This window comes from Xenorhabdus sp. NBAII XenSa04 (assembly GCF_963866145.1).
Taxonomy (GTDB): Bacteria; Pseudomonadota; Gammaproteobacteria; order Enterobacterales; family Enterobacteriaceae; genus Xenorhabdus; species Xenorhabdus indica.
Map to the genome: position 1 here is coordinate 1 of NZ_CAWMEB010000419.1, position 45787 is coordinate 45787.

42 protein-coding genes, 1 tRNA gene and 2 pseudogenes are annotated in these 45787 nt (G+C 42.4%); 10 read left to right on the forward strand and 35 right to left on the reverse strand.

Annotated features, from left to right (window positions below):
- Positions 1-83: 83 nt before the first annotated feature.
- The 4 genes from AAC147_RS16855 to AAC147_RS16870 all read right to left on the reverse strand — a co-directional run bounded on the left by AAC147_RS16855 (position 84) and on the right by AAC147_RS16870 (position 5561).
- Positions 84-437 carry a YfiM family lipoprotein gene (locus AAC147_RS16855; protein ID WP_052189602.1) on the reverse strand — a complete coding sequence of 118 codons (354 nt, stop codon included), beginning with the start codon at positions 435-437 and terminating at the stop codon, positions 84-86.
- A 118-nt stretch (positions 438-555) separates the two neighbouring features.
- Entirely contained in the window at positions 556-1914 is a 1359-nt protein-coding gene (gene pssA, locus AAC147_RS16860) for a CDP-diacylglycerol--serine O-phosphatidyltransferase (RefSeq protein WP_047683139.1), read from the reverse strand.
- A gap of 211 nt (positions 1915-2125) precedes the next feature.
- Complete coding sequence (locus AAC147_RS16865; RefSeq protein ID WP_047683141.1) at positions 2126-4768, reverse strand: bifunctional acetate--CoA ligase family protein/GNAT family N-acetyltransferase; 2643 nt, start codon at positions 4766-4768, stop codon at positions 2126-2128.
- 115 nt (positions 4769-4883) lie between these two features.
- On the reverse strand, positions 4884-5561 hold the full coding sequence (locus tag AAC147_RS16870; protein WP_047683143.1) for a tRNA-uridine aminocarboxypropyltransferase: 678 nt from the start codon (positions 5559-5561) through the stop codon (positions 4884-4886).
- Between the two features lie 134 nt (positions 5562-5695).
- Here AAC147_RS16870 and AAC147_RS16875 point away from each other — a divergent pair, with 134 nt between their 5' ends.
- The 6 genes and pseudogenes from AAC147_RS16875 (at position 5696) to fhuF (ending at position 9447) form a co-directional block, all read left to right on the forward strand.
- On the forward strand, positions 5696-6715 hold the full coding sequence (locus AAC147_RS16875) for a tRNA/rRNA methyltransferase (RefSeq protein ID WP_047683145.1): 1020 nt from the start codon (positions 5696-5698) through the stop codon (positions 6713-6715).
- Positions 6716-7033: 318 nt separating this feature from the next.
- Positions 7034-7363: a hypothetical protein gene (locus tag AAC147_RS16880; protein ID WP_047683147.1), complete on the forward strand. Its 330-nt coding sequence runs from the start codon at positions 7034-7036 to the stop codon at positions 7361-7363.
- Positions 7354-7581: pseudogene (locus AAC147_RS20215) on the forward strand (ferric iron reductase); the annotation flags it as partial. The gene AAC147_RS16880 and the pseudogene AAC147_RS20215, both read left to right, overlap by 10 nt.
- Positions 7576-7890 (forward strand): annotated as a pseudogene (locus AAC147_RS16885) (iron chelate uptake ABC transporter family permease subunit); the annotation flags it as partial. The pseudogenes AAC147_RS20215 and AAC147_RS16885, both read left to right, overlap by 6 nt.
- Positions 7890-8678: an ABC transporter ATP-binding protein gene (locus tag AAC147_RS16890; protein ID WP_197056392.1), complete on the forward strand. Its 789-nt coding sequence runs from the start codon at positions 7890-7892 to the stop codon at positions 8676-8678. The pseudogene AAC147_RS16885 and the gene AAC147_RS16890, both read left to right, overlap by 1 nt.
- Position 8679: 1 nt before the next feature.
- Complete coding sequence (fhuF, locus tag AAC147_RS16895; RefSeq protein ID WP_047683153.1) at positions 8680-9447, forward strand: siderophore-iron reductase FhuF; 768 nt, start codon at positions 8680-8682, stop codon at positions 9445-9447.
- An 87-nt stretch (positions 9448-9534) separates the two neighbouring features.
- On the opposite strand, the gene emrB is transcribed toward fhuF, so the two are convergent.
- From emrB to proV, 7 genes are all read right to left on the reverse strand, one after another.
- Positions 9535-11076: a multidrug efflux MFS transporter permease subunit EmrB gene (gene emrB / locus AAC147_RS16900; protein WP_047683155.1), complete on the reverse strand. Its 1542-nt coding sequence runs from the start codon at positions 11074-11076 to the stop codon at positions 9535-9537.
- Positions 11077-11091: 15 nt separating this feature from the next.
- On the reverse strand, positions 11092-12279 hold the full coding sequence (gene emrA / locus AAC147_RS16905) for a multidrug efflux MFS transporter periplasmic adaptor subunit EmrA (RefSeq protein ID WP_047683157.1): 1188 nt from the start codon (positions 12277-12279) through the stop codon (positions 11092-11094).
- 262 nt (positions 12280-12541) lie between these two features.
- Positions 12542-13069 (reverse strand): transcriptional repressor MprA, encoded by a 528-nt coding sequence (gene mprA, locus AAC147_RS16910; RefSeq protein ID WP_047683158.1) that lies wholly within the window; start codon positions 13067-13069, stop codon positions 12542-12544.
- A gap of 129 nt (positions 13070-13198) precedes the next feature.
- Positions 13199-13696 (reverse strand): hypothetical protein, encoded by a 498-nt coding sequence (locus AAC147_RS16915; RefSeq protein ID WP_052189603.1) that lies wholly within the window; start codon positions 13694-13696, stop codon positions 13199-13201.
- A gap of 184 nt (positions 13697-13880) precedes the next feature.
- A complete protein-coding gene (proX, locus tag AAC147_RS16920; RefSeq protein WP_081989065.1) occupies positions 13881-14921 on the reverse strand; it encodes a glycine betaine/L-proline ABC transporter substrate-binding protein ProX in 1041 nt (346 codons plus the stop codon).
- A 15-nt stretch (positions 14922-14936) separates the two neighbouring features.
- A complete protein-coding gene (proW, locus tag AAC147_RS16925; protein ID WP_052189604.1) occupies positions 14937-16037 on the reverse strand; it encodes a glycine betaine/L-proline ABC transporter permease ProW in 1101 nt (366 codons plus the stop codon).
- Positions 16027-17229, reverse strand: a complete 1203-nt coding sequence (gene proV / locus AAC147_RS16930) for a glycine betaine/L-proline ABC transporter ATP-binding protein ProV (protein ID WP_047683159.1) — start codon at positions 17227-17229, stop codon at positions 16027-16029. The genes proW and proV overlap by 11 nt, the downstream gene beginning before the upstream one ends.
- Positions 17230-17976: 747 nt before the next feature.
- On the opposite strand from proV, the gene AAC147_RS16935 reads away from it, so the two are divergent.
- Both AAC147_RS16935 and cspE read left to right on the forward strand, forming a co-directional pair.
- Complete coding sequence (locus tag AAC147_RS16935; protein ID WP_047683160.1) at positions 17977-18462, forward strand: methylated-DNA--[protein]-cysteine S-methyltransferase; 486 nt, start codon at positions 17977-17979, stop codon at positions 18460-18462.
- A 187-nt stretch (positions 18463-18649) separates the two neighbouring features.
- Complete coding sequence (cspE, locus tag AAC147_RS16940) at positions 18650-18859, forward strand: transcription antiterminator/RNA stability regulator CspE (protein ID WP_045969514.1); 210 nt, start codon at positions 18650-18652, stop codon at positions 18857-18859.
- A 70-nt stretch (positions 18860-18929) separates the two neighbouring features.
- Here the strand turns inward: cspE and crcB are convergent, their stop codons facing one another.
- The 3 genes from crcB to lipB form a co-directional block, all read right to left on the reverse strand.
- Positions 18930-19304 (reverse strand): fluoride efflux transporter CrcB, encoded by a 375-nt coding sequence (crcB, locus tag AAC147_RS16945; protein WP_047683161.1) that lies wholly within the window; start codon positions 19302-19304, stop codon positions 18930-18932.
- Between the two features lie 12 nt (positions 19305-19316).
- Positions 19317-20282, reverse strand: a complete 966-nt coding sequence (lipA, locus tag AAC147_RS16950; RefSeq protein ID WP_038260083.1) for a lipoyl synthase — start codon at positions 20280-20282, stop codon at positions 19317-19319.
- A gap of 117 nt (positions 20283-20399) precedes the next feature.
- Positions 20400-21047, reverse strand: coding sequence for a lipoyl(octanoyl) transferase LipB (gene lipB / locus AAC147_RS16955; protein WP_072032530.1), 648 nt, complete (start codon positions 21045-21047; stop codon positions 20400-20402).
- Positions 21048-21217: 170 nt separating this feature from the next.
- Between lipB and AAC147_RS16960 the strand changes: the two genes are divergently transcribed.
- Positions 21218-22678, forward strand: a complete 1461-nt coding sequence (locus AAC147_RS16960) for a TrkH family potassium uptake protein (RefSeq protein WP_047683162.1) — start codon at positions 21218-21220, stop codon at positions 22676-22678.
- 217 nt (positions 22679-22895) lie between these two features.
- On the opposite strand, the gene ybeD is transcribed toward AAC147_RS16960, so the two are convergent.
- The 20 genes from ybeD to miaB form a co-directional block, all read right to left on the reverse strand.
- Positions 22896-23159 carry a DUF493 family protein YbeD gene (gene ybeD, locus AAC147_RS16965; RefSeq protein WP_047683163.1) on the reverse strand — a complete coding sequence of 88 codons (264 nt, stop codon included), beginning with the start codon at positions 23157-23159 and terminating at the stop codon, positions 22896-22898.
- A 108-nt stretch (positions 23160-23267) separates the two neighbouring features.
- Positions 23268-24506, reverse strand: a complete 1239-nt coding sequence (gene dacA, locus AAC147_RS16970; RefSeq protein ID WP_047683164.1) for a D-alanyl-D-alanine carboxypeptidase DacA — start codon at positions 24504-24506, stop codon at positions 23268-23270.
- A 192-nt stretch (positions 24507-24698) separates the two neighbouring features.
- Entirely contained in the window at positions 24699-25652 is a 954-nt protein-coding gene (rlpA, locus tag AAC147_RS16975) for an endolytic peptidoglycan transglycosylase RlpA (RefSeq protein WP_047683165.1), read from the reverse strand.
- Positions 25653-25664: 12 nt separating this feature from the next.
- Positions 25665-26777, reverse strand: coding sequence for a peptidoglycan glycosyltransferase MrdB (gene mrdB / locus AAC147_RS16980; protein ID WP_047683166.1), 1113 nt, complete (start codon positions 26775-26777; stop codon positions 25665-25667).
- Between the two features lie 17 nt (positions 26778-26794).
- Positions 26795-28741, reverse strand: a complete 1947-nt coding sequence (gene mrdA / locus AAC147_RS16985; RefSeq protein WP_231571468.1) for a peptidoglycan DD-transpeptidase MrdA — start codon at positions 28739-28741, stop codon at positions 26795-26797.
- Positions 28742-28777: 36 nt separating this feature from the next.
- On the reverse strand, positions 28778-29248 hold the full coding sequence (gene rlmH / locus AAC147_RS16990) for a 23S rRNA (pseudouridine(1915)-N(3))-methyltransferase RlmH (RefSeq protein ID WP_047683167.1): 471 nt from the start codon (positions 29246-29248) through the stop codon (positions 28778-28780).
- 2 nt (positions 29249-29250) lie between these two features.
- A complete protein-coding gene (gene rsfS, locus AAC147_RS16995; RefSeq protein ID WP_081989069.1) occupies positions 29251-29577 on the reverse strand; it encodes a ribosome silencing factor in 327 nt (108 codons plus the stop codon).
- A 99-nt stretch (positions 29578-29676) separates the two neighbouring features.
- Positions 29677-30348 (reverse strand): nicotinate-nucleotide adenylyltransferase, encoded by a 672-nt coding sequence (gene nadD / locus AAC147_RS17000; RefSeq protein WP_052189606.1) that lies wholly within the window; start codon positions 30346-30348, stop codon positions 29677-29679.
- Positions 30332-31399 carry a DNA polymerase III subunit delta gene (gene holA / locus AAC147_RS17005; RefSeq protein ID WP_047683169.1) on the reverse strand — a complete coding sequence of 356 codons (1068 nt, stop codon included), beginning with the start codon at positions 31397-31399 and terminating at the stop codon, positions 30332-30334. Before holA ends, nadD begins: the two co-directional genes overlap by 17 nt.
- The gene (gene lptE / locus AAC147_RS17010) at positions 31396-31941 is read right to left on the reverse strand and encodes an LPS assembly lipoprotein LptE (RefSeq protein WP_052189607.1); all 546 of its coding nucleotides are present in this window, start codon (positions 31939-31941) and stop codon (positions 31396-31398) included. The genes holA and lptE overlap by 4 nt, the downstream gene beginning before the upstream one ends.
- 67 nt (positions 31942-32008) lie before the next feature.
- Positions 32009-34603: a leucine--tRNA ligase gene (gene leuS / locus AAC147_RS17015; RefSeq protein WP_047683172.1), complete on the reverse strand. Its 2595-nt coding sequence runs from the start codon at positions 34601-34603 to the stop codon at positions 32009-32011.
- A gap of 194 nt (positions 34604-34797) precedes the next feature.
- On the reverse strand, positions 34798-35523 hold the full coding sequence (locus AAC147_RS17020) for an amino acid ABC transporter ATP-binding protein (RefSeq protein ID WP_047683174.1): 726 nt from the start codon (positions 35521-35523) through the stop codon (positions 34798-34800).
- The gene (gltK, locus tag AAC147_RS17025; protein ID WP_047683176.1) at positions 35523-36197 is read right to left on the reverse strand and encodes a glutamate/aspartate ABC transporter permease GltK; all 675 of its coding nucleotides are present in this window, start codon (positions 36195-36197) and stop codon (positions 35523-35525) included. Before gltK ends, AAC147_RS17020 begins: the two co-directional genes overlap by 1 nt.
- 2 nt (positions 36198-36199) lie before the next feature.
- Positions 36200-36940, reverse strand: coding sequence for an amino acid ABC transporter permease (locus AAC147_RS17030; protein WP_047683178.1), 741 nt, complete (start codon positions 36938-36940; stop codon positions 36200-36202).
- An 88-nt stretch (positions 36941-37028) separates the two neighbouring features.
- The gene (locus AAC147_RS17035) at positions 37029-37916 is read right to left on the reverse strand and encodes a glutamate/aspartate ABC transporter substrate-binding protein (protein ID WP_047683180.1); all 888 of its coding nucleotides are present in this window, start codon (positions 37914-37916) and stop codon (positions 37029-37031) included.
- A 498-nt stretch (positions 37917-38414) separates the two neighbouring features.
- Positions 38415-39944 (reverse strand): apolipoprotein N-acyltransferase, encoded by a 1530-nt coding sequence (gene lnt / locus AAC147_RS17040; protein ID WP_047683182.1) that lies wholly within the window; start codon positions 39942-39944, stop codon positions 38415-38417.
- A gap of 10 nt (positions 39945-39954) precedes the next feature.
- Positions 39955-40833 carry a CNNM family magnesium/cobalt transport protein CorC gene (gene corC, locus AAC147_RS17045; RefSeq protein ID WP_047683184.1) on the reverse strand — a complete coding sequence of 293 codons (879 nt, stop codon included), beginning with the start codon at positions 40831-40833 and terminating at the stop codon, positions 39955-39957.
- Between the two features lie 132 nt (positions 40834-40965).
- Positions 40966-41433, reverse strand: coding sequence for an rRNA maturation RNase YbeY (gene ybeY, locus AAC147_RS17050; RefSeq protein WP_047683186.1), 468 nt, complete (start codon positions 41431-41433; stop codon positions 40966-40968).
- The gene (locus AAC147_RS17055; RefSeq protein WP_276552576.1) at positions 41430-42407 is read right to left on the reverse strand and encodes a PhoH family protein; all 978 of its coding nucleotides are present in this window, start codon (positions 42405-42407) and stop codon (positions 41430-41432) included. Before AAC147_RS17055 ends, ybeY begins: the two co-directional genes overlap by 4 nt.
- Positions 42408-42536: 129 nt before the next feature.
- On the reverse strand, positions 42537-43967 hold the full coding sequence (gene miaB, locus AAC147_RS17060; RefSeq protein WP_047683190.1) for a tRNA (N6-isopentenyl adenosine(37)-C2)-methylthiotransferase MiaB: 1431 nt from the start codon (positions 43965-43967) through the stop codon (positions 42537-42539).
- Between the two features lie 216 nt (positions 43968-44183).
- On the opposite strand from miaB, the gene ubiF reads away from it, so the two are divergent.
- Positions 44184-45371, forward strand: coding sequence for a 3-demethoxyubiquinol 3-hydroxylase (gene ubiF / locus AAC147_RS17065; RefSeq protein ID WP_047683205.1), 1188 nt, complete (start codon positions 44184-44186; stop codon positions 45369-45371).
- Between the two features lie 308 nt (positions 45372-45679).
- On the opposite strand, the gene AAC147_RS17070 is transcribed toward ubiF, so the two are convergent.
- Positions 45680-45754 (reverse strand) — tRNA-Gln (locus tag AAC147_RS17070).
- Between the last annotated feature and the right edge of the window lie 33 nt (positions 45755-45787).

Sequence of the window (45787 nt, forward strand, 5' to 3'; positions counted from 1 at the left end):
GAACCGGATGGCTTTTTTGCGTTATGAGAATAGAAAAATATTCTTTTAATTTAGGAGAATATTTCATAAATATAATTAGTAAACTATTTTAAGGATTGATACAAGCTATAGCCAGTTATGGCTCCCGCTATATCGTAAACAAAGTCTTGCCAACTCCATCCTGTACCAGAAGGACGGCTATCATAAAATTCTTTTGCTGCACCAAGACTAATTGATAGTAACATGCCGAATTGTGCACTTTCCCGATGTTTCCAGTTTTGGTGATCGCCATAAGCGTTTCCTGCGGCGGCTATTACGGCAGAAAATAGAAAGTGCTGCGCTTTGTCTCTACCTGTCCAGGTATCATTGGCCTGATACATATTCGAGCAAGCAGTCGTGGATAAGAGAGAAAATGCTATTAATACATTTTTTGTTTTGTTGGTGGTGGATTTTTTCATTGTAATTTACACTATTGTTTATAATTTAATAAATAATAGCGATTTGATAAATAAGATACAAAAATCCCTTCTTATAGTAAGTAAGAAGGGATTAATATTTTGATAATTATTTATCTATTTACAATATTCTGCTGATTAATCTATCAACACGGATACGGCGTAAGCGACGTATTAATTTACGAACTTTGACAGGATAAAGTTGTATACTATCTAATTCCTGATAATTATTGATGATTTTTGTATGAGAACGAATGCAATTTAGTTCCAAAGAGCGTTGTGCGTGCATTTTCTGATGAGGATCATGAATGAGAATGGCATTTTCCAAATCAAGCCCCCATGCACGTGGATTGAGGTTATTACCTGTAATCAATTGCCACTTGCTATCAACCCAGATACCTTTTAAATGATAGGTATTATCTTCATCCTTCCATAACCGGATAGTTAATTGCTGGCTATCGATAAAACGTTGTAGCCGATTGGTGAAACGGCGTAAGTTAATCTCATATAGATAGGGTAAAGCACCAATAATCTTAAAAGGCTCTTCCGGTGGAATATAAAAATCATTGGCTGTTTTATCTCCAATGATAATCTCAACCTGTTTCCCCTGTCGCAACAATCTTGCAATAGAACGAACCAATACTGCTGGTAAGTTGAAGTAAGGGGTGCAAATTACTACTTTCTTTTCTGTACTGGAGATTAGATGGCAGATTGTCTTATTGAGAGGATTCTTTTTGCCCAATCCAACGAGTGGTATTACTGCAAGTTCGTCATTTGAAGCCTGATTTTTGATATGATATGTAGCACTACGTAAGGAAGTGCGGAATTGCTTGATAAAGTTTTTAATTTCAAGGCTGCGAGGTCGAGATCGGGAGGCCAAATTATTGACTGCATCAGCAGAAACAATGTTGTCGTCAATAAACTGCTTCATGATAGCTGCGAGTTTAGCATTGCGCAGTAGATGATAGCGATCGTAGCGATATTTTTCGTGGCGGTGTAAATAGACGTTGTTAATACTGGCACCACTATAAATCACAGTATCGTCAAAGATAAAGCCTTTTAGGTGCAAGACGCCTAACGCTTCACGGGTATTTACAGGAACACCCAAGGTGGGAATATGAATACCAGGATATTTTTCAGCCATAGAACAGTACCAATCTGCGTTTGTTACAGTGGCTTCTGCACCAATACGACCGCGCTGGGCACGATGCCAGTCGACCAGAATTTTGATATCCAGTTCAGGCCGCTTTTGCTTGGCCTCATACAGTGCTGTTAAAATATCTCGTCCGGCGTCGTCATGTTCTAAATATAATGCGGCGATATAAATATGCTTTTTAGCGCCGGAAATGCGTTCCAGTAAGGTGCAGCGAAACTCTTTAGACTGATAAAGGGTTTCAATGTCAGCAACTGACTGCGGTAATTTAGGCAGTTGTGCAAGGTGTTGTTGGTGTTTTGCTTGTTTAAATTTGGACAACATCACAGTGCGATTTTTCTCTTAGTTTAGATGGTTGGCGTTCCATCGTAATGTATGAATCAAAATGATCCGGCGATGATACCATTAGTTTGGTCAATTGTGAGTATGAATTAACTTTCTATTGTTGATTGCTTTAAGTCTGTGCGATCCATCACGAAGTGAAGATTCGGTTTGGGCCTGTTTTCCACTATCTTTATTTACCTTAAAGTTCTGGCGACTAAAGTTTTAAGACAAGATTGACAATTCCCTCTTCTAATTGAATATTGATGGTAAAGCCCAGTTTTTTGGCAAGTCGGATCATATTACGATTTTCTGGCATAGTGATAGCGGTTAGTACCTGAATGCCATGCTCTTTTGTGTAGTGGATTAATTTGGTCATGAGTTGATATCCTAACGTAATTCCTTTCAAATCTGATCGCACTAACACCGCAAATTCTGCTTCGATATTATCCGGATCAGCCATAGCACGGGCGACACCAATAATTTCCGGTTTGGTTGTTGGATAGCGTATCGCAACAAATGCCATTTCACGGTCATAATCAATTTGGGTCATATTGGCGAGGTCATCGTGAGTGAATTCACTGATCTCACTAAAATAACGATAATATAGATCTTCCTTCGTTACCTGTTCGATAAATTCTTTTAGTAATGGTTCATCTTCCGGCAGAATTGGACGTAGTAAACATTCAAAATCATCTCTGATATAAATGGTTTCTTCCAGTTCATTAGGATAAGGACGAATTGCCAGTCGATTTCGGTGATCACCAGTGATGGGTGTTAATTCCATTGTTACATCCAATAGTGTGAATTCACTGCCTGATGCCAATAACGGATGGATATGCATACGAGTGATTTGAGGGCAATCAATCAGTAAATTGGATACCCTAACCAATAATTGACTTAGAGCAGGGATATCCAACGGTTGCAGTGAACCCCCAGATTTTATTTTACCGCCTTTAATAGCCTGAATGACCAAATAACGAGCCAATGCCATATTGAGAGGCGGTAGAGCGACGGCTGCCTGAGTTTCATTAACCCAATCTATGCCACCTTCTCCAAGCATAATTAAAGGGCCGAATATCTCATCTTGTTCAATGGCAACTCTCAATTCTTGCGCACCAGCTCGGTTTGCCATGTTTTGAACTAATAAACCATGAATTCTGGCTTGTGGAAAGTTCTGTTTCACACGTTCAATAATGGCCTGAGTTGCTGTCTTAACTTCTCTGGCATTACGCAGATAGAGCATAACCCCTTGAACTTCTGATTTGTGAGGAATATCGGGAGAACGCAATTTCAATGCTACAGGATAGCCAATTTTTTCCGCAATATTGACTGCATCATCACTGGAATGAGCAATCCATGTAGGTAAGGTATTTAGGCCGTAGGCTTCAAGAATAGGTTGTACTTCATGGGTATCTAGCTGAGTATTGCCACTATTGAGAGCTTGCTGTATACAATCGTGAGCGTGGGCAGTATTTGATGTGATGCCTATTGGCAGGGCAGGGGTTTCTTTGAGTTGTTTTTGGTTACGTTGATATTCCACCATATGCATAAAAGCTGTCACCGCGCCTTCTGGTGTACGGTAGGTGGGAATACCCGCTTCACTGAATAACCGCCTCGCTTCTAATGAAGAATATTCACCACACCAATTAGTAAAGATTGTGAGCCATTTTCCACGAGGATGTTCTTTAACAGCCTTAATGACGTTAACTGCTGTTTTCATGCTATGGGAAATGGCACAGGGAGAATGAATCAACAGTAGGGCGTCATAGCTACGACTATCTAACAGTAGTTTCAGAGCAGCGATATATTGTTCAGTTGATGAACTATCTCCCAGATCCAGTGGGTTACGTAAGATTTGTGCTTCAGGCAGTACACCAGATAATTTAACAATCGTTTCGTCCTCCAGAACCGCTAGTTTACCGGTTCTCCTGAGGAGTTCATCTAGCGCCATAGCAGCAGGTGCGGCTCCATTACTGACAATGAGCAGGCGTTCTCCACGCAACGGACGCATAAAACTTAATGTCTCCACGGCAGAAAACATTTCATGTGTATCCTGTACACGCAGTAAGCCCGCCCGTTGAATTGCTGCGTCATAGGCTACATCGAAATTCTGTTGTTCTCCCAGTAATTGTTGAGCCTTGCGGGTACGACTACTTTTTACAACCAGAATGGGTTTATTGCGTGATGCACTTCGTGAAGCAGAAAGAAACCGGCGAGCATCGTTAATGTGCTCAAGATGCAGTAGAATCGCGCTGGTCTTACCATCCCGAGCTAAAAAGTCGAGAAGATCATCAATGTCAATATCAACGCTATCACCCAATGCAATGAAATATGAAAAACCAATATTGCGATGGTTCGCCCAGTCCAGAATCGTATTGGATATTGCCGCTGATTGTGAAATAAATGCTAGCTTCCCCTTGAGAATAGGAATAGGCGAGAAACTGGCGTTCAATCCGATCCACGGAGCCAAAATGCCGAGGCTATTAGGGCCGAGGATCCGGATGTGATATTTTTGGCTATATTGTTTCAGTTCAGCAAACTGTGACGCTGGTGATGAAAGAATGATAACGGTTTTACAGCCCAATCTGGTTAATTGCTCCAATAATGGCAAATTGCGGCTGTGGTGAGTACATATGACAGCCAGATCAGGAGTTAATGGTAATTTATCGATAGAAGGATAAGCCAGCACACCGAGAACAGCGTTTTTATTAGGCGTGACAGGAAGAATCGGCCCCTTAAAGTTTCCAGTTAACAAATTCCGCATCAATGTTGAGCTGGCTTTTTCGGGTTTTTCAGACGCTCCAATAACAGCAATAGATTTGGGATGTAACAATGCTTCAAGTCCACGCTGGCTCATTTTTTATCTCCTCATTAATTGTTATTGAATAAGTTATTACTTCAATAAACAATCACTTTCAATTGAACCATTTCTATGAATAACTTTAGCCGTGATTGACAAGAATTACTGTGACTTACTCCGCCGGATGGTTCGATTTTCCTGCCAGATATTGTTCACGAAATTGATTGAAATGGGCGAGTAATTGTTGTGAAGCCTCAAGATCATTAGCCAGTTCCAGAGCGGCGGCGGCAACTTCCGCAGTGCAATGCTGTTCTTTTCTTGATGGCATCCGGAGCAAATAATCCATTTTAGCAATACTATTGATTGATAATAGAGGAATATCATCTAAATATGGGCTTTTGCGAAACATTTTTCTTGCTTCAGGCCAAGTTCCATCCAATATAATAAACAGAGGTGCTTTCTGATTATCCGGCAATTGTTGATACACAGTACGAGGTGGTGTGGCGTAACTTTCTGGAAAGATCAGATAAGGTTGTCGTGTTGGATCACGCAGTATTTCAAGCATGCGTTGATCAGGCTCGGTTCTTGACCAGAGAAAAGCATCAGTATCAGGTAGAACATCTGCAATTAGCTTACCTGTATTACTCGGCTTCATAGGTTCAGTATCAAACATGATGAGGCAAAAGCGGCTGGCCGCTTTTACTGGTGAGATTTTTTCACACAGGCATCTTTTTTGGGGCAATAAACAATAAGTGCAACGCTGAACTCTGCAGCCTCTTGCTTGAAAAGGACGGGTAGAGCGGGCCAGGCGATGTTGGCGAAGCTGATAAACGGCGTTGTTATTTCTCATTTAAGAACTCAAAAATGTTCATGAATAAAACCAGTAAAAAATTGGCGGATATTTTAATGGATTGTCGTTGCCAGAGGTAGCTTCGGGCGCGAACATCGGGTAATCTTCGCGCCATAGCGAAGTTGGAGAAATAAATGAACGATTCCTATAGTGGTAAAAGTGGCAAAGTCAAAGTGATGTATGTCCGTAGTGAGGACAAGAGTGACAGCCGTAATAATAACGAGCGTCGTAACAGCAATAATCGTCAGTCTGGCAAAGGACGTGAACTAGGAGGCAGACGACGTGACAATGAACGCCCTCAGCGTTCAAAAGAACATTCTCCCTGGAGAACGGTTTCCCGTCCGGTAGGGGAAGAATCAAAACCTGATCATGGCGGTATTAGTGGTAGAAGTCAGATTGACCCTGAACAACTTCGCCGTCAACGGTTGGAAGAAACCCGTATCTATGGTGAAAATGCTTGTCAGGCAATGTTCCAAAATCGTCCAGAAGCCATCGTCAGGGCATGGTTTGTCCAGTCAGTAACTCCCCGCTTCCGTGACGCTCTTAAATGGATGGCGGCAAATCGTAAGGCTTATCATGTAGTCGACGATGAAGAATTGAGCAAAGCATCAGGAACGGAGCATCATGGTGGTGTCTGTTTCCTGATCAAAAAGCGTAATGGTCTGGAGGCAGAAACTTATTTACAGCAAGCACCAGCGAAAGATTGTGTTCTGGCATTAGAAAGTGTGGGTAACCCGCATAATCTGGGTGCAATTATGCGTAGCTGTGCCCACTTTGGTGTACAGGGTATGATATTGCACGATACAGCGATGCTGGAATCTGGTGCGGCAGTCCGTACTGCTGAGGGGGGAGCTGAGCATATTAAAGGTATTGAAGTTAATGATCTTACAATCACGCTGAGTCAATTCCGCGATGCAGGCTACACCATCGTGACTACTTCAAGCCATAAAGGAAGTACAAAGCTGACAGCAGTCAAGCTTCCTGAAAAAATGGTCTTGGTATTAGGGCAGGAAAGTGATGGTTTGAGTGATAGTGTCTGGGAGGATGGTGATATCCGTCTTTCGATTGGTGGCACGGGTCGAGTAGAAAGCCTGAATGTTTCTGTTGCTACGGGTATTATGCTAGCGGAATGGTGGCGTCAGAATAAAGTCTGATAAATAATTTAATATAGTTTCTTTTGTAAATGAGGCTCTGGTTTTTCAATCAGAGCCTTATTTATAAGGGGAAGTATTATTCTATTTGCAAGCATGATAAGTATTTCACAAGTGCAGAATTAATATTTTATATATGTAATTATTTTGTTTGCGTATCATAATAATTTTTATTAAATGGCGGAAATCATTCCTGCAATTTATCCAATTGTCTTAATACCTTTATATTTTCATGGTTGTTAATAATAATGATTTTAATTATCATTTAGTAAAGTGTGTTAGTGTGCTACGGTTAATACCTAAGAGCTGGATAGAAATATTTTGGATTATATAGATTATCACTCCGCTAAAATACTGCGTGAACTGTCTCATGAAAAACTGATCTATCCAGTACACCAACAAGGGCAATCTTTCTCCATTGAAATTGGTAATTTTGAGTACCATTTTCAGGATCAGGATTGCCAACTAGAACATTTAGATATTGATGCCTCATCAATCGAAAAATTCAACCACGGTCAACTACAATCATTGGATGCAATTCAACTGATCATTGATTTGTATCCATTGCTAGGCATATCAGAAAAGATGCTGCCTATTTATCTCGGTGAGGGGAATGATCGTTATCTGGCTCAGCAATCTATCTTCCAGTGAAAATGTTGATGATAGATATTGGTGAAGAAATTGCCATTTTGAATGGAGACCTTCAATTACCTGAGGAGATTGATTTTCTACATGTCACTATTCAGGATGATATGAAGATTAACTATATCTATATATTCCTTGATGTTTTTGATTGTTTCTTCCGTTATTTTAGTCCGTTATTGCAAAAACATCTTGCATTGCCAGAAATACATTTTTGGGAACTAGTGGTCTTTTTTTCTTTCATTCCAGTGTTGGATCAACGGCCTCGCTTTTGGACTGCATTTATTGGCGCTGGTTTATCAACTCTATTGTTCTACCTGCTTAGCGGGGGTTCCCGCAATACCAATCCTGTACGATTGGTTTTGACAGGAGCCGCTATCAATGCCTGCCTGTTTGCTGTGGTACAGGGAATGGTACTTTTTATCACACCAGCATGGCAGACAAGAAAAGTGGTATTTTCGATGTTACTGTTGTTGGTAGTGCTTTTTTATCTGACTTTGTCACTAGGCAGAGAAGGGATGAGAATTCCCCTATGATGACTTCACGACTTAAAGCCCTGAATCTTTCACTGGCATACGGTAAAAGAACGATCATTGACGGCATTAATATCGCGATTCACGATAATGAGTTTAGCGTCATTATTGGCCCCAATGGATGTGGAAAGTCAACCTTGTTGCGGGCAATTAGCCGAAGTATGCCGCCGCAACAGGGTGAGGTTCAACTGGATGGCATAAATATCCATCGCTATAAACCAAAAGCTGTTGCACGTGAGTTGTCATTATTAACGCAAGGGACAGTGATAACTGAGGCATTGACAATTTATGACCTTGTTTCGCGTGAACGTTACGCTTATCAGATTTTCTTGCGGCAGTGGTCAGAAGAAGATGAACGTGCCGTCAATGAAGCATTACGGGCAGTAGACTTATGGGATATGTCGCAGAAATTGGTCAGTGAGTTGTCAGGTGGCCAGCGTCAGCGCGCATGGTTTGCCATGACATTGGCACAGCAAACTCCCATTATTCTATTGGATGAACCGACGATTCATCTGGATATTTCTCATCAAATTGAGATGCTTGATTTGTGTCAGCGTTTACATCAACAAGGGAAAACTCTGGTACTTATTTTACACGATATCAATTTGGCTCTGCGTTATGCCACACAGTTGATCATGATGAAGTACGGGCAAGTTTATGCGGAAGGAAAGCCAGAAGAAATCATCACAGAACAAAGTATTGCAGATGTATTTGGTCTGACCTGTTGCATTATTCGAGATCCGGAATCTGACAAGCCGTTAATTATTCCGAGATATAACAGGAGAGTGTGAAATGACAAATAAAAATAATCATAGCTCCAATCAAATGATATCAAAAATAGATGTTAACGATATTGTTAATTTATTCGACAGTGCATTTAGTCACTTTAATTCATCAATGAAAGTGAATGCGGAAAATATTCCATCAGAGAGTATGGATTTTTATCAATGGTCGAATGAAAAAGAATTCTCAATATTAATGCAACGTTACCAGAACGAATACTATGGGAATAATGAACAAAAACCAAATAATAAAGGTCTTTATTCGTTATGGGCACAATGGTATTTTGGCTTGGTTGTTCCTCCTATTATGTTAATGTTGTTGGAATATCCACAAGCAGTAGATGCAGATTACCATCTTTTTCAGGTTGAATTTCATGAAAGTGGCAGGCCTAATATGGTTTATTACCAGTTAAACTGGATGAAAGAACCCATATCCCTGCTGGAACGTTATTATTCTTTGTTGGATCGTCATATTATTCCTGTTTGTGAGAAAATTGAATCTTATCGAGGAATTAATGGGCGCTTATTATGGAACAATATTGGTTATGTGATGTATTGGTATTTGAGTAATTTTAGGGAAAGAATGGATGCTGAACAATACGACATATTGGTAAATAACCTTTTCTTTGAACAGAAATTACCGGATGGCAGGGATAATCCATTGTATCGGACAGTTATTCTGAGAAATAATGTGATTCAGCGTCGTTGTTGCTGTCAAAGGAACAAACTACCGGGAGTAGGAAATTGTCATGATTGTCCTCTTGAATCAACGGCATAAATAATATAGGTTGAGTTATCTTCTTTCTTAAAAAGAAAGAACCTGATTGTCAGTCGGGTTCTTTTTAAACAAGAGGATAAAATAGGGTTAGTGTGCTCCTCCACTCCCTTGGTTTCCTGCACCAAAAGGTGGTTTTGCCATCCAGACCAGCAATGTCAACGTCAGGAATACGCCTGCGGAAAACCAAAAAATTTCATTAGCTGAAATAATCAGTCCCTGATGGGTGATCTCCTTTGCCAAATAAGCTGAAATCTGTTGGTCATTCATACCTAGTTGGGAGAGTTGCTGATAAGTTTGCTGATAATTAGGGTTATACGGATTGATATTCTCCGTAAAGTATGAATGGTGTACGGCCTCACGTTGGGTCCACATTGTGGTTGTGATGGAAGTTCCGATTGAGCCTGATAATATACGGGTAAAGTTTGACAGGCTGGAAGCTGATGCCATACGTTCTGGCCCTAAACCTGACAAAGTTATGGTTGTCAAAGGCATGAAGAAGCAAGCTATAGCGAGTCCCTGTACGAATTGAGGCCATGCCGCAGTAGCGAAATCCATCCCTGATTCAAATGTATATGCCCGCCAATAGAAACAGACAGTATAAATAACGAAACTGAATGTTACGATCAAACGCATATCGATCTTATGACCATATTTGCCAATGAGGGGTGAAAGTAGCAGAGGCAACAACCCTATCGGAGCGGCTGCAAAACCAGCCCATGTTGCGGTATAACCGAACACTTCTTGTAGTAGCTGTGGCAACAGGACAATGCTGCCGAAGTACAGCATGAAGGAGAGACTGATACTGAGTGTACCGATAGTAAAGTTACGCTCTTTGAATAATGATAGATCGATAACAGGGTGTTCATTGGTTAATTCCCATACAATTAAAAATGATAATGAGATAACCACTATGATTGTCAGGACGATAATTTCAGTGGAATTGAACCAATCCAGCTCTTTACCCTGATCAAGCATGATTTGTAGACAACCGACGCCAACGATCAGCAGAATTAATCCTACCGTATCAATAGGATTAATTTCGATTTTAGTTTCCCGCCCTCGTAGGATCTGCATTGAGACAAAAATAATACCGATACCAAGAGGTATGTTAATAAAGAAAATCCAGCCCCAATGATAGTTGTCACTGATATAACCACCCAGTATCGGGCCACAAATAGGGGCAACCACGATCATAACAGACCAGAGTGCCAATGCCATATTTCGTTTAGCAGGGGGATAGTTATTCAACAAAAGACTTTGACAAAGTGGAAGGATTGGCCCTGCGACCAGCCCCTGAATGATACGAAATACAATCAACATCTCAAGGCTGTTGGAGATGCCACACAGCCATGAGGAGAAGGTAAAGAGAGCGGTAGACCAAATAAACAGTTTGACTTCTCCAAACCGTTTTGCTAACCAACCGGTAATAGGAATGGAAATGGCGTTTGCAACACCAAAAGAGGTGATGACCCATGTTCCTTGGGAATTTGATGCACCTAAATTTCCTGCAATTGTCGGTATGGCAACGTTAGCAATAGTTGAATCCAAAACCAACATGAAAGTAGCCATTGCGAGGGAAATGGTCAGTAACGCCAGCTTCGCGCCTGTAAGTGGTTCTCGTGTCACCATGACTTCCCCTTATAACTAATTATTTGAGTTACTATTAATGATGTCAGTAACTATTTTATTTGCAGGAGACATGTCTATCATTAAGGCATTCGTGTGATAGGCGTGTTTGATACGTTCAGTGGTTGGCAAAGTCATTCCATTGGTATCTGTCGTATCGACAATCACTTTTGTTGACAGGCCAATACGCAGAGGATGTTGCTTCAGTTGTTCTGATTCAAGTTCAATGCGAACAGGCAAGCGTTGAACAACTTTGATCCAGTTTCCACTGGCATTTTGAGCTGGCAGAAGAGAAAAAGCACTACCGGTTCCCATATCAAGGCCAACAACTTTACCTTTATAGACGATGTCATCACCGTAAAAATCGCTGGTAATTTTTACCGGTTGTCCGATCTTCATATTAGAAAGTTGGGTTTCTTTAAAATTGGCGTCAATCCACATATTAGTGGCTGGCACGATAGCCATTAAAGGTGTTCCCATATTGATGCGAGAGCCTATTTGCACATTACGACGAGAAACATATCCATCTACAGGGCTGACAATTTTCGTTCTTTGTAAGTTTAACCAGGCATCACGAACCCCGGCAGCCGCTTTTTCTACAGCAGGTTGTTTTTCCAACGGTGTATTTAAAATGACAGCTTGATTACTATTGTACTGTTCGATGGCCACATCCAGATCAGCCTGGGCAAGTGCAACACTTTCATATGAATGTTGTAGTTCTTCCTGACCAATAGCATCTTGTCTGCCAAGTATTTTCCTTCGGTTGAAATCATTCTGTACTTTTCTAAGAATAATCTTTTTCTGTTCAATGATCGCTTGGTACTTTTTGCTATCAACCATCTGTTGGTGAGTTTTCCGCACGGCGGTAGCCAGTTCATTTTCCGCTTTTGTCAGAGAGAGTTCAGCATCTCTGGGATCAAGCTGTATCAGGACACTACCACTTTTTACAAAGTCGGTATTATCAAAATAGATAGTGGTGACACTACCCGCGACTTGAGACATGATTTGTATTTGATTACCTGCTACATAAGCGTTATCCGTTTCTTGTTGATGGCGCGAAAAGGTGAACCAGTAAACAGCATAGATCGTGCCGAAGATTAAAAATAATAATGTAAGAAAAATCATGATATTGCGACGTTGATGTTTTTTATTCTTTTGCTGACGATCTAAAGTCGGTGACAAAGAACTTTCCTCACTAAGGCGCATAGTGAATCTCCGTATATTTCTTGTTCGTATTGCTGCATGGTGTCCACATCATAAAGACCACTCATTTCCAGTAGCGTGGGTTACACTACTGGAAAAGATGAGCTATATGGGATTGATTATTATCTGAGGATAATAGTTAGCCATATGACGTATCATTGGTCATATGACATACCAAATGATACTGGCTAGCAGAAAAGTTTTTTTAGGTCATGTTGCCATATTGTGATTTTTCGGGATCCGGTATTGTTCATGGAGAATACAATCACTTTTTCAAACAATCCCCGATGTTATCCAATTGTGTCAACAGTTTTCTCATCAATTTTTCTAACTGTTTTTGTTCCTCCAGATCAAGGGCAGACCAAAGTTTAACCAAGCACTCATGCTGAGGTGGGAGTAAACTATTCAAGAAATTTGTACCTTTTTCTGTCAGATGAAGATGGAGACAACGGCGATCGTTGTGGCTCTCTTTTCTTTCTATCCAGCCTTGCTTCTCTAATTCATCAGCAATTCGAGTTGCGTTTGTGCGAGAGGAACCTAACGCCGAGCTAAGTTCTGATGGCTGAATGCTACGACTTTCTTTGGTATCCAGGATCATCAGTGCCATAAACAAGGTTTCATTGATTCCTTGCGCTCTCAGCATGTTATTACGATTTTCTAGCATCTTACTCTGGACATGCATCGATAAGCGGGTGAGTAATATCTCTTGATAGGGCAAACTTTTGTTCAACTCTTTTTGCTGTGCAACACGGCAATTAAGCAACTCTTCTGTGGGAGTGAATGAACTTTCCATTGTTTAGATACCTTATTAGTTTCAACCGGTAAAGTAACTTCTGCGAAAAACCATACAAATACTATATTAAAAGTTAAATTTAGCAATTATAGTTATTTATTATCATCATATTTCTTTTAATATTGATACCTAATTCATAAATACCTTGAATGTTAATCCAAAAATGTCTGATCTGGATAGTGTAGAAATGCTGATGCTGCGTGTTTTATAGAAGCATACACAGATGATCAAACAGCCAATTAGAGTAAGAAAAAGCTTATTGTGCTCCCGCATCATATCAGCGTTCCCGGCAACGATAAGAAGTGAACAAATTGATGCGACTCCAATACTGTCCAAAACAATACCTATCTTGCCTATTTTTTTACCTGGAGTTTGATTAGCTCTGGTAAAAATTTTATCGGTTAACCCGAAAGCCCAAGTTGCAGTCTTTTTGTCTGATATTGCTTCAAGAGAAGATTTGATGGCACTAAGGCCAAATGTGAAGGAGATAGAAATATAGCTAATGACAATAGGAAGACTATCAAATATCCCCTTGATGAATGAAGAGCACTTGTTTGGTATTGCGGGGTCATTTATCGCTGTGCCAGATGTTAAGCCATCGGGCACAGGGGTATCAGGTATCGACATAGGGTAATTTATTTTTTTGTTAATAGTAAAACAACATTAACAAAATATAATAAAATTGAAAATATGAAATGTCTAAATTATTTAACAAATATTATTTAGAACAATGATTTTGATCCAAAAATCGAGTTAATAGGTGATTGAGGTGTTGATTTATTAATAAATTTATGTGTGATTGTGAAAGAGGCTAAGACGAAGCTGCTTTTTGCTTCGCCGCTTTTCTGGCTTCATCGAGCCAGCCATCAAAGGTTTTCTGATGTGCGTTAATCCAGCCGTTGACATGATGTTCAATATCCTCTTCGGAATCTTTCCCAGTATGCATACGCATATTTTGTGCGTTGATATCTGCAACAGATAGTTGCATGACAGCAAAAAGTGCCGCCGCTGCGGGGTTTTTTTCAGCCCAAATCCGGTTCGCCACGATATGCATAGAGCTGGGAGGAAAACCATAATTGTGGCCATTTGGCAATTGAGTATCAATTTCACCGCCTTCATTGAGGGCAGAGAAAGGAACTTGTAGCCATACCACATCTTTTCCAGGTCTTAGAATATCGCTGACCCAATAAGGCGTCCATGTGTAGTAAAAGATTGACTTACCTTCACGGTAACGGGTGATAGCATCTGCCATCATGGCGGTATAGTTTCCCTGATTTTGCTCCACGGTATTTTCTAAACCATAAGCTTTTAATTGATGGTTTATCACTTTTTCGCATCCCCATCCGGGGTTACAGCCAGTCAGGTCTGCTTTACCGTTTCCATTACTGTCAAACAACTCCGCCAGTTTTGGATCTCGTAATTGGGCAATATTATTGATGTGATATTTTTCGGCTGTTTTCTTATCGATCAGATATCCTTGGACAGAATTTTTAACGAAGGTTCCTTTACGGTAGAACGTGTTATCACCGCCGGCGGCTTTGTACTGTACATTATGAAGGGGGACCCAATTGACCGCCATAAATGTGGCATCACCTGAGGCAATAGTGGCGTAGGCGACGTTGTAATCGACTTCTTCGATTGGTTTGACATTATAACCGAGCTTTTCCAAAGCTTTGCAGACAATTAACGTCTGGAATGTTTCTTCACCAATGGTACTTTGTAACGGTTGTACACTAATTCCTTTTCCGGGAAGTTCCGTGGTAGCTAACGATGTGCTTGTTAATAATATCAGATTGAATCCTAAGACAATTTTCTTGTTTATGAGCTTTTTAAATCGGCTTATGATTAGCATGATTTTCCCCTGTTATTAATCTGTTTGGCTATCCTGATGTTGAGTATTTTTGTGGTGGGTTAGTTTTTGCAGGGATAAGAATTTAATTAACAATCCTATTGGCCCTGTGTGATACCAGCATCTGTTATTTCTGGTACGGATATTTCTTCCCAAAGATTGAGTTAAGCGATCAAGGATAATGGCAAGGATGACAATACCCATCCCACCAACTGCGGCCAGTCCGATATCAAGACGACCGATCCCACGCAGAACCATTTGTCCCAAACCACCAACAGCGATCATTGAAGCAATAACAACCATGGATAGCGCTAACATTAATGTCTGGTTTACACCAGCCATAATTGTTGGCAGAGCAAGAGGAAGTTGGACTTTGAACAACATTTGACGTGGACTGGCACCAAAAGATTTTGCGGCTTCAATCAGATCTACCGGAACCTGCTTGATCCCTAAAATGGTCAGGCGAATAATTGGGGGTAAGGCAAAAATGATTGTTACCATAACACCCGGAACATTCCCAATACCGAATAGCATCACAATAGGCACGAGATAAACAAAGGCAGGTGTTGTCTGCATTGCATCCAGTAGTGGGCGGATGATCCCGGCTGTTCGGTTACTGCGTGCCAGCCAAATTCCGAGCGGCAGCCCAATAAGGACACAAAACAGCAAAGCTGTGAGTACTAATGCCAGTGTGATCATCGCTTGAGACCATGCCCCGATGGCACCAATAAAGCATAATGAAATTAAGGTGAGCCAGCCTATACCGGCACCCGCTAGCTGCCATGCCAGAAATGTCAGGAAAAGTATCGTGATGGGAGCCGGCATTGACATCAAGAATTGCTCAAATCTGTTTAAGATAAAATCTACCGGAATACGTATTCCTTGAAAAAAAGGCCGGAAGTGCAAAACGATCCAATCAATGGCATGGGTGACCCACGAATCAAATGGGATGAGTTTATGCTGAAAAGGTTCCATGATATTAAAATGCCCCTGTGAGATATTATCTGTAGGGGCGTCCAGCCAATTTGTATTTGATGACGAATTGCCTGTGGTGCTGTCGAGCCAGGGATCACTTAATGTTGTTTGATCGGGTGTTGATTGCGGCGTATTACTGCTCATTTGGAGTCTCCTTATCTAAGGCTTGCAACAGTATTCCTTTGGAAATAACACCCAAATAACGATAATCATCACCCACGACAGGAACGGCACAGGGAGATTGAGCTACGATGGATATCAGCTCATTCAATGGCATATCTGCTGGAACTGCGGCTGGCTCTGTCAGGATAGCGTGTTCGATAGGATATTTTTTTTCCAGTGTATCTTGCAGGGAATTGACTGAAACTACCCCAATAAATTTCTGACCCTTATCGATCAGATAGCCATAGTTTCGATCTCCATCTTCCAGTATTTTCAAAGCTGAACGAGGCCCAAAGCCTACTGCAATATGGAGTAGTGCTTCTGGCCGACGACGAGCGACATCTTTTGCTGAAAATACATGACTGATATCCACTCCCCGAAAGAATGCCTTGACATAATCATTGGCAGGATTATTTAAGATCTCATCAGGTGTTCCCACCTGAACAATAACCCCTTCCTGCATGATGGCGATGCGATCACCAATACGGATTGCTTCATCTAGATCATGGGAAATGAATATAATTGTGCGTTGGTGTTGACCTTGCAGGCGTAATAACTCATCCTGCATTTCTGCACGAATAAGAGGATCAAGGGCAGAAAAAGCCTCATCCATCAATAAAATATCAGGATTATTGGCGAGCGCTCTGGCTAATCCAATACGCTGCTGCATACCACCCGATAACTCATCCGGGTAAGACATAGTGTAGTTTTCCAGATTGACTTGTTTCAGGGCCTCAAGAGCGTTGTGCTGGCGTACTTCTTTAGGAATACCAGCAAATTCCATACCGAAAGCCACATTCTCCAGCACATTTAAATGTGGCATGAGCGCAAATGATTGGAAAACCATACTGATTTTATTGCGGCGGATTTCGCGCAATTGAATGTCTGAAATTACAGAAATATCCTGCCCATCGATAATTACCTGACCTTTGGTCGGTTCTATCAGGCGGTTGAGAAGGCGTATCAGTGTGGATTTTCCTGAGCCGGACAGGCCCATAATCACAAATATTTCGCCTTCTTCGATGACCAAATTAGCATTTTGTACGCCAACTGCCATACCAGTTTTTTCAAATATTTCTGCTTTATTGTAGTTGGATTCTAATAACTTAATCGCTTGATTTGGATGGTCACCGAATATTTTATACAGATCTTTAACTTCAAGTTTAATTGTCATGTAATAAATATTTAGCTTTGTGAAAAGGTATATTCTCTTTAATTGCTTACTTCAGATAAACTGCAGATAATTAACCCAAGCTATACTTTAGCACGTTGAGATATATTGACAACTACCAGAATATAATTATTAACCAAAAGGTAAAGTTTTTTACGGATAAATGTCTACATTTTTTACTTAATTTTAACTTTCATTGTAGGAACGTTGACTTAATAAAAAAAAAATTATTATCGTCATAAAGATAGAGCAAAGTAAATTTTTGTGGGATTTATCTCTTTTTGCCTTTTTTGTCGAGTGGCTACTTTGAAAAAATTTATTGTCTATAATTGTAGGGTAAGAACATTTTGGTAGATTTCATGATGGTTAAGATTACCCACAATCCAACTGTGTTTGCCATAAATTATCACTCTTCTGGTAAAATTCTTTATTGATCTACGCACTTATCGAAGAATAAAGATGAGTATTTATGGATTACAATGCAGAAATCTCTTTATGAGAGGAGTACTATATATGGTGAATTTTTAGATATTTTTATCCATATATGGTATTTTTATCTTTTTTGAATGAATGCTGCCAAAAGTAAGATGTTATATCTTATTGGTAATCCTATGATTTTTATTATCAGAAGGCGGTATGGTTTCTTTATCAAATTGTCAGATGTGTAACTGAATTCATCATTGCAAAGTGATGAAAGAGAGACTTAGGCTAGTATAGAAATATTAACAATAAATTAAATGGAGGTAGTTTATGTATCACCATTACCTGAATACTCCAGAAGGTTTTCCTAAACCTTATGTACACATCACTGCGAACGATGAAGGAGTCACTAGTATTTATTTTGTTAATGAAAAGAAAGAACTGGAATCTAAAAATGCTATTACTAAGCAGTGTGTAAAAGAGCTACAGGAATATTTTAAAGGAAAACGGCAGATATTTACGGTTCCTTTGAGTATGCAAGGAACTGAATTTCAGCAACGTGTCTGGCAACAACTCTGTAATATCCCATTTGGTGAAATGTGGAGTTACAAACAATTAGCATTGACGTTGGGTTCGGTAAATTATTGTCGTGCAGTCGGTATGGCAAACTCACGTAATCCGATTTCACTGATTGTTCCCTGCCATCGGGTAATTGGGCATGATGGTAAGTTAGTCGGATATACAGGCGGGCTTAATATTAAGGAGTGGTTGCTGGAGCATGAGAAGAAAAAAAAGACGAAAATTAAACCAATCTAGAATGAAACTCCAATTAATTTGTGAAATGACGATTGGGGTATAGAATAAATTAATGAAATTAAACAAAACGTGCGTTTTGTACATTTTGTTATATGTTTCGTGATCTAGGTTGCAGACAGTGAACTATATTATTTGTTGTACTGTATGTAACACGGAGTTTGTGTATTTTTTATTAAAGGTAAGTTTGATGTCTAAAATTAAAGGTAACGTTAAGTGGTTTAACGAATCTAAAGGGTTCGGTTTCATCACTCCAGAAGATGGTAGTAAAGATGTTTTCGTACACTTTTCCGCCATTCAGTCTAACGGTTTCAAGACATTGGCTGAAGGCCAAAAAGTTGAATTTGAAATCACTGAGGGTGCGAAAGGTCCATCTGCTGCAAACGTTGTCGCGATCTAATTTCTAATCCCATATTCTTAAAACCCGTTTTTATAACGGGTTTTTTATGTTTTTTAAATTTCTGCTTAGTTCAGAGTTTATTTATTAAGGTAAACGCGAGGGCAGTCATTAATAATGAACTGATAACATTTGCCAGAATGGTGCTTAGTGCCCAACTTATTTTTCCTGCTTGTAATAAATAAACCACTTCAGCAGAAAATGTAGAGAAAGTTGTCAATCCACCGCAGAACCCTGTTGTTAACATGAGCTTCCAGGCAGGAGCAAGATGTGTTGTTTTGCTGAAATAGGCCAGCCCCAACCCGATAATGAATGCTCCAATACAGTTAGCCGTCAGAGTACCAATGGCAATAGGAGATGAGGCATTATTCAGGCGGAGGCCGATAAACCAACGTAAGACGCTGCCAAAACCACCACCGATAAATACAGCGAGAATAAGATTCATCAGTAGTGGTCCCAGTTATTTGACTTCCATACCCTTGGCTTGTAAGTCAGCGTGGTAAGAAGAACGAACAAATGGCCCACAAGCTGCATGAGTAAAGCCCATTTCTAATGCTGCTTCTTTCATTTCATCAAATTCAGCCGGATTGACATAACGTTGGACTGGCAGGTGATGGCGACTTGGCTGCAAATATTGCCCCAATGTCAGCATAGTTACCCCGTGACTACGTAAGTCACGCATCACTTCTAAAATTTCTTCATTAGTTTCTCCCAAACCCACCATCAAACCTGATTTGGTCGGAATATCTGGGTGTGCCTCTTTGAATTTTTGCAGCAATTGTAATGACCAGTTGTAGTTCGCACCTGGACGGATCTGACGATACATCCGTGGCACGTTTTCCAGATTATGGTTAAAAACATCGGGAGGTGTTGCAGTCAGAATTTCCAGTGCACGATCCATACGGCCACGGAAATCCGGTACTAGTGTTTCAATTTTGATTGATGGATTTTTTTCACGGATCGCAGTGATACAGTCGGCAAAATGTTGAGCCCCACCATCACGCAAATCATCACGGTCAACAGATGTGATAACAACATAGCGCAGACCCATATCCTGAATAGTTTGCGCAAGTTTAACCGGCTCATTTACATCTGGTGCATTTGGTCGCCCGTGTGCCACATCACAGAACGGACAGCGGCGTGTACAAATGGCACCCAGGATCATAAAAGTGGCGGTTCCGTGGTTAAAGCATTCGGCAAGGTTAGGACAAGAGGCTTCTTCACAGACGGAATGCAATCCATTTTTGCGCATTGCCGCTTTGATTCCCTGAATGCGGCTGGAATCCGCAGGAAGTTTGATTTTCATCCACTCAGGTTTACGCAAGAGTGCTTCACGTTCTGTGACCACTGTTTTAACAGGGATCAAAGCCATCTTATCTGCGTCGCGGTATTTGATACCACGTTCCATCTGAATTGGTTTACTCATAATCGTGCTGGTTCCAGTTATATTTTTCAGATTGTTATTTATTGCTTGATTATTAAGCCAAATTCATCGGAGCAATAAGTGTATTCAAATTTTTTTGAAAAATGTTAAAAAATTATATCATCTTTCATCGGTGAGTTGAAATCCTAAGATCTGGCAGAATTTTTGTACCAGAATGGGTTGTACATCTTCAACAGTGATCCCATCTACGAGGTCACTGAGCTGAATCATTTGCATGCCTGCATAACCACATGGATTAATGCGCAAAAAGGGTTGTAAGTCCATTGCAATATTTAATGCCAAGCCATGGAAAGAACACCCTTTTCGGATACGTAATCCCAATGAACAAATTTTATTGTCTTTGACATAAACCCCCGGCGCATCTGGTCGGGCATAAGACTCAACGCCAAAATGAGCTAATGACTCGATAACGGTGTTTTCAATTGCGGTGACTAACTGACGAACCCCAATTTTGGCCCTTTTTAAGTCGATCAAAACGTACATGACTTGCTGACCAGGCCCATGATAAGTGACTTGGCCTCCCCTGTCGGATTGAATGACAGGAATGTCACCCGGTGCAAGCACATGTTCTGCTTTACCTGCCTGCCCCTGTGTGAACACTTTTTCATGCTGGACAAGCCAGATTTCATCGGGGGTTTCCGCTGTACGCTGCTCGGTGAATTGGTGCATGGATTCAGAAACCGGCTCGTAAGGCTGAATACCCAACTGGCGTAAAATAACGGTGTTATGTTGCAATGGAAGTTTCATCATCAGTTAACAAAAATTGCCCGCCAGTATAACGCTCTAAAGGGATTCTCTCCAGTTAGAGAATGCCTTAACGCAATAATAATGTTAATTAGACGAATATGTTTAGATTCTATATTATCATAGTTATATATTTCGACGATTTCCCCCTTGTTTTCTGTTTGAGCTAACAGATGATCAGAAAAAACCAACTCCTGATTGTTGGGCATCTTTGCAGTTCTCTGGTGCTCCTATACAGCCTCTCAATGTTGCTGCCTGTTTTTGTCGCTTTGTTTTATAAAGAAAAAAGTGTTTTTGCGTTTTTCGAAACGTTTATTATTGGAATGATCTTTGGAGGTGTTGGGTGGTATTTCACCCGAAAAACTAAAGCACAACCCAGTACTCAAGATGGGTTCCTTATCATCGTCTTATTTTGGTTACTTTTTTCGTTGCTCAGTGCCTTGCCCTTCGTACTGGATAAGAATCTGAATATCAATCTTGTGGATGCCATGTTTGAAGGTGTATCTGGTATTACAACGACAGGGGCAACAGTACTAAATGATGTTTCTTCACTGCCTAAGTCTGTTCTTTATTACCGAGCTCAGCTCAATTTCATCGGCGGTTTGGGCGTTATCGTGCTTGCCGTAGCTATTTTGCCGTTACTTGGTATTGGTGGTGTAAAGCTTTATCAATCAGAGATGCCCGGACCGTTTAAAGAGGAACGATTAACCCCTCGCCTTGCAGATAGTGCCAAAAGTTTATGGGTAGTTTATCTGTTGTTAGGTGGAGTATGCTCGTTCAGCTTCTGGGCCGCCGGGATGTCCTGGTTTGATGCCATTTGCCATGGAATATCAACGGTCTCTTTGGGGGGATTTTCGACCCGCAATGAAAGTCTTGGCTATTATGATAATTCCCTTATTGAAATGGTGGGAGGGATTTTCTCAATATTATCAGCGGTTAACTTCACCCTCTATTTTGTTGTCCTGACACGAAGAAGCATTAAACCCTTACTGAAAAATGCCGAGTTTCAATTCTTCTTGCTGGTACTTTTCATCGTGATTTGTATTATTTGGCTGGAGTTGTACCGTTCTGGAATGTATGGTTTGAAAGATGCTTTTGTGCATGGTTTTTTCATGACCAGTTCGATGATGACAGACAATGGTTTGGCAACTTCAGATTATGCACAATGGCCACCTCACACGATGTTGCTGTTATTGGCGATAAGTTTCTTTGGTGGCTGTGTTGGTTCGACTTGTGGAGGTATTAAGGCGCTGCGTTTTCTGATCCTGACAAAACAAAGTTTCAGTGAGATTAATCAGCTTATTCATCCGAACGCCATTTCAACGATTAAAGTAGGTAAATCACCAGTGCAGGAAAGGGTACTTCGTTCCGTCTGGGGCTTTTTCTTCTTGTATATTTTTTGCAGCTGTTTCTTTATTTGGGCACTGAATCTTCTGGGATATGATCTGGTAACTTCATTTGCCACGGTTGCCGCATGTATCAATAACATGGGAGTCGGTTATGGTGAGACAGCACAAGGTTTTGGCAATCTCGATGTTGTGGCGAAATGGATGATGTGTGCAGCTATGTTATTGGGAAGACTGGAAATTTATCCTATTCTGATTTTGTGCTCGAAAGCGTTCTGGCGTTTTTGACTGGGGCGTTAGTATAGGGTACTGATAGCGTTTCCCTCTGTACCACCATTGCTATTTTCATTGGTGTGCCTTATTTCATTATGCTGTTGCAGCGGCAGGTGAGAATAGGAAGCTGAAAAAATCGCTGACTTTTTGTCAGCGATTTTTTATAGAAGTGGAATTTGCAGAAGTAGAAATTATCACGGTACTATTTATTCATTACAACATTACTTATTCATTACAATACTACGCGTACCAGTTCCAGTTTGCCCAACTCTTCATACAGCGTTTCAACCTGCTCAATATGAGTTGCATTGATAGTAATAGAAACAGAGTGGTAATTACCTTTGCTGCTTGGTTTCACTGCTGGGGAGTAATCGCCCGGCGCATGGCGCTGAACCACTTCAATAACTTGATCCACCAGCTCAGGTTGAGCTAAGCCCATCACTTTGTAAGTGAATGAGCAAGGGAACTCAAGCAGTTCATTTAATTTTGTTTTCATGGGCGCTCCTGATTTATTAACCACGGCAGAATGAAAGATTCTGCCGTGGCGTGATTATTTTCCAACAATTTATATTAATATAAGGTTCAATGCTCAGCTTTCAAGGTTTCAGCCAAACCAGTGATGGAATGCCAATCGGATGTAATCGAAAATACGGCTAAAGAAACCACCCTCTTTTACTTCCTGCATCACGACTAATGGGCGTTGTTCGATCGTTTTACCATCAAGTTGGAAATTGATTGTGCCGACTACCTGATCTTTGGCGAGAGGAGCATGTAGTTCATTGCTATTTAATACATAGCTGGCTTTTAGATCTTTCAGGCGACCACGAGGAATAGTCAGATAAACATCCTTCTCGACACCCAGTTGGACTTTATCAGTATCGCCAAACCAGACCGGTTCAGAAGCAAATTCTTTATCTGCTCGTAGTGGTGAGACAGTTTCAAAAAAACGAAAACCCCAGGTCAGTAGTTTCTTACTGTCAGTTTCACGGCCTTTGAATGTTGGGCTACCCATTACCGTAGCAATCAGGCGCATGTTACCTTCAGTAGCAGAGGAAACAAGGTTATAGCCAGCACCGCTAGTATGGCCGGTTTTGATGCCGTCCACATTCAAGTTTTTATCCCATAGCAAACCATTGCGGTTGGGCTGGCGGATGTTATTGTAAGTGAATTCTTTCTCTTTATAGATGGCATATTCATCCGGTACTTCGCGGATCAATGCCTGACCAATCAACGCCATATCATGGGCAGAACTGTATTGGCCTTCGGCATCCAGACCGTGAACAGTTTGAAAATAGGTGTTTTTCAGTCCTAAACTCTGAACATATTTATTCATCAGACTGACGAACGCATCCTGACTACCTGCTACGTAGTCCGCCATTGCTACACAAGCATCATTACCGGATTGCAGGTTAATACCACGGGACAGCATAGCGACGGAAACTTGATCGCCGGGCTTCAAAAACATCAGAGAAGAGCCTTTGAATACAGGATTTCCCGTTGCCCAGGCATCCTTACCTACCGTAACGATATCATTCGGTCCAATTTTCCCTGATTTGATGGCTTGCCCAATAACATAACTGGTCATCATTTTGGTCAGGCTGGCAGGATCACGACGGACATCTGAATTCTTTTCGGCCAATATCTTTCCTGAATTGTAATCAATCAGAATATAGGCTTCGGCATCGATCTGCGGCACTCCGGGGATCATGGTTTTGAAATTATCATCCGTATTAGCGAATGCAGAAACACTGGTGACCAGAGCAAGACTCAGGGCTGCATTTTTAATAAAACGGGAAGTAGCTATACGGGAAGTAACTATACGAGAAGTAACTATGTATTTCATGATTGATTAGATAACATCCGTGAGAGAAGCATTGATAGTAAACCACATAATAACAAATGACAAAAAGCGTGACATTAAACAAAATTGGAAGAGATGAAGATTTGCATTTTTTTACTTGGTTTTTTCTCCCTGCTGATATTAATCAGAAGAACAAATATCAGCAGGGAGCAGACTAATCAGAAAACAATGTAATCAAGGGGCAACAATAAAGGAAGATTGGTGCATTTGGTCAGTTAATTTTTTTTGCATTTGTGCTGCTTGCTGACGGCTACTAAAAGGCCCTAGCTGAACACGATGAACATTACCAAATTGGGTCACACGTCCCGGTACATTAAAGTGTTGGCTTAATAATTGCTGCCATTCTTTGGCTTTTTGTTCAGAACTGACAGCACCAACTTGTACCATATAACTAGATGAAGTGGCTGAGGCTGATTCAGGGATTGTTTTCTCTGATGGTACAGGAGGTTGATTTTCTTTATTTCCAGACAGATTTTGGTTTGAATTATTCTGTTCAGGAGAATCCGGCGTCATGTTTGTGACAACTCCCATTGATGGAGAGTTAAGGACAGGCCTGTCAGGTAAAGCATAGCTTTGTTTGACAATAGTTGAACCCGCTGTCCCTAAACCAGAAAGCGAACCATCAGGAGCAACCTGAATGCCATCCAGTTTCACCCGACTTTGCGGCATCAAATTCAGCCGTTCGGCAACAGCTCGTGATAATTCAATCACTTTTCCTGGTTTATTGTAGGGACCGCGATCATTAACTCTGACGATTATCATGCGCCCATTGCTTAAATTGGTGACGCGTACATAGCCTGGTATTGGAAGTGTTGGGTGAGCAGCCGTCAATGCATAAGGACTGGCTCGTTCTCCAATTGTTGTCAATTTTCCATTCGTTTCTTCACCCAATACGCTGGCATAGCCTGTTTGAGTAAATTGGGCAGGATCCTGAATGATATGATAGTTTTCTCCATCCCTGCTGTAATCCCGGTTAGCACTTGGATGGTAAGGCTCATATACAGGCTCAGCTCCCAATACATCACGGGTCGGAACTGGCGGAACAGAAGAAGCGCCTCTTTCATTGTTTGTTGTGCAGCCTGAAATCAGTACAGCCACTATGCTAAGAATAAGCCATTGTTGACGCATGAAATTTCTTCCTCATAGACTTTTGGATAATAACTTGCGATGAGTATGTATCGACATGATAATGCCGAATCCCGCCATTAAGACAATTAACGCAGAACCTCCGTAGCTAATCAGGGGCAGAGGTACACCAACTACAGGTAAAATACCGCTAACCATGCCGATATTCACGAAGACATAGACAAACAATATCAATATCAGTCCCCCTACCATGACACGGCCGAAGGTGTTTTGTGCGTTGGCAGCGATAAACAGGCCGCGAATGAGGATTAATAGGTAAAGTGCCAATAAAACAAGGACACCGATCAATCCCAATTCTTCCGCTAAGACAGCAAAAATAAAGTCGGTATGGCGTTCAGGTAAAAACTCTAATTGTGATTGTGTGCCTTGTAACCAGCCTTTTCCAAATAACCCACCTGATCCAATAGCAATTTTTGATTGAATGATGTGATAGCCTTTACCCAAAGGGTCACTTTCTGGATCTAACAACATCATGACCCTGGCTCGTTGGTAATCATGCATTAAAAAAAACCATAAAATCGGCAGGAAACAGGCAACCAGTAAAACGGCAATAGCAATTAACCGCCAGTTCATTCCTGCCAGAAACAGGATAAACAACCCGGAAGTCGCTATCAGGATAGATGTACCTAAATCAGGTTGTGCAGCGACAAGCAGAGTAGGCAAGAATATCAATACTAAGGCTATTCCAGTATTTTTCAGGGAAGGAGGGCAAAGGTCACGATTTATAAAGCGTGCAATCATCAAAGGGACAGCGATTTTGGCAATTTCTGATGGCTGAAAGCGTACAATGCCTAAATCCAGCCAACGCTGAGCCCCTTTACTTATTTGACCGAAAACATCAACAAAGATGAGTAGCATGACACAGACAATATAAAGATAAGGTGCCCAACTTTCGTATATGCGAGGGGGTACTTGAGCCAGGGCGATCATGACCACTAAGCCAATGAGCCCCTGCCCGATTTTACGTTCCATCATGTCAATGTCTTGTCCACTGGCGCTCCACATAATGAAAAGACTATAGGCCAGCAGTGCCAGAATACAGAGTAGCAGCGGGATATCTATATGTATTCTGGTCCAGAAAGGAACTTTTTTCTGCGATTCTGTCATAGCATTACTCAATTAGCTTATGTTCTGGTAGCGGGTTTTTGGGTAGATGGTTTTTCGCCAACGGGTTCTCCTGTAGACGATTTTCTACTTTTATTCGCTGACTCAGTAGATGAAGTGCCTGTATTATTCCTGATTAGAATATGATCCAGAATTTGGCGCACAATAGTGCCAACAGGTGGCCCCGCTCCTCCATTCTCCAAAATAATGGAAACCGCAACGGTTGGATTATCGTAAGGAGCAAAAGCAATCATTAGCCTATGATCCCGCAGATGCTCTGCGAGTTTACTCGCATTATAGGTTTCATATCTGAACACCTGCGCCGTACCGGTTTTTACTGCGGCCTTATAAGGAGTACCAGCAAAAAATCTGCGTGCTGTGCCATTGGGGGCATTAGCGACACCATACATGCCATCTTTGGCAATCTCCCAATACCCAGAATGAATATCTCCGATTGGCTCACTGACAGGAGGCTGATAAGGATGTATGTCACCATTTACCCGTGTTCCCAGTAAAAAATGCGGTGTTTTTACCTCGCCATCATTAATCAATATCATCAGGGCTTTTACCATCTGCATAGGTGTGGCCGTCCAGTATCCCTGACCAATGCCAACAGATATCGTATCTCCTTGAAACCACGGTTTTTTATAACGTTTTTGTTTCCATTCTCGGGTCGGCATGTTACCCGCCGCCTCTTCTTTCAAGTCAATACCGGTTAATTGACCAAAACCAAATTTTGTCATCCAGTTGGAGATCCTATCAATACCCATATCATAGGCTAACTGATAGAAAAAGGTATCTGCTGATTCAACAAGGGATTTATGCACATTCAAAAGACCATGCCCATAACGCTTCCAGTCACGATAACTCATATTAGAGTTAGGCAATTGCCACCAGCCTGGATCATTGATGGTTGTATTCTTTGTGATGACACCACTACTTAGTGCTGCAACAGCGATAAAAGGTTTTACTGTTGAGGCGGGAGGGTAAGCACCTTGTGTTGCACGGTTAATCAATGGGCGGTTGGGATTATTGAGCAGAGCTTTATAATCCTTACTGGAAATGCCATCAACAAACAGATTGGGGTCATAGCTTGGGTTGGATACCATTGCCAGAACTTCGCCGGTACGGGGATCTGTGACAACAACTGCTGCGCGGCTGGTTGTCAGTATCTCTTCAATATAAGTTTGTAGCTCTAAGTCTATTGATAGATAGATATCTTTGCCCGCTTGTGGTGGTTGCTCATGTAACTGGCGAATAACTTTACCACGGTTATTGACTTCAACTTCTTCATAACCGGGTTTTCCATGTAGAACAGATTCGTAATAGCGTTCAATACCTAGTTTGCCGATGTCATGAGTCGCGGCGTAATCCGGCAAAATTCCCTCTTTGTCGAGTCGCTCTACGTCTTTGTCATTAATTTTGGAAACATAACCGATGACATGGGTGAGGGCAGAACCATAAGGGTAATAACGACGTTGGTATCCTTTGATTTCCAACCCTGGGAAGCGATATTGATTGACAGAGAATCGGGCAACCTGCACCTGAGTCAGTGATGTTTTCAGGGGGATTGAGGTGAAGCGGCGTGCGCGCAGCCTCTCTTTTTTGAAATTTTCGATATCTTCATCGGTTAACCCGATGATGGAACGCAACTCATTTAAGGTTTTATCAAGATCAGCAACTTTTTGGGGTACAATCTCCAACTGGTAAATCGTACGGTTAGCTGCCAGTAGTGTGCCGTTACGGTCATAAATGAGCCCCCGGCTTGGGGCAATGGGAACAAGTTTAATACGGTTCCCATTTGAGCGAGTTTGATAATCTTCGTGGCGGGTGATCTGGAGATTATAGAGATTGGCAATCAGAACCCCTGTTAAAAGGATAATGCCGACAAACGCCACGAGCGCGCGGCGTATAAAAAGGGCTGATTCAGCCGTATGATCGCGAAAAGGGGTTCGTTTCTTTTTCATCCCATTACCAGAACTCACGGTGATAGATTACCTAATTTATTCCCGATGATAAGGGTGATTAGTTGTGATGCTCCATGCCCGGTACAGGCTTTCGGCAACCAAAACCCGTACCAGAGGATGTGGAAGAGTCAGTGGAGAAAGAGACCAGCTTTGTTCTGCGGCGGCTTTACAGGCAGACGCTAAACCTTCCGGGCCTCCAATCAGCAAACTGACATTTCTGCCGTCCTGTTTCCAGCGTTCAAGTTGTTGTGCCAACTGGGGAGTATCCCAACGAGATCCGGGGATATCCAGTGTAACAATGCGATTGCCTTTATTGACAACCGACAGCATCTGTTCGCCTTCTTTTTCCAGAATACGTTTGATGTCGGCGTTTTTGCCTCGTTTCCCAGCCGGAATTTCAATTAATTCGAATGGCATGTCTTTGGGAAAACGATGCAGGTAATCCGTAAAGCCGGTCTGCACCCAGTCCGGCATTTTTGTTCCTACAGCGACAAGTTGTAACTTCAAACTCAGCTCCAGAGTTTTTCCAGTTCATACATGCGACGGCTGTCTTCCTGCATGACATGTACCATCACTTCGCCGAGGTCAACAACGATCCAATCTGAAATGCCTTGCCCTTCGACACCCAGAGGCATGATGCCCGCTTTACGGCAGTCATCAACAAGATTGTCTGCGACTGACATCAGATGGCGACTTGATGTACCAGTGCAGATAACCATGCAGTCTGTAATACTGGATTTTCCTCGAACATCTATAGAAACAATATCCTGTGCTTTGGAATCTTCAAGTTTATCAATAATAAATTGTTGTAGTTCTGTGCCTTGCAAAAGGATCACCTTAATTTCATCAAATTAGTTGTGTAACGTAGAATAATAGCATGTCCGTCTCTATAAACGTAAGCAGCTCAACGGGGAAATCCCATAATGATTTAACTATCAGCTATATAACTTACGTGAATCAATATAATTTTGTATTGATGGAGGCAGTAAATCATCACAGTTCAAACCTTGTTGATGACGCTGACGTATATCAGTTGCTGAAATGTCTAATAACGGAGTTTCAGCCAGGTAAATATAACCATGTGATTTCTGGCTTAATGGGGCTGGAGTATCAACTTGGTGTTGTTCAAGCCATTTCTGCATTTTTGGGGTTGCCAATTGTTTTGCATATCCTGGACGGGAGCAGACCAATAGATGACAGATATCCAATAATTCTGTCCAGCGATGCCATGTATGGATAGATTGCAGAGAGTCTTGTCCTATGATGAATGCCAATGGACATCGTTCCCCAACTTCTTCACGGAATGATTTCAATGTTTCGATGGTGTAAGAAGGTGTCTGACGTTGTAATTCCCGAGTATCAACTGTGAAAAGCGGGTTATCCTGTACCGCCAGATACACCATTTCCAACCGTTGTTGAGGAGACGCTTCGGGTTGAGGACGGTGCGGTGGGACATGATTAGGTAACAAAATAACTTGCTTAAGACCCACTTGTTTCGCTAATGCTTCCACCGGGAGCAAATGGCCATAATGGATAGGATCAAAAGTGCCACCAAATAACGCATGAATAATCGGTGAATTTAAGGATGAATTAGTGGTATGAAGCATTCAAAAAGCTCTCTGGTAATATTTTTCCGTGCGTTTTTCCGAGGGTGTTTCCGTATAGTAACAGCATAGAAAGTGTTTCCAGGTCAGCCCAAATCGATTGGCCATAATCCTGTTTGATGCACAGTTCCATCTGGGTTAACAAATATATAGCCGAGTGTAGATCTTGTAATGACAGCCGCTGTAATGCCGTTGTCAGAAGCGTCCGGCGGTTTTGCCACACTTTATGTTGATCAAACAGTGTCTTCAACGGTGTCGTTTTTTCCTGACGCTTAAGTGTCAACAGCAGCATAAGTTCCCGCTGTATCGTGCGGAGTAAAATAATTGCTTCGGTATCTTCTTGTCGTAGTTGTTTCAGGATATGCCATGCCCGCTTGATCTTGCCTGCCAGCAGAGCATCAACCCAATGATAAGGAGTGAAATGTGCCGCATCATTGACTGCGTCTTCAACTCGATGAAGAGTTAGCCGATTATCGGGGTAGAGTAATGAAAGGCGTTCTAATGCTTGAGACAGTGCCAGCAGGTTGCCTTCGTAGCAATAGCATAATAATTGGTTAGCTTCATCTTCCAGTGACAAGCCCATACTTTTAGCGCGTTGTGCCACCCATTGGGGAAGACGATTTTGTTCCGGGTTAAGGCAACTGACATAGACACCATTCTTTCCAATTGCTTTGAACCAGGCGCTGTTTTCTTGTGCTTTGGTCAGTTTATGCCCACGCAGTATTAACAGAATATCTTCATGCAATAATTCAGAAAGTTTGGTCAGACGTTCGGCCATTGCCGTATTGGGGCCATTCTCAGGTAATAACAAAGTAATTGACTGACGGCTGGCGAAAAGGCTGAGTGACTGACATAGGCTGAAGATTTCATCCCATTCGGTATGGTTATCCAATGAAAACGAGAAATGTTCTACAAAGCCATGCTGTTCAGCCACTCTACGAATGTTGTCCTGACTTTCCTGTAGCAACAACGGTTCGTTGCCCCATAACAGGTAGCTGCTTCGCAGCCCTTCATTGAGCTGCGAAAGAAGTTGTTCAGGATAGAGTCTGATCATTGTTTTTGCGTAGTTGCTGCTTGCTGTTTTTTAGCCGATTTTAGCTGTTCTGCGCTTTGAACTGTCAGCAGTTGGCGTATAAGCTGGCGGGCAGCTTGTTCACGCATTTCTTGCTGAACCAGTTCATTTTCTGCATCTTTTGCCAGGGCTTCCAATGGGTTATCGAAGAAAGCGCGATCAACCCTTGCCTGCAATGGATAGATGCTGCCATTCGGCATCAGAACTTGTGCATCAACATTCAGTACTAGCTGACGTTCTGCTGCTTTACCATCCTGAAATACTGATACAGTGTCTTTGTTTTCACTTGAACCTAACAGTTTCAGGATCGGAACAGAGGCACTGGCCTGTTCAACAATTTTGACGTCATTCAGACGTAATTGCTGGCGTACTGCTCGTGCCAATGGTCCGTATGGATCACTTGAACTTAATTGTAACGTCTGAAGTTCTTTTGGTACTTGTGTTGTGCCACGAAGGTGAAAACCGCAGCCAGCGGTGACCAGCACCGCTAACCCCAGCAACAACGTGAAAATACGATGCCGCATATTCTTTCCTATCACATTTACTGCCACGCTTTTTATCACAAGAATGGCCTCCCATTATCAGCTAATATCAGCCAACGACCAGATTTAGCAATTTGCCCGGAACATAGATGACCTTACGAATACCAACGCCTTCAAGATATTTCGTTACGCTGTATTCTTGAGTGGCCATCTCCTGAACGTACTCTTTTGTCGCATCTGCCGGTACAGTAACGCGTCCACGGACTTTACCGTTAATCTGGATGATGACCAGTTTAGTATCATCAACCATTGCCTGTTCATCAGCCTGCGGCCATTCGGCAACATCAATGTCACTTTCATTACCGAGCGCTTTCCACATAACGAAACAAGCATGTGGAGTGATAGGTGAAAGCATACGCACAATTGCTGTCAGCGCTTCTTGCATCAGAGCACGATCCTGCTCTGTTTCCTGTGGTGCACGGGTCAGTTTGTTCATCAGTTCCATGATAGCGGCAACTGCGGTATTGAATGCCTGGCGGCGACCGATATCATCAGTAACTTTAGCTATCGTTTTGTGCAGATCACGACGCAAATCTTTCTGCTCTGTTGTCAAGTTAGCAATATCCAACAGCTGAGGTTCGCCTTTGTCTGCGTTTTTATTAACGTGCTCATGAACCAGACGCCATACACGTTTCAGGAAACGGTTAGCCCCTTCCACACCAGACTCTTGCCATTCCAGAGTCAGCTCTGGTGGTGCAGCGAACATCATAAACAAGCGAACGGTATCTGCGCCATATTTATCAACCATAAGTTGTGGATCGATACCGTTATTTTTGGATTTTGACATTTTGCTCATGCCAGTATAGATCAACTCATGACCCGCCTGATCCATTGCTTTTATGATGCGGCCTTTTTCATCACGTTCAATAATTGCATCGGCCGGTGACACCCAAACTTTTTCACCGTTGCTGCCGATGTAATAGAAAGCATCAGCCAGAACCATGCCTTGACACAACAGACGTTTTGCTGGTTCATCAGAATTAACCAGGCCTGCGTCCCGCATCAATTTGTGGAAGAAACGGAAATACATCAGGTGCATGATAGCGTGTTCAATACCACCGATATATTGATCCACTGGCAGCCAATAGTTAGCGGCGGCAGAATCAAGCATACCTTTGTCGTAATCCGGGCAGGTATAGCGTGCGTAATACCATGATGATTCCATAAAGGTGTCGAAGGTATCGGTTTCACGCAGAGCTGGCTGGCCGTTGATAGTGGTTTTTGCCCACTCAGGGTCAGCTTTGATTGGGCTGGTAATGCCATCCATCACAACATCTTCTGGCAGGATCACTGGCAGTTGATCTTCAGGAACAGGTACAACAGTACCATCTTCCAGTGTTGCCATTGGAATTGGTGCCCCCCAGTAACGCTGACGAGAAACCCCCCAGTCACGCAGACGATAGTTAACTTTGCGTTTGCCAACGCCCATCTCAACCAGCTTATCTGCGATGGCATTGAAGCCTTCTTCGTGGCTCAATCCACTGAACTCACCGGAATTAACCAGAGCATTTTTATCGGTGACAGCCGCTTCCTGAACCGTTGGTACGTTACCATCGTTATCCAGAATAACCACTTTCATTGGCAGGTTGTATTTAGTGGCAAACTCCCAATCGCGTTGGTCATGGGCTGGAACTGCCATAACAGCACCTGTGCCGTATTCCATCAGTACGAAGTTAGCAACCCAGATAGCGATGCGTTCATGGGTTAATGGGTGGATGACGGACATACCGGTTGACATGCCTTTTTTCTCCATAGTTGCCATGTCTGCTTCGGCAACTTTGGTATTACGGCATTCATTGATGAATTCAGCCAGCTCTGGATTATTTTCCGCAGCTTGTTTTGCCAGGGGATGACCTGCGGCTACGGCAACATAGGTCGTTCCCATAAAGGTATCTGGGCGGGTAGTATAAACGGTCAGTTTTTCTTGGCTATCAGCGACATCAAAGGTGATTTCGACACCTTCAGAACGACCGATCCAGTTACGCTGCATGACTTTAACCTGTTCAGGCCAGTCTTCCAGCTTATCCAGATCATTTAACAGTTCTTCTGCATAATCGGTGATTTTAATAAACCACTGTGGGATTTCTTTGCGTTCTACCTGGCTGTCACAACGCCAGCAGCAGCCATCAATAACTTGTTCATTTGCCAGAACTGTCAGGTCATTTGGGCACCAGTTAACAGCAGAGGTTTTTTTGTAAACCAGTCCTTTTTCATACAACTTAGTAAAGAACCACTGCTCCCAGCGATAATACTCTGGTGTACAGGTTGTGACTTCACGATCCCAATCATAACCGAATCCCAGCATTTTCAGCTGACCTTTCATGTATTCGATGTTGGAATAAGTCCACGGAGCCGGTGCGGTTTTGTTCTTAACTGCAGCGCCTTCTGCTGGCAGGCCGAATGCATCCCAACCGATAGGTTGTAGTACGTTTTTGCCAAGCATACGCTGGTAACGGGAAATCACATCACCAATAGTGTAATTACGAACATGGCCCATATGTAGTCGGCCAGAAGGATAAGGTAGCATAGACAGGCAATAGTATTTTTCTTTGCTGCTGTCTTCGGTCACTTTAAAAGTTTGCTTCTCTTGCCAATGAAGCTGGACTTGTTGCTCTATGTCTTCTGGACGATATTGTTCTTGCATGGCACCGATAATCCTATGGTGAGTAATAAAGCTACGCTTTTAGCGAGCGTGTTTGTTTATGAAATTTAGGATGACATAGCATAGCGGATAGGAATTGGGGCAACAACACTTGTTATAGGAAGAACACGGAAAATTACTGAATTTAGTCATGGTTTAAAGTCGGCGGTAACGTATTATCCGCCGACAGAGGTAAATTAGTGCAGGATCTTCGCCAGAAAATCACGGGCACGTTCTGATTGAGGGTTGGCGAAGAACTCTTCTTTCTTGCTGTCTTCGACAATAGTGCCTTCATCCATAAAGATAACACGATGGGCAACTTTTTTGGCAAATCCCATTTCATGGGTAACAACCATCATGGTCATTCCTTCGTTAGCCAGTTTAACCATAACATCCAGAACTTCATTGATCATTTCTGGATCAAGGGCGGAAGTCGGTTCGTCAAACAGCATGGCGATGGGATCCATGCAAAGCGCACGGGCGATGGCGACACGTTGTTGTTGCCCACCAGAAAGTTGGGCAGGAAATTTATTGGCGTGATTTGCCAATCCAACACGCTCTAATAGCTTTAAGCCTTTTTCAGTCGCAGCTTGTTTATCACGCTTTAAAACCTTGACCTGAGCCAGTGTCAGATTGTCTATGATAGACAGATGGGGAAACAGTTCAAAATGTTGAAACACCATGCCAACTTTGGAACGTAGTTGAGCCAGATTTGTGCCTTTATCATTCACGTTTGTTCCGTTTACCCAAATTTCACCTTGCTGGACAGCTTCAAGGCCATTGACTGTTTTTATCAGCGTGGATTTACCGGAACCAGAAGGCCCACAGACTACCACGACTTCGCCTTTTTTGACTTCAGTTGAGCAGTCATTCAGAACCTGAAATTGGCCATACCACTTGGATACATTTTTCAGGGAAATCATTAAATAATCCTTTTCTTCAAATAGTTAACCAGCATGGAAGCGGAAAAACTAATCACAAAATAAATAAAACCGGCAAACAGAACCATTTCAATCTGTGTGCCATCGCGCTCACCGATATTGGCTGCTGTACGGAAAAAATCGGCCAGACTCAATACATATACCAGAGAGGTATCCTGAAATAATACAATGCCTTGTGTTAGCAGTAATGGGATCATCGCACGGAATGCCTGTGGCAAGATGACCAGACGCATGCTTTGCATATGCGTCATTCCCAGTGCTAATGACGCAGATGACTGACCACGGGAAATACTCTGAATACCAGCCCGAATAATTTCGGAATAATAGGCTGCTTCAAAGAGCGAGAACGCTACCATTGCAGAGATTAAACGAATATCAGTTTTTGGTGATATGCCTAGAACGTTTTGGACTAAGTTAGGTACAATTAAATAAAACCATAACAATACCATTACCAGTGGTACAGAGCGGAAAAGGTTGACATATAAGGTGGCAAACCAGCTCAGTACCTTAATGGAAGAAAGTCGCATAACTGCCAGAGCCGTTCCCCAGGCAATACCGATGATAATGGCTATTATGGTAATTTCAGCAGTGATGATTAACCCGTCTAACAACAGGGGAAGGCTAGGAATAATGGAACTCCAGTCAAATTGATACATTCTCATCGTCCCCCCATGTTGCCCGGCAACCGTATTTTTTTCTCAAGCATACTCATTGCAAACATGATAACGAGATTGATACCAACATATGCCAGAGTGATTGCTGTAAATGTTTCATACGCATGCGCTGAATAATCCAGTAATTTTCCTGCTTGTGCTGCCATATCTACCAAACCGATGGTTGAGGCAATCGCGGAATTTTTCACCAGATTAAGCATTTCTGATGTCATTGGTGGCGTAATGACACGATAGGCATTAGGTAGCAGGACATAACGGTAGGTTTGTGGCAGGGTCAAACCCATTGCCAGCCCTGCGGCTTTTTGTCCTCGTGGCAGTGATTGAATGGCTGCACGAACCTGTTCGCATACACGGGCCGCAGTGAAGAGCCCCAGACAAATTACCGAAGAAAGGAAAAATTGGATATTGGGATCCAAATCCATCTTGAACCAATGACTCAGGTCTTTAGGCAGGAATTCTGGTACAACCAGATACCATACAAAAAACTGGACGATAAGAGGAATGTTACGGAACAGTTCAACGTAACAGGTTCCTAGCCCTGCCAGAAATTTATTCGGAACAGTACGAAGAATGCCGAAAAACGAACCGACAATAAAAGCAATAATCCAGGCGCAGATAGAAAGAGCAATTGTCACCTGCAATCCAGAAATGATCCACCCAAGATAGGTGGTATTACCAAAAGGGGCTTCTTGCAGAAAGATGCCCCAATTCCAATCAACTGACATACGCATGCTCCCTGAAACATAAAAAAAATGAGGTAGGGAACGACTACCTCATACCCGTCGTGCCAATAAAATCGGGATCTTCGGTTTATTAATTTAGAGACTTATCATTTGGTGCTTTAAACAAAGCGTTCATTTCGTCTGGCAGAGTGAAGTTCAGGTTCAAATTCTTAGGTGGAATTGGCGCTTTGAACCAGCGATCAAACATTTTTTCTGCCCGACCAGAAGTTTGTATTTCTGCAACAGTGTCATCCAGTAACTTTTTGAATTGAGGATCGTCTTTGCGCATCATACAACCGTAAGCTTCTTTGGATTGGGGTTCACCGACGATAATCCACTGATCAGGTTTTTTTGCTTTTGCCCGTTCGCCTGCCAGTAGTGCATCATCAACCATGAAGGCAACAGCGCGGCCTGATTCCAGCGTACGGAATGAATCGCCATGATCTTTTGCACTAATAATGCGCATTTTCATTTTCTTTTCGTCATTAAGTTTATTCAACAATATTTCAGAAGTTGTGCCTGCACTTACAACGACATTTTTTCCAGTCAGATCGTCAAATCCTTTGATCCCTGAATCCTTATTAGTCAGCAGGCGGGTGTTGACGATAAAGATGGTATTGGAGAACGCAGCTTGTTTTTGGCGCTCAGGGGTGTTAGTGGTTGAACCACATTCAAAATCAAAAGTACCATTTTGTAGCAATGGAATACGGTTTTGAGAAGTGACAGGGATCAGCTTAACTTGCAGGTTGGGCACATTAATTTTTTTCTTAATTGCCTCCACAATTAAATTGGAATAGTCCTGGGCGTAACCGACAACATTCTGTTTACCATCATAGTAAGCAAATGGAACAGAAGATTCTCTGTGTCCGACAGCAACAACACCACTGTCTTTGATTTTTTTTAATGTTCCAGTCAATTCCTCAGCATGGACAGCCCCTACTGCGCTAAGCAACATCATGGTTAACATCAATTTACGCATACATAGCTCCTTCATTTGGTTGTTTTGCGCAACTTATTTTGTACAGTTTGTTGTGTACAATGGGTTTTCTACAAACTGCTTTGCGCAAAGTTGGGTTTGCTTGCACATATTGGTGCTTCTGTTTTTATAAAAACGATTTTTTGAATTATTTTGTGTATGGGTTGTAAAAAAATAATTCATAATGTTACTTTTTTTAAACCATATGTTTTCATTTCGCGAGCCACTTCGCACTAAAAATAAACAATTTTGTTTAAGTGTGATTTTGAGGTGAAGAATTTTTAATCTTGTTCACAGTTTCTACTTTTTAGGATTAACTATTTTATTTTGGGTATTATTTAATTTTTTCTTTTATAAAAGTATTTATGTTTTGATATTAAATATGATGGGTAATATTTATTGAGGTTATCAAGATGAGAACGTAAAAAATATAAGTCCAGTTAATAAATTAAACTTCTGGACTTATATTGGGTATTTTCTGGAATATTGCTAAAAAATTAGCTAGATTTGGCGACGGTTGCTTATCAAACCGAATAAAATAAACAAGATGGTTATTCCCCAGACTGGCCAATTACCGAATCGGAAATAAGGTGTAATACCGCTGGCTGGTGTGACTTTAGTTGCCAAAACTTGACGAGTAAATTGTGGAATTTCGGCTTGTATTGAACCATCGGGTTTGATTACCGCTGTAATTCCGTTATTTGTCCCTCTTAACAGAGGACGGCCCAGTTCAAGGGAACGCATACGCGCCATTTGGAAATGTTGCCACGGCCCAATAGAACGTCCAAACCAGGCATCATTGGAAACAGTCAGCAGAAACTCTGTATTGGGTTTGAAGTTATCACGGACTTGTTCGCCCAAAATAATTTCATAGCAGATTGCGGCGGTAATTTCGTGTCCCGCAACAGAAAGCTGAGGTTGGATATAATTTCCCTGGCTGAAAGAGGACATTGGCAGGTTAAAGAAAGGAGCCAATGGGCGCAGTAATGATGCCAGAGGAACAAACTCACCAAATGGAACAAGATGATGTTTGTCATAGCGGCTAATCGCCGGATATTGGTAAGGAGTGTTTTCCCCTAACACAATGATACTATTATAGAATTTGTATCCATCCAGTGTAGGACGTGCATCGGGAATACCTGTAATCAGGCTAGTGTTATGTTGCCTGAGTAGAGTATCCAGCTTGGTCAGAAAATTATTTTGATTGTGCTCGTAATCAGGTATAGCCGCTTCTGGCCAGATAATAATAGGGACTTTGCCGATAAAAGGTCGGCTATGATCCAGATAAATATCCAGGGTTTTCCCCAATACGGAGGGATCCCATTTTATTTCCTGAGGAATATTGCCTTGTATCAGTGCTACATCGGTTGATTTTTCCGGCATCAGGGTATACCACTGATAATGTCTCATTGGCCACGGCAGCAGTAAAAAGATAATGGCAGCGATGGCAGATGAGCGTTTTTTATGAATGGCAGCAAAAACTAACAAGCCACTGCTCATCATTAGCAGGAAAGTGATACCTTCTACTCCGAAAATCGGGGCAACTGCTTTCAAGGGACCATCAATCTGGCTATAGCCAAATTGTAGCCACGGAAAACCCGTTAATACCCAACTCCGCAAAAATTCAGTGCATTGCCATAATGCAGGGCTGGCGATGATTAACCTCATCCCATTTGAGGTCGGGAAAAAGCGGTTAAGCAGCCCGGCAAACAGGGCGGGATAAAGAGCGAGATAAGCGGAAAGCAGGATCACCAAAAAGATATTAATGGCGGTTGGCATGCCTCCGAAATTCGCGATACTGACATAAACCCAGTTTATGCCACTACCAAACAAGCCAAGGCCCCAGCAGAAGCCAATAAAGAGCGCTTGTCGGGTAGTCCGGTTAAGTGTCAGGATTTGCAGACCACAGAGAGAAACAAGAGCTGTGGGCCAGAAGTCAAAAGGTGAAAAAGCCAGTGTTCCACTGGCTCCGAAGAAAAGTGCCAGCAAAGCACGCAGCCGCTGGCAACTCATTAATGAGGCTTTGTTCATCCAGATCCTATTAATCTTTATCAAGGCCAGGAACTTCAGCATCATTCGGTATTTTGACATGAACCTGAATGATTTTCCGGCTATCTGCCATTGCTACTTTGAAGTGATAGCCATTGATGTTGATGGATTCTCCACGGGAAGGCAGATGACCAAATGCCTGCATAACCAACCCACCAATGGTATCAACTTCTTCGTCGCTGAAATTAGTACTGAAAACATCGTTAAAGTCTTCGATTTGAGTCAATGCTCGCACTGAATAAGTATGGCGACTCAAGGCACGAATATCGTTATCTTCATCATCATCGTATTCGTCCTCAATTTCCCCCACAATCAATTCAAGTATATCTTCAATCGTGACAAGGCCGGAAACACCGCCGAATTCATCAATAACAATTGCCATATGATAGCGTTGAGAACGGAATTCTTTCAGCAGTCGGTCAACCCGTTTACTTTCTGGCACCACGACAGCCTGACGCAGCACTTTATCAATGCTGAAAGGCTCCGCATTCGTACGCATAAATGGCAAAAGATCTTTTGCCATCAAGATGCCTTCAATGTGATCTTTATCTTCACTGATCACAGGAAAGCGAGAGTGTGCCGAATCGATAATCACATCCAGACATTCGTCCAGAGATTGATTGCGTTTTAAGGTAACGATTTGTGAGCGCGGGATCATAATGTCACGCACGCGTTGGTCAGCAATATCCATTACCCCTTCGAGCATCTCTCGGGTATCAGGGTCAATCAGGTCGTTCTGCTCAGAATCACGGATCAGTTCAACCAAATCGTTACGGTTTTTCGGCTCACCGTGAAAAATCTGATTAAGAAGTGCAAAAAAGCCTTTCTTAGGACTAGGGTTATCGTTACTAGAAGGATGGTCGTCGCTCATGGCGTTTTAATTAAAATTCCTCATTAATTAAAGTTAGATACCTGTCGTCTTTCAGGTGGCAGCTTTATTGGCTGCATCCTGAAATCTATAGGCTACGGATCGTAATGTTTAACATAAAAATGTTCTTAGGGGTTATTCTTTTTCCGCAAGATAAGGATCAGGATAACCCATTTTTTTTAGGATTTCTGTTTCCAGAGATTCCATTTCTTCCGCTTCTTCATCTTCAATATGGTCATATCCAAGTAGATGGAGACAGCCGTGAACTACCATGTGTGCCCAGTGTTCTTCAACAGTTTTTTGTTGTTCTTTTGCCTCTTTCTCAACAACCTGACGGCATATAATCAAATCACCGAGTAAGGGCAGTTCCACTTCGGGCGGAGCTTCAAATGGGAAGGATAACACATTGGTTGGTTTGTCTTTCCCGCGATAAGTGAGGTTTAATTCGTGGCTTTCTGCCTCATCAACCACACGGATTGTCACTTCACTTTCAGCCTGAAATTGTGGCAAAACGCTTTCCAGCCAGCGTTGGAAAAGGACTTCCTCAGGAAGTCCTGTTGGGTTTTCACACGCGATTTGTAAATCTAATATAACTGAACTCATTGCGCTTCCTGTCTGCGTTTTTCGTTAAGCGCCTGTTTACGTTTTTGCTCTGTAGCTTCCCATGCTTCATAGGCGATAACCACTTTGGCAACTACAGGGTGGCGGACCACATCTTCGCTATGGAGGAAATTAAAGCTCAGCTCGTTAACTTCCGACAAGACTTCCATTGCATGGCTCAGACCCGATTTCTGGCCTCTTGGCAGGTCGATCTGGGTTACGTCACCAGTAATCACTGCCTTAGAGTTAAAGCCAATACGAGTCAGGAACATTTTCATCTGTTCAATGGTGGTGTTCTGACTTTCATCAAGAATAATAAAAGCATCATTGAGTGTTCGTCCACGCATATAAGCCAATGGAGCGACTTCAATAACATTTCTTTCGATCAGCTTCTCAACTTTTTCAAAACCCAGCATCTCAAACAGGGCATCGTAAAGTGGACGTAAGTAAGGATCAACTTTCTGGCTCAGATCACCCGGTAAGAATCCCAGTTTTTCTCCGGCTTCAACCGCAGGACGGGTAAGAAGTATCCGGCGAATTTCTTGCCGCTCCAGTGCATCAACTGCTGCGGCAACGGCCAGATAGGTTTTACCTGTTCCTGCTGGCCCGATCCCAAATGTAATATCATGGTCAAGGATATTGGCAATATACTGTGCCTGATTAGGAGTACGGGGTTTTACAACACCCCGTTTGGTTTTGATATTCACGGCATTGCCGTAGGCAGGTACGCTTTCTGCTGACTGTTCCAGTACGCGACTTTCTGTGATTGCGAGATGGATCTGTTCAGGTTCAAGATCCGGTATCACGCCACGTACAGGTGCGGTTTCGACATAAAGGTGGCGCAATATGCTTGTTACTGCACTGACACACAGTGGTTTGCCCACCAATTTGAAACGATTGTCGCGGCGGTTGATCTCGACTCCCAGACGACGTTCAAGTTGTTTCAGATTGTCATCAAGTGGGCCACACAGGCTCATTAGTCTCTGATTGTCTGCGGGTTCCAGAAAAATCTCTTGTGTTGCTACTTGTGGGTTTATCTGTGTCACTGATTATCTCTATATTAGGGCCTGTCAAGACTGGCCTATTTGTTAAAGTTGACCTATTTTTTAGGGCTGATAAATGCCAACGCCGATTTCGTCTTCCTTACGGGTACGGGCAATCACTGACGCAGGCGATTCATGGATACGTAAATCCATTTCATCTTCGGTACGGATCACCTTACCACGCAGGGAGTTGGCATAAACATCAACAATTTCGACATCAACAAATTTACCAATCATATCAGGTGTACCTTCGAAATTAACCACACGGTTGTTCTCAGTACGGCCAGAAAGCTCCATGATATTTTTGCGGGATGGGCCTTCAACCAAAATGCGCTGTGTGCTGCTAAGCATGGCGCGGCTATAGCTCATGGCTTGTTGGTTAATACGCTGCTGGAGCAGGTACAGGCGTTGTTTCTTCTCTTCTTCACTCACATCGTCTGGCAAATCAGCCGCAGGCGTTCCCGGACGTGCTGAATAAATGAAGCTGAAACTCATGTCGAAATTAACTTCGGCAATCAATTTCATCGTTTTTTCAAAGTCGTCTTGTGTTTCGCCTGGGAAACCGATGATAAAATCAGAACTGATGAGAATGTCAGGGCGTGCTTTACGCAGGCGGCGAATAATGCCTTTGTATTCCAGTGCGGTATGGGCGCGTTTCATCAGGGTCAGAATACGATCAGAGCCACTCTGGACGGGCAAATGCAGGAAGCTAACTAATTCCGGTGTATCTTCATAAACGGCGATAATATCGTCAGTAAATTCGATAGGATGGCTGGTGGTGAAGCGTATACGGTCGATACCATCAATAGCCGCAACCAGACGCAGTAATTCTGCAAATGTGCAGATATCCCCATCAAATGTTGCTCCACGGTAAGCGTTAACATTCTGGCCGAGCAAGTTAACTTCACGCACGCCTTGGGCCGCAAGTTGGGCAATTTCAAATAGGATATCATCGCAAGGACGACTGACTTCTTCCCCGCGGGTGTAAGGAACAACGCAGAATGTGCAGTACTTATTACAGCCTTCCATGATAGAAACGAATGCAGTCGGGCCTTCAGCTCGCGGCTCTGGCAAACGGTCGAACTTTTCGATTTCAGGGAAACTGATATCAACAATAGGGCTGCGGGTGCCTTTTACATGATTAATCATTTCCGGCAGACGGTGCAGGGTTTGTGGTCCGAAGATAATATCAACGCTAGGTGCACGCTGGCGGATGTAATCTCCTTCCTGAGAAGCGACGCAACCACCGACACCAATGATGACTTCAGGGTTTTTATCTTTCAGCCCTTTCCAGCGTCCGAGTTGGTGGAAGACTTTTTCTTGTGCTTTTTCACGAATAGAACATGTGTTCAGGAGTAAGATATCTGCTTCTTCGGCGACATCGGTTAACTGATAACCGTGAGTGGTTTCCAGCAGGTCGGCCATCTTGGATGAATCGTATTCGTTCATCTGACAGCCCCAGGTTTTGATATACAGTTTTTTTATCGTCGACATTTTGTGTATCCGGTGTTTTCAGTGAAATAATGCATCAACACTGAAAGCGTAGTGTATTGAATCTGCGTATTGAATACAGTGTATTTAGCATCATAATGTTGCTGGCTATTGTAGTCATTTGAGACACCAGTGACCAGACTGTAACACCGGATATTCGCAGCCGGAAAGGGAAAATTCCGGTACACTTTTAATCAAGAGGTTAATAATGTGATGAATATGAATAATCCACAACAAAAATTCGATATTGTTGTCGTTGGTGCAGGCATGATTGGTGCAGCAACGGCTTTGGGGTTGGCACAAGAAGGCTGGCGGGTCGCATTATTGGAACACCAGACACCACAACCTTATCATGCAGCTCATGAACCGGATGTTCGTGTCTCTTCGGTTAGCTGTGCTTCTGTGGATTTATTGAAACAGCTAGGGGCATGGAAAAATGTCTTACAGATGCGTAGTGCACCTTATCGGACTCTGGAAACCTGGGAACAGAATGATTCCAACGTGATTTTCGATGCAGAAAGTCTTGGTTTACCGGAATTAGGGTACATGGTAGAAAACCGTGTTTTGCAGTTGGCATTGTGGCAGGAATTTGAACAGCATCCCAATCTCTCGCTTTTCTGTCCAGCTACATTGAAATCGATGTATCGGCAACGTGATCATAAAACATGGCGGGTTGAATTGGCTAATGGTACGGAATTGAACACACGTTTAATTATTGGTGCCGATGGTGCCCGCTCGCAGGTTCGGCAATTGGCTGGTATCGGTAGTAGGGGATGGCAATATCGTCAGTCGTGTATGCTGATTACAGTCAAAACTGAACAGCCTCAGCAAGATATAACATGGCAGCAATTTTTTCCTTCCGGCCCTAGAGCCTTCCTGCCATTGTTTGAACAATGGGCTTCATTAGTGTGGTATGACTCTCCCGCTCGTATTCGCCAGTTACAAGCGATGTCAATGACACAACTTGAACGGGAAATATTTCAGGCATTTCCAGCCCGTTTAGGCAAAGTAACACCGGTTGTCACAGGGTCGTTTCCTTTGATGCGCCATCATGCCAACGATTATGTACGTGAAGGTTTGGTTTTACTGGGAGATGCCGCTCATACTATTAACCCATTGGCGGGGCAGGGGGTTAATTTGGGCTATCGGGATGTTGATACTTTGCTTAATGTATTGATCAATGCTAAGGACTTGCATGAAAAGTGGGAGTCTTTGGCAGTTCTGAAACGCTATCAATGTCGCAGAATGCCGGATAATTTGGTCATGCAGGCAGGAATGGATCTCTTTCATACGGTATTCAGCCATAATTTGCCGGGCTTGAAAACCATGCGTAATCTGGCATTGATGGCAGCACAACGTTCAGGTGTGATGAAAAAACTGGCGCTAAAATATGCGTTGGGCGTGTGATTGTTGTTTCTTTATCGAATATGTTTGGATAGGAGCATTTTTTTGCAAATGCTCCGTTAGCCCAAATTGACTTCCATGTAATTTTTCCCAAAACGCTTTCAGTGATGCAACGGATATTATTTTCATAATCTTCGTGGTAGTCCCGAAATGGGACTTCGGCAAGTATTTATTGCTTACTCTAATGACCTGCCATTTTTAATAACGTGTATTAAGTGCTGTTTGATGAAGATATAGGGGAGATTTAGTGGCAGAAAAACAAAAAAACCACCTATCGGTGGTTGTCAATTCAGTTAACACTTTGAAAAATCTGGCTGGGGTACCAGGATTCGAACCTGGGAATGCCGGAATCAGAATCCGGTGCCTTACCGCTTGGCGATACCCCAACTGAATTTTTAAATGGTGGCTACGACGGGAAT

Bases quoted from the DNA above. Each gene is read 5' to 3' on its own strand.
- AAC147_RS16855 (WP_052189602.1), bottom strand. From the start codon at position 437: ATGAAAAAATCCACCACCAACAAAACAAAAAATGTATTAATAGCATTT.
- AAC147_RS16865 (WP_047683141.1), bottom strand. From the start codon at position 4,768: ATGAGCCAGCGTGGACTTGAAGCATTGTTACATCCCAAATCTATTGCT.
- AAC147_RS16870 (WP_047683143.1), bottom strand. From the start codon at position 5,561: ATGAGAAATAACAACGCCGTTTATCAGCTTCGCCAACATCGCCTGGCC.
- AAC147_RS16875 (WP_047683145.1), top strand. From the start codon at position 5,696: ATGAACGATTCCTATAGTGGTAAAAGTGGCAAAGTCAAAGTGATGTAT.
- AAC147_RS16890 (WP_197056392.1), top strand. From the start codon at position 7,890: ATGACTTCACGACTTAAAGCCCTGAATCTTTCACTGGCATACGGTAAA.
- fhuF (WP_047683153.1), top strand. From the start codon at position 8,680: ATGACAAATAAAAATAATCATAGCTCCAATCAAATGATATCAAAAATA.
- emrB (WP_047683155.1), bottom strand. From the start codon at position 11,076: ATGGTGACACGAGAACCACTTACAGGCGCGAAGCTGGCGTTACTGACC.
- emrA (WP_047683157.1), bottom strand. From the start codon at position 12,279: ATGCGCCTTAGTGAGGAAAGTTCTTTGTCACCGACTTTAGATCGTCAG.
- mprA (WP_047683158.1), bottom strand. From the start codon at position 13,069: ATGGAAAGTTCATTCACTCCCACAGAAGAGTTGCTTAATTGCCGTGTT.
- AAC147_RS16915 (WP_052189603.1), bottom strand. From the start codon at position 13,696: ATGTCGATACCTGATACCCCTGTGCCCGATGGCTTAACATCTGGCACA.
- proX (WP_081989065.1), bottom strand. From the start codon at position 14,921: ATGCTAATCATAAGCCGATTTAAAAAGCTCATAAACAAGAAAATTGTC.
- proW (WP_052189604.1), bottom strand. From the start codon at position 16,037: ATGAGCAGTAATACGCCGCAATCAACACCCGATCAAACAACATTAAGT.
- proV (WP_047683159.1), bottom strand. From the start codon at position 17,229: ATGACAATTAAACTTGAAGTTAAAGATCTGTATAAAATATTCGGTGAC.
- AAC147_RS16935 (WP_047683160.1), top strand. From the start codon at position 17,977: ATGTATCACCATTACCTGAATACTCCAGAAGGTTTTCCTAAACCTTAT.
- cspE (WP_045969514.1), top strand. From the start codon at position 18,650: ATGTCTAAAATTAAAGGTAACGTTAAGTGGTTTAACGAATCTAAAGGG.
- lipA (WP_038260083.1), bottom strand. From the start codon at position 20,282: ATGAGTAAACCAATTCAGATGGAACGTGGTATCAAATACCGCGACGCA.
- lipB (WP_072032530.1), bottom strand. From the start codon at position 21,047: ATGAAACTTCCATTGCAACATAACACCGTTATTTTACGCCAGTTGGGT.
- AAC147_RS16960 (WP_047683162.1), top strand. From the start codon at position 21,218: ATGATCAGAAAAAACCAACTCCTGATTGTTGGGCATCTTTGCAGTTCT.
- ybeD (WP_047683163.1), bottom strand. From the start codon at position 23,159: ATGAAAACAAAATTAAATGAACTGCTTGAGTTCCCTTGCTCATTCACT.
- dacA (WP_047683164.1), bottom strand. From the start codon at position 24,506: ATGAAATACATAGTTACTTCTCGTATAGTTACTTCCCGTATAGCTACT.
- rlpA (WP_047683165.1), bottom strand. From the start codon at position 25,652: ATGCGTCAACAATGGCTTATTCTTAGCATAGTGGCTGTACTGATTTCA.
- mrdB (WP_047683166.1), bottom strand. From the start codon at position 26,777: ATGACAGAATCGCAGAAAAAAGTTCCTTTCTGGACCAGAATACATATA.
- mrdA (WP_231571468.1), bottom strand. From the start codon at position 28,741: ATGAAAAAGAAACGAACCCCTTTTCGCGATCATACGGCTGAATCAGCC.
- nadD (WP_052189606.1), bottom strand. From the start codon at position 30,348: ATGCTTCATACCACTAATTCATCCTTAAATTCACCGATTATTCATGCG.
- holA (WP_047683169.1), bottom strand. From the start codon at position 31,399: ATGATCAGACTCTATCCTGAACAACTTCTTTCGCAGCTCAATGAAGGG.
- lptE (WP_052189607.1), bottom strand. From the start codon at position 31,941: ATGCGGCATCGTATTTTCACGTTGTTGCTGGGGTTAGCGGTGCTGGTC.
- leuS (WP_047683172.1), bottom strand. From the start codon at position 34,603: ATGCAAGAACAATATCGTCCAGAAGACATAGAGCAACAAGTCCAGCTT.
- AAC147_RS17020 (WP_047683174.1), bottom strand. From the start codon at position 35,523: ATGATTTCCCTGAAAAATGTATCCAAGTGGTATGGCCAATTTCAGGTT.
- gltK (WP_047683176.1), bottom strand. From the start codon at position 36,197: ATGTATCAATTTGACTGGAGTTCCATTATTCCTAGCCTTCCCCTGTTG.
- AAC147_RS17030 (WP_047683178.1), bottom strand. From the start codon at position 36,940: ATGTCAGTTGATTGGAATTGGGGCATCTTTCTGCAAGAAGCCCCTTTT.
- AAC147_RS17035 (WP_047683180.1), bottom strand. From the start codon at position 37,916: ATGCGTAAATTGATGTTAACCATGATGTTGCTTAGCGCAGTAGGGGCT.
- lnt (WP_047683182.1), bottom strand. From the start codon at position 39,944: ATGAACAAAGCCTCATTAATGAGTTGCCAGCGGCTGCGTGCTTTGCTG.
- corC (WP_047683184.1), bottom strand. From the start codon at position 40,833: ATGAGCGACGACCATCCTTCTAGTAACGATAACCCTAGTCCTAAGAAA.
- ybeY (WP_047683186.1), bottom strand. From the start codon at position 41,433: ATGAGTTCAGTTATATTAGATTTACAAATCGCGTGTGAAAACCCAACA.
- AAC147_RS17055 (WP_276552576.1), bottom strand. From the start codon at position 42,407: ATGAGCCTGTGTGGCCCACTTGATGACAATCTGAAACAACTTGAACGT.
- miaB (WP_047683190.1), bottom strand. From the start codon at position 43,967: ATGTCGACGATAAAAAAACTGTATATCAAAACCTGGGGCTGTCAGATG.
- ubiF (WP_047683205.1), top strand. From the start codon at position 44,184: ATGAATAATCCACAACAAAAATTCGATATTGTTGTCGTTGGTGCAGGC.